General features: G+C 51.4%; 44 protein-coding genes and 2 pseudogenes (1 of these 46 running past the window's edge). 34 read left to right on the top strand and 12 right to left on the bottom strand.

All coding sequences use genetic code 11. From position 1 onward, the window contains the following. Positions 1 to 589, top strand: partial view of a CHAT domain-containing tetratricopeptide repeat protein gene (locus IE105_RS02465; RefSeq protein ID WP_189495085.1) — the 3' end only. Its footprint begins 2,372 nt before the window's first position; only the last 589 of its 2,961 coding nucleotides appear in the window; its start codon lies off the left edge, out of view; its stop codon occupies positions 587 to 589. Positions 590 to 626: 37 nt separating this feature from the next. Here the strand turns inward: IE105_RS02465 and IE105_RS02460 are convergent, their stop codons facing one another. After that, on the bottom strand, positions 627 to 1,232 hold the full coding sequence (locus tag IE105_RS02460; RefSeq protein WP_189495083.1) for a helix-turn-helix transcriptional regulator: 606 nt from the start codon (positions 1,230 to 1,232) through the stop codon (positions 627 to 629). A gap of 171 nt (positions 1,233 to 1,403) precedes the next feature. Beyond that, positions 1,404 to 2,063 carry a hypothetical protein gene (locus IE105_RS02455; RefSeq protein WP_189495081.1) on the bottom strand — a complete coding sequence of 220 codons (660 nt, stop codon included), beginning with the start codon at positions 2,061 to 2,063 and terminating at the stop codon, positions 1,404 to 1,406. Positions 2,064 to 2,154: 91 nt separating this feature from the next. On the opposite strand from IE105_RS02455, the gene IE105_RS02450 reads away from it, so the two are divergent. From IE105_RS02450 to IE105_RS02400, 11 genes are all read left to right on the top strand, one after another. Further along, a complete protein-coding gene (locus IE105_RS02450; RefSeq protein ID WP_189495079.1) occupies positions 2,155 to 2,847 on the top strand; it encodes a response regulator transcription factor in 693 nt (230 codons plus the stop codon). A 12-nt stretch (positions 2,848 to 2,859) separates the two neighbouring features. Further along, positions 2,860 to 4,212, top strand: a complete 1,353-nt coding sequence (locus IE105_RS02445; protein ID WP_189495077.1) for a sensor histidine kinase — start codon at positions 2,860 to 2,862, stop codon at positions 4,210 to 4,212. A 153-nt stretch (positions 4,213 to 4,365) separates the two neighbouring features. Further along, on the top strand, positions 4,366 to 4,908 hold the full coding sequence (locus IE105_RS02440; protein ID WP_189495075.1) for a hypothetical protein: 543 nt from the start codon (positions 4,366 to 4,368) through the stop codon (positions 4,906 to 4,908). A 217-nt stretch (positions 4,909 to 5,125) separates the two neighbouring features. Next, entirely contained in the window at positions 5,126 to 8,518 is a 3,393-nt protein-coding gene (locus IE105_RS02435) for an autotransporter domain-containing protein (RefSeq protein WP_189495073.1), read from the top strand. A 94-nt stretch (positions 8,519 to 8,612) separates the two neighbouring features. Further along, positions 8,613 to 9,089, top strand: coding sequence for a hypothetical protein (locus tag IE105_RS02430; protein ID WP_189495071.1), 477 nt, complete (start codon positions 8,613 to 8,615; stop codon positions 9,087 to 9,089). Between the two features lie 30 nt (positions 9,090 to 9,119). Continuing rightward, on the top strand, positions 9,120 to 9,734 hold the full coding sequence (locus IE105_RS02425) for a DUF6445 family protein (protein ID WP_189495070.1): 615 nt from the start codon (positions 9,120 to 9,122) through the stop codon (positions 9,732 to 9,734). A gap of 57 nt (positions 9,735 to 9,791) precedes the next feature. Beyond that, positions 9,792 to 11,486, top strand: a complete 1,695-nt coding sequence (locus IE105_RS02420; protein WP_189495068.1) for a M20/M25/M40 family metallo-hydrolase — start codon at positions 9,792 to 9,794, stop codon at positions 11,484 to 11,486. A 302-nt stretch (positions 11,487 to 11,788) separates the two neighbouring features. After that, positions 11,789 to 14,551, top strand: a complete 2,763-nt coding sequence (locus IE105_RS02415) for a TonB-dependent receptor (RefSeq protein WP_189495066.1) — start codon at positions 11,789 to 11,791, stop codon at positions 14,549 to 14,551. 8 nt (positions 14,552 to 14,559) lie between these two features. After that, positions 14,560 to 15,603 carry a phytase gene (locus IE105_RS02410; protein WP_189495064.1) on the top strand — a complete coding sequence of 348 codons (1,044 nt, stop codon included), beginning with the start codon at positions 14,560 to 14,562 and terminating at the stop codon, positions 15,601 to 15,603. 195 nt (positions 15,604 to 15,798) lie between these two features. Then, the gene (locus IE105_RS02405; protein ID WP_189495062.1) at positions 15,799 to 17,922 is read left to right on the top strand and encodes a hypothetical protein; all 2,124 of its coding nucleotides are present in this window, start codon (positions 15,799 to 15,801) and stop codon (positions 17,920 to 17,922) included. A 465-nt stretch (positions 17,923 to 18,387) separates the two neighbouring features. Next, entirely contained in the window at positions 18,388 to 20,649 is a 2,262-nt protein-coding gene (locus tag IE105_RS02400) for a TonB-dependent receptor (protein ID WP_189495060.1), read from the top strand. Here the strand turns inward: IE105_RS02400 and IE105_RS02395 are convergent. Beyond that, positions 20,646 to 21,311 (bottom strand): TetR/AcrR family transcriptional regulator, encoded by a 666-nt coding sequence (locus IE105_RS02395; protein ID WP_189495058.1) that lies wholly within the window; start codon positions 21,309 to 21,311, stop codon positions 20,646 to 20,648. The two genes, IE105_RS02400 and IE105_RS02395, sit on opposite strands and share 4 nt — an antisense overlap. Before the next feature lie 74 nt (positions 21,312 to 21,385). Between IE105_RS02395 and IE105_RS02390 the strand changes: the two genes are divergently transcribed. The 5 genes from IE105_RS02390 to IE105_RS02370 all read left to right on the top strand — a co-directional run bounded on the left by IE105_RS02390 (position 21,386) and on the right by IE105_RS02370 (position 27,226). After that, positions 21,386 to 22,960, top strand: coding sequence for a class I adenylate-forming enzyme family protein (locus IE105_RS02390; RefSeq protein WP_189495057.1), 1,575 nt, complete (start codon positions 21,386 to 21,388; stop codon positions 22,958 to 22,960). After that, positions 22,953 to 23,813: an alpha/beta fold hydrolase gene (locus tag IE105_RS02385; protein ID WP_189495055.1), complete on the top strand. Its 861-nt coding sequence runs from the start codon at positions 22,953 to 22,955 to the stop codon at positions 23,811 to 23,813. Before IE105_RS02390 ends, IE105_RS02385 begins: the two co-directional genes overlap by 8 nt. Then, positions 23,810 to 24,742: an alpha/beta fold hydrolase gene (locus IE105_RS02380; RefSeq protein ID WP_189495053.1), complete on the top strand. Its 933-nt coding sequence runs from the start codon at positions 23,810 to 23,812 to the stop codon at positions 24,740 to 24,742. The genes IE105_RS02385 and IE105_RS02380 overlap by 4 nt, the downstream gene beginning before the upstream one ends. Further along, positions 24,739 to 26,010 (top strand): spinster family MFS transporter, encoded by a 1,272-nt coding sequence (locus IE105_RS02375; protein WP_189495051.1) that lies wholly within the window; start codon positions 24,739 to 24,741, stop codon positions 26,008 to 26,010. Before IE105_RS02380 ends, IE105_RS02375 begins: the two co-directional genes overlap by 4 nt. Positions 26,011 to 26,224: 214 nt before the next feature. After that, the gene (locus IE105_RS02370; RefSeq protein ID WP_189495049.1) at positions 26,225 to 27,226 is read left to right on the top strand and encodes a fatty acid desaturase; all 1,002 of its coding nucleotides are present in this window, start codon (positions 26,225 to 26,227) and stop codon (positions 27,224 to 27,226) included. A 68-nt stretch (positions 27,227 to 27,294) separates the two neighbouring features. Here IE105_RS02370 and IE105_RS02365 read toward each other — a convergent pair whose 3' ends face one another. Genes IE105_RS02365 through IE105_RS02355 form a run of 3 tightly spaced genes read right to left on the bottom strand, consistent with a single transcriptional unit; the run spans position 27,295 to position 29,110 of the window. Then, the gene (locus tag IE105_RS02365; RefSeq protein WP_189495047.1) at positions 27,295 to 28,227 is read right to left on the bottom strand and encodes a sensor histidine kinase; all 933 of its coding nucleotides are present in this window, start codon (positions 28,225 to 28,227) and stop codon (positions 27,295 to 27,297) included. A gap of 44 nt (positions 28,228 to 28,271) precedes the next feature. Continuing rightward, positions 28,272 to 28,898, bottom strand: coding sequence for a sigma-70 family RNA polymerase sigma factor (locus IE105_RS02360; protein WP_189495045.1), 627 nt, complete (start codon positions 28,896 to 28,898; stop codon positions 28,272 to 28,274). A gap of 38 nt (positions 28,899 to 28,936) precedes the next feature. Continuing rightward, positions 28,937 to 29,110: a NepR family anti-sigma factor gene (locus IE105_RS02355; protein ID WP_189495042.1), complete on the bottom strand. Its 174-nt coding sequence runs from the start codon at positions 29,108 to 29,110 to the stop codon at positions 28,937 to 28,939. A gap of 152 nt (positions 29,111 to 29,262) precedes the next feature. On the opposite strand from IE105_RS02355, the gene IE105_RS02350 reads away from it, so the two are divergent. Beyond that, a complete protein-coding gene (locus IE105_RS02350; RefSeq protein ID WP_189495039.1) occupies positions 29,263 to 30,036 on the top strand; it encodes a response regulator in 774 nt (257 codons plus the stop codon). Here the strand turns inward: IE105_RS02350 and IE105_RS02345 are convergent. Both IE105_RS02345 and IE105_RS02340 read right to left on the bottom strand, forming a co-directional pair. Continuing rightward, positions 30,033 to 30,749: a Crp/Fnr family transcriptional regulator gene (locus IE105_RS02345; protein ID WP_189495037.1), complete on the bottom strand. Its 717-nt coding sequence runs from the start codon at positions 30,747 to 30,749 to the stop codon at positions 30,033 to 30,035. The genes IE105_RS02350 and IE105_RS02345 overlap by 4 nt on opposite strands. Next, positions 30,706 to 31,230: a hypothetical protein gene (locus IE105_RS02340; protein WP_189495036.1), complete on the bottom strand. Its 525-nt coding sequence runs from the start codon at positions 31,228 to 31,230 to the stop codon at positions 30,706 to 30,708. Before IE105_RS02340 ends, IE105_RS02345 begins: the two co-directional genes overlap by 44 nt. A gap of 264 nt (positions 31,231 to 31,494) precedes the next feature. Between IE105_RS02340 and IE105_RS02335 the strand changes: the two genes are divergently transcribed. Next, on the top strand, positions 31,495 to 32,583 hold the full coding sequence (locus IE105_RS02335; protein ID WP_189495035.1) for a sensor histidine kinase: 1,089 nt from the start codon (positions 31,495 to 31,497) through the stop codon (positions 32,581 to 32,583). Between the two features lie 174 nt (positions 32,584 to 32,757). Here the strand turns inward: IE105_RS02335 and IE105_RS02330 are convergent, their stop codons facing one another. Then, positions 32,758 to 33,123: a response regulator gene (locus tag IE105_RS02330; RefSeq protein ID WP_189495033.1), complete on the bottom strand. Its 366-nt coding sequence runs from the start codon at positions 33,121 to 33,123 to the stop codon at positions 32,758 to 32,760. A gap of 354 nt (positions 33,124 to 33,477) precedes the next feature. Between IE105_RS02330 and IE105_RS02325 the strand changes: the two genes are divergently transcribed. The 6 genes from IE105_RS02325 (at position 33,478) to IE105_RS02300 (ending at position 39,704) form a co-directional block, all read left to right on the top strand. Then, the gene (locus IE105_RS02325; RefSeq protein WP_189495032.1) at positions 33,478 to 33,873 is read left to right on the top strand and encodes a hypothetical protein; all 396 of its coding nucleotides are present in this window, start codon (positions 33,478 to 33,480) and stop codon (positions 33,871 to 33,873) included. Between the two features lie 219 nt (positions 33,874 to 34,092). Continuing rightward, entirely contained in the window at positions 34,093 to 34,524 is a 432-nt protein-coding gene (locus IE105_RS02320; RefSeq protein WP_189495029.1) for a CBS domain-containing protein, read from the top strand. Between the two features lie 473 nt (positions 34,525 to 34,997). Next, entirely contained in the window at positions 34,998 to 36,212 is a 1,215-nt protein-coding gene (locus tag IE105_RS02315) for a type III PLP-dependent enzyme (protein ID WP_233353945.1), read from the top strand. Positions 36,213 to 36,214: 2 nt separating this feature from the next. Beyond that, complete coding sequence (locus tag IE105_RS02310) at positions 36,215 to 37,246, top strand: 1,9-bis(guanidino)-5-aza-nonane synthase (protein ID WP_189495028.1); 1,032 nt, start codon at positions 36,215 to 36,217, stop codon at positions 37,244 to 37,246. A 5-nt stretch (positions 37,247 to 37,251) separates the two neighbouring features. Beyond that, entirely contained in the window at positions 37,252 to 38,154 is a 903-nt protein-coding gene (gene speB, locus IE105_RS02305) for an agmatinase (protein WP_189495026.1), read from the top strand. Between the two features lie 2 nt (positions 38,155 to 38,156). Further along, positions 38,157 to 39,704, top strand: coding sequence for a carbon-nitrogen hydrolase family protein (locus tag IE105_RS02300; protein ID WP_189495024.1), 1,548 nt, complete (start codon positions 38,157 to 38,159; stop codon positions 39,702 to 39,704). Between the two features lie 249 nt (positions 39,705 to 39,953). Here IE105_RS02300 and IE105_RS02295 read toward each other — a convergent pair whose 3' ends face one another. Beyond that, positions 39,954 to 41,366 (bottom strand): M20/M25/M40 family metallo-hydrolase, encoded by a 1,413-nt coding sequence (locus IE105_RS02295; protein ID WP_189495022.1) that lies wholly within the window; start codon positions 41,364 to 41,366, stop codon positions 39,954 to 39,956. Positions 41,367 to 41,737: 371 nt separating this feature from the next. Between IE105_RS02295 and IE105_RS02290 the strand changes: the two are divergent. The 8 genes and pseudogenes from IE105_RS02290 (at position 41,738) to IE105_RS02255 (ending at position 53,794) form a co-directional block, all read left to right on the top strand. Beyond that, positions 41,738 to 44,699 (top strand): annotated as a pseudogene (locus IE105_RS02290) (TonB-dependent receptor). A 271-nt stretch (positions 44,700 to 44,970) separates the two neighbouring features. After that, the gene (locus IE105_RS02285; protein WP_189495020.1) at positions 44,971 to 45,717 is read left to right on the top strand and encodes a FadR/GntR family transcriptional regulator; all 747 of its coding nucleotides are present in this window, start codon (positions 44,971 to 44,973) and stop codon (positions 45,715 to 45,717) included. 125 nt (positions 45,718 to 45,842) lie between these two features. After that, positions 45,843 to 48,113: a polysaccharide lyase 6 family protein gene (locus tag IE105_RS02280; protein ID WP_189495018.1), complete on the top strand. Its 2,271-nt coding sequence runs from the start codon at positions 45,843 to 45,845 to the stop codon at positions 48,111 to 48,113. Further along, positions 48,113 to 50,287 carry a heparinase II/III domain-containing protein gene (locus tag IE105_RS02275; protein ID WP_233353980.1) on the top strand — a complete coding sequence of 725 codons (2,175 nt, stop codon included), beginning with the start codon at positions 48,113 to 48,115 and terminating at the stop codon, positions 50,285 to 50,287. The genes IE105_RS02280 and IE105_RS02275 overlap by 1 nt, the downstream gene beginning before the upstream one ends. A 2-nt stretch (positions 50,288 to 50,289) precedes the next feature. Further along, entirely contained in the window at positions 50,290 to 50,649 is a 360-nt protein-coding gene (locus IE105_RS02270) for a cupin domain-containing protein (RefSeq protein ID WP_189495015.1), read from the top strand. Then, positions 50,646 to 51,959, top strand: a complete 1,314-nt coding sequence (locus IE105_RS02265) for an MFS transporter (protein WP_189495012.1) — start codon at positions 50,646 to 50,648, stop codon at positions 51,957 to 51,959. The genes IE105_RS02270 and IE105_RS02265 overlap by 4 nt, the downstream gene beginning before the upstream one ends. A 134-nt stretch (positions 51,960 to 52,093) precedes the next feature. Further along, entirely contained in the window at positions 52,094 to 52,729 is a 636-nt protein-coding gene (locus IE105_RS02260) for a bifunctional 4-hydroxy-2-oxoglutarate aldolase/2-dehydro-3-deoxy-phosphogluconate aldolase (protein ID WP_189495010.1), read from the top strand. A 27-nt stretch (positions 52,730 to 52,756) separates the two neighbouring features. After that, a complete protein-coding gene (locus tag IE105_RS02255; protein WP_189495008.1) occupies positions 52,757 to 53,794 on the top strand; it encodes a sugar kinase in 1,038 nt (345 codons plus the stop codon). 171 nt (positions 53,795 to 53,965) lie between these two features. On the opposite strand, the gene IE105_RS02250 is transcribed toward IE105_RS02255, so the two are convergent. After that, the gene (locus IE105_RS02250; RefSeq protein ID WP_189495006.1) at positions 53,966 to 54,847 is read right to left on the bottom strand and encodes an NAD(P)-dependent oxidoreductase; all 882 of its coding nucleotides are present in this window, start codon (positions 54,845 to 54,847) and stop codon (positions 53,966 to 53,968) included. A 755-nt stretch (positions 54,848 to 55,602) separates the two neighbouring features. Between IE105_RS02250 and IE105_RS02245 the strand changes: the two genes are divergently transcribed. Next, positions 55,603 to 56,220, top strand: coding sequence for a LuxR C-terminal-related transcriptional regulator (locus IE105_RS02245; RefSeq protein WP_233353942.1), 618 nt, complete (start codon positions 55,603 to 55,605; stop codon positions 56,218 to 56,220). Positions 56,221 to 56,713: 493 nt separating this feature from the next. Here IE105_RS02245 and IE105_RS02240 read toward each other — a convergent pair. After that, positions 56,714 to 57,565 (bottom strand): annotated as a pseudogene (locus IE105_RS02240) (transposase); the annotation flags it as partial. Between the last annotated feature and the right edge of the window lie 106 nt (positions 57,566 to 57,671).

Genomic DNA, 57,671 nt, shown 5'->3' with positions numbered 1-57,671 from the left:
GTTACCCGCCTTACCCGGCGCAAAAAACGAAATTTATAAAATTGCCGAGGCCTTGAATGCCAAAAAGGCTATTCTTTTGAGCGGAGTCGACTCGACAGAAACGAAGTTCAAACGGCTCGATCTGGACACTGTCGATATTTTTGCGTTCGCGACCCACGGGGTTATGACGGATGAAATTGAAGGCCTTGATGAGCCCGCCCTTGTTTTCAATCGTTCCAATATCGGGCTCGAAGCAAAGGATGATGGATTTCTGACATCCTCAGAAATCACGAAACTGAATCTGAATGCGGATTGGGTTATTTTGTCCGCTTGCAACACAGCCGCGCCGAATGAAACAGGCGCTGCGAGTTATGAGGGTTTGACCCGTGCATTTCTCTATGCCGGCGCAGACTCGCTTTTAGTCTCACATTGGCCTGTTCGGGATGATGCTGCGGCTTTCCTTACCGTTAATACGGTCCAGAATGCTCAGACGGGAATGAGCAAAGCGGAAGCGTTACAAAAGGCAATATTGGACCTACGCCGTAACAAAGACATTCCAGACGCCAATCATCCTGCAATTTGGGCGCCGTTCGTTCTCATCGGAAATTGACGACGAGGCATGGACTAGCGTGGCCAAGCCGCTAAAATTATGGTGATAACGCTGCGCTACCAAAAGGCATGGCCAATTTTGATATTTGCGTGGCAACCGCCAGAGACGAGGTGACGCACATCTTGGCTCTAATCGCCCGAAGTTGTGTGCGAATTGTCGAGAGTGAGACACCGCGCTGTTTGGCGATGGCACTGGCAGAGAGTCCGCGCACCAACAGTAACGCACATTGGGTTTCCATACCGGTGAGACCAAATTGCGTTCGCAGGCGTAACGCTAACGGTTCTTGTCCCGCGTCGATCAATTCGGGCGATATTATGGTCAAGATAACGGTGTTGCGTGTATCGCCCTGTGTCAGTGTAACCCACACAGCCGTGGCCGCCTGTGTCGCGCCGACGAGGAGGGTCTGTGATGATGCGTGCCCGCGTACGATGGCGTCAATTGCGTCGGTATAAGCGCGTTGTGCCTGTTTATCGACCAAAGTCAGGCTGGCCCCGGACAAGAATAGCGCGTTGTTTTGGCGTAAAGACTGAAACGCGGGATTAGAAAATAACACTGTTTTATTATCCCTCATCACGCAAACAGGTGTTGGTATATTCGTGATGAGGGCTTCGAAAAAGTGATCTGATTTAAGGGGTTTTCCCAAGGGTCGGCATCGTGATTTTTCTAATAATTCAACCATGGTTCCCTCGTGTTTCTTAAAGAAAGACTAGGAACAATAGCTATGCCGTTCAAATGACAAACCGCGTTAGATTAACTTGAGAGCCAACTTAACGGGGTTTGTCATGCTGCCGGACAGCATAGATCATATAGAGATCTAATTTGTAATGAAGAGGTAGGAAGCCGCTTGACTGGAGTCATTGAGAATACGAATTTTGTATTTCGCGGTCCAGAGTGGCGTGAAACGGCAAGATTGCGTGTTAGTTTCTTCGACAGAGTGGCATATTTTATCCTGTTCACTGCCAGCCTCGTAGACCGACCAAGACAAGGGCGTTCCACTGAGCGTCTCCAGCGTCAACTCAGCCAGCTCAGCGGCGTAATAAATATCCTCAATCGTATCAGACCCTGCAGGAATAAGGTTTTGCTTGCGATAAGCCGGACCGTTTATGCGTCCTCGGAATGGAATAGGCGCGGTGTCATCTGTCTGCATGGTCTCCGCCATAACCGTCCAGTTTTTGGCCAAATCCTCTGTTCCGGCGATGGGGTGGGCGCCCATATCGCGCAAGGTCTGCGCTGTTTGAAGAAGCGTTTTGACATCATTCGTGGCGCGCGCATTTTCGCCAGCAACGACCAAGTCTATTACGCGTTTGTGGGTCTCGGGAACGCTCGGGTTGGTAACCGGAAGTGTCTCGACAATCGCCGCATTTTCTGCGGACGTCGTCTTGCCATCAATTTCTTCAGCCGACGCTTGGCACCCCATGAGAGCGCACAATGCAATCGGGACGATACTCAAACCAACGGGTTTTTTTACGGCCATTTTCTCGCCTCCAACGAAATAAATTTGATGCAGAATCAAAGTTTTGTAAAGAAGAAAGTTACGGTCAACGGACGATCTAAGGAGGCCCGCCATGCGATCTAAGACTGTTCTCGTTGTTGAAGACACACCGGATATTGCCGCGCACATAGTCGCGATTCTAGACGCCGCCAACTGGCAGGTCGTTTTGGAGACCTGCGGCGCGACAGGGTTGGCGCGGGCCAAAGCTCAATATTTTGATATCCTTATTTTTGATCGAATGTTGCCGGATGCGGAAGGGTTAGATCTTGTCGAAACGCTTCGAAATGCGGGCATTGAAACACCTGTGCTAATGCTCACCGCACTTGGGAATTCTGAAAATAAGATTGAAGGGTATGAACGCGGAGCCGATGATTATCTCGCCAAGCCTTTCGAACCCGCTGAACTTGTTGCGCGGACTGAAGCGCTGTTAAGGCGGGCCACCGGAACAGTGCGCCGTGACTTGCAAGTTTTTTCTGATCTTGAAGTCCATAGAAAAGCGCGCACGGCCCATCGCAGTGGCAAGCATCTTAAGCTGAGCCCAAAAGAGTTTGATCTGCTTTTGTATTTTATAGATAATGAAGGGGCTTTGATTACTCGCGACATGCTCTTGCGTGATGTTTGGAACCTTAGCTTTGATCCGGGCACGAATGTCGTTGATGTCAATATTGGTCGTATGCGCAGAAAATTGGATGAGAACAGCGATGCGCCACTGCTGGAAACGGTAAGAGGTTTGGGCTATCGGTTTGGCGTTTTGTCAGACGGGTAATATCGCAATCTCATGTTCGGCGGACCCTCATATCGACAGTCGCTTTTTACAAAGCTGACACTCGGGCTCACCCTCGTGCCTATCGTCGTGTTTTCAGTGATTATGTTTTGGGCGGGATTGCGGACTCAAAACACGCTTCACCAAGAGCTCGTTTATCAAATTAATGATGAGATGGCAGCCTTAGCTGAGATTTACGTCGGATCGGGCGTTAAAGCTGTGTCTGCAGGAATTGATCAACGGCTTACCCTGACCCCTTTGACCCGTGCTGGCGCGCATTACAGTTTCATCGCCAGAGGCGGAGAGACACTGGCCGGCGACTTGGGCCCGCTTCCAGACGGGGCCTCCGATATCACGAAAACTGTCACGCTTGCGGATGAGCGTTTTGGTCCTTTGCTGATGAGATCGACGATCTTCAGTGGAGGTGAGGTTTTAAACGTCGCGCGTGAGACGGCCGCGCAACGCCGCGCACTATCAGGGAGTCTTCGAGATTACTTTATAGGGGTAGCGGCTATTCTCGGGCTATCGCTAATCTTGATTGTTATAACGGTCAGGCGGCTCAGAAGACGTCTATCCACGATGAATAGTATATTCGCGCGGGTCGGCGACGGTGATATCGACGCGCGATTGTCCACGCTTGGTCAAGCGGATGAGTTGAGTGTTTTGGCTGAGCATATCAATGCGATGATTGCCCGAACCGGACGGCTTTTGACTCTTCGAAAGCGGGTCACGGATCAGGTTGCCCATGAAATGCGATCCCCTCTCACCCGGTTGGATGCGAGCCTTTTTAGGATTGAAAACAACGCCGGACCCAATGAAGAGATCGATCAAGCGCGAGACGAGCTTAAACACTGTATCAATCTTTTAGACGGGCTTTTGGATATCTCTTCTCTTGATGCCCAACAGGGTGACAAACGGGGTTTTGAAACAATTGATTTCAGCCAACTGGTTGAGGCTATTGCTGATCTTTTCGACCCTGTGGCTGAAGATGAGAATAAACCTTTGCAGCTCAGCATTGATCGCGATGTGCACGTCTTTGGATCCAGTTCGCAACTTGGCCGTCTGCTCTCCAACCTGTTCGATAATGCCCTGAAATATGCCTTTGATGAGACCGCGATAAGCATCAGTTTAAAACGGGAAGGCGAATTTGCTGTTCTTCGTGTGTCCAATAGGGGAGCGCCGATCAGCGCGGAGGCAGCCCGCGATATTTTCACGCCTTTTTTCCGGAACCCTGACATGTCGGCGAAGAAGGGATATGGCCTCGGCCTCGCGTTAAGTCGGTCAATTGCAAACCGTCATGATGGCTTTCTCGAATTAGAGCCGACACCCCAGCGGATTCTTTTCAAACTCACCCTGCCGATTGTGTAACAGCGTCAAAATTTTCAATGAGTTCGGGGGCGTTGAATCCCGACAATCTAACGGCCCTTGTCATTCAATTTAATCACTTCTGACGATGTGGTGTCGCGATAACAGTCTTAGCCTGTGAGACATCAGATAGCGTGTCACATCAGGAGAGATCACATGGTCAGTACTTCAATTAAAATTCTATTCTTAACGACGGCAACTTTGTCGCTAGCCGCTTGCGGCGCAACCACGAATGGCCTGGGTAAGGCCATGGCCCAGAAGGCTGCATCACAAGCGATCACCGCACAAATGGCAAGCGATCAGCCGATGGTCACGGAAACAACGACAACCAGTACAACGATTGAGATGCCGGCAGCGACCACAAATATTGCCAGCCTTAATATGGCGCCGGAATGTCAGGCGATTGCGACAAAAGTCGCCGCTGTTGACGCTCGTATTCTCGCCGCGAATGAAATCCTCAATGGGGGTGACAATGTTGCGGGGCAGGCTGTGGCGTCAGTCGCGACCCAAGCCGCCATGCATAACGGCGCAGCTCAAGTCATCGGGAAAGTGCCTTTCGGCGGCTTGTTTGCGAAAGCGGCCATGGACGGCGTATCGAACTCAGGGAAAAAGAAAGCGAAAAGGGCTGCAAAAGAATTGAACAAAGCAACGCTGGAGCGCGCCAAACTGGAAGGCATGTATGCCGGCAAAGGATGCTAAGACCTTTAAAACACGGGGCGTATGAAGGTGGGCTTTGGCCCACCTTTTTTATATGGAGCGTCGGTCGTCTTGCGTATGGGGTGGCCTGAGCAGGGCCGGTCTGCCGCGTGGTTCAGCTCAGCACTCATGCCGACGAAACCAAACATTTTTGTGAAAGTTGCATGTTCGCCCTTAACATTGCAAAGTGGAAACCTATTCACTGATTAAAGAGCGACAGATGACATTCTCCGACCATACCCCTCGCAAACGCCTCCTAACGAGCGCCGCTCTTTTCGTGATCGCAAGCTTATCCTATGCGCCTCTTTCAAATGCTGTGGTGCCGAATGATAACAGCTCGCCGGAAGATGTTGTTGACACAGATGGCGGCGTGAATGGCGTTGGGATGTTCTTCCGAAATGATGGGTTTGTCTGCACCGGCACACTGATCAACCCGCGAACAGTTTTGTTCGCCGCGCACTGCGTCAATGATAGGCCTGAAGAGGATTTCGGCCCGACAATCCCATCGGCGTTCTCATTTGGTGTTGACGCATTACCCGGCTTCCAAAATTGGATTGCAAACGGCTTTGCTTCTAACCCTGATTTGTTTGTGTTTAATATTAATCAGATATTTTGGAATCCCGAATCGACGGCCCGCCCTGATAGCTTTGGTTTCCTTGAAGGGGATATTGCGCTCGCTTCGCTCGATACGCCCGCGGCGAATATCCCAACCTGGGCGCTACTCTTCTCTCGCTTACCGGACCCTTTGGCCCCTGGTGATGACGGATATGACCCGGCCAATGGGACAGGGTACCATGTCGATATAACGGGATATGGGCGTTCAGGGTCGGGATCGACGGGCGCTTCCTTTGGTATCGATTGGCGCCGTCGGGCCGCCGAAAATATGTTGGGGTCATTATCCTCATTCGATGATCGAAATAATTTCCTGTTTGGGGCTGCTTTCGGCGACTTGCCGCAAAATTTGTACCGCCTCGACTTTGATGATCCTAACAAAGAAAACGCCTTTGACTTCGACCTTTACCAAGATGAACCGCTTGAGAATGAAGGCACGACGGCCGGGGGGGATTCAGGGGGTCCGCTCATTCTGGATGCAGAAAACAATAATCTGAGCGATGAAAACCTCGTGATTGGGGTGCTCTCTGGCGGCTCACGCTTCTTTGGCCCGCAAGTTTTTAGTTCTTATGGGACGGAAAGCTTCTTCCAGCCGCTATTCCTTTATGCGGATTATATCGCGGCGAATAATCCGTATCGCTATGTCAGCGCGATTGAAGGCGACGGCGCGTGGGAAGATGCCTCGCATTGGCAATCAGATCTTGATCCGAATTACCGGATCATTGACGCCAGCGGCAATGTTGTGAATGGTTTTCCTGACACGCAACCCGCGGGTCGCCTAGAAACCGATGATCCGGGCTTCGGCACTGTCTGTTTTGATCCAGAAGGCGATAATCCGGGTGACGGCTGCCTTAACTTTGCGTCCGGCGAAGACACGCCGCCGTCTCGTCCGGCCCCAGAGACCAACAACAATAATATGGGTCAACTGAGTGCGGACGAATTCAATCGCTTAGGGATTGAGACAAACGCTGCTGTGGAAGCGGTTGATGATACAGGCGGGGCTTTGTCAAACGCGGGCGGTGTGTTGGTTGGCGGAGAAAGCCAGTCTCATCGCAGTGGTGGCGTTGAGCTTGTTGAAAACGAGTCCCACGCACCAGGCGACCCGTTGCCCGCCCCAACCATCGAGAATGGTTTGGCCGGCGCGACAGATTTTGTCCCTGACAATATTGATCCGCCATCCGGCAATAACGGCGCGCGCCGTTACTTTGAAGTGACCTTAAGCAATTCGGGCACAACAACGCTGAGCAGCACGCGCACAATTGACCGCTTGAATATCGGCGGGGCCGCAGGCCTCATCATTGATGCCAATGGCGATCTGACGACCCTGATCGATGTCAATCAAACGGGCGGACGTGTCGTCATTGATGGCGTCTTGAACAGTGCGAGCGATTATACCCTCTTTTCTGGTATGCTCTCAGGAACCGGGACTGTGACAGCGCCGTTCCTGACAAATATTGCAGGGATGATTGCGCCAGGCGCATTGGGGACCATCGGGACGCTCACGATTGATGGCAGTGCCGTGCTCTCGTCCGGGTCGAGTTTGCTCATCGATATTGGGGCCAATGGTATCAATGACCGCCTGGCGATCACAGGCGATTCAAGTTTGGGTGGTCAGGTCTTCTTTAATCCTACGGCCGACGTCCGCGCCGGAAACGTTTATACGTTCCTGACGACCGCGGGCACACAATCCGGCGAGCTCTCAGCCGCCAATATCAGCACAATCCTGCGTCCTGTACTGACCCATACGGACAACGCAGTTTTTGCGACAATTGAGGCTGGCACTTACAATGACGCGATTGCGTCGGGAAATAACGTACAAAGCGCCTATGCGAAATTATTGGATGGGAGTCGCGGCGTTGACAGTCTGTCTTCCATCTATGCGTCGCTTGATTTGACCTCGGATGATCAAATCCAAGCTGTCTTAGATAGCTGGGCGCCTGTCACAGAAACAACCACGCGGAGCCTCGCGAAATCTTCGATTGATACGATGGCGCACTTCCACAGAAACCGGATGAGCCAAATGGGGTCAAAAAGTTGGGGTGGCGGCAGCGTAACGGTCATGGGCAATCCCGTGCAGATGGCGTCTAATGCAGACTATATGTCGACCATGTCGGATACGGGCCAATTACAGGCGGCTATCGGGGCGGGTGTAAAGACAACGCACACGATTCCGGATGATTACGCGATCTACCTGTCCGGTTCTTTTATCGACGGTAGTGGGAGCGCAATGCCAACAGCGCAAAACTATTCGGACGAAGATTTTGATGGCTGGTCCATTGTTGCGGGTATCGAGCATGCGGTGTCTGAGAAAATTACGGTCGGGGCGTCTCTCAGCTATACTGAGCTGGAAGCAGAGGCCGCGCTTAATCAATTGGCTGAAACGGACCATCTTTCGGGCTCGCTTTATGGCCAATTGCGTTCGTCGCAAAACCTTGTGCTCGACGGGCTACTCAGTGTCGGAACCTTCGGGACGAAGAACACTCGAACAGTGGCTTTCCCGTCCAATGCGACACTGACATCTGACGATGATAGTTTGGCCTTTACGGCTGACATCCAAGTCTCCAGACCCATGCAAGCCGGGTCGATTATGGTCGTGCCCAAAGCGGGTCTTCGCAGTAGCGTGATCAATTTTGACGACATCGAAGAAACGGGGGGGCTTCCCGGCCTCGACATTGATCGTGATGTCTATCAAAGCACACAAGGTCGGCTCGGGCTGGACCTTATCACGACAGCATCGTCCAGAGCGCAATTCCGTCTAACCGGGGACATTGTGCGGGAATTTAACGGTGGCGCGGACTCCTTTAACGCGGGCTTTGTCGGCGGTGGGGGTGTTAATGCGCCGTTCCTCTTATTCGGGACGGATAAGACTTGGGGCGAAATTGGGGCTGGCCTGAATTTTGGTGCTGGAAAGACGACAATCAATCTATCCGCTGACACAACAGTTGGACGCCGCGATATCGAAGCGCGCACATATCGGGCAGGCATCAGCGTAAAGTTCTAGCCGAAAGCCATCCTCAGATGTGGAGCCATCCGCCGCACGGTGGGTGGCTTTTTTGTCTCTCAACTGATAATCATTAGGTCATCAGGAGAGCCTCTTGCAAAAATTCATCATCCCGCTGGCCTTAATGTCTGGCCTCTTCATGTCCGGTTGTGTCCACCCGACTGAAGACACACTTGTGGTGTCAAACTCGGATCGTGACGCGGTAAAGAACCCGAAAAACAGCGCCTCACAGACGCAGAATTCGTCAATCCTCTCAGAACCAAAAACAACCCCGTCTCAGACTATGACCCAAAATATGATCCCGCCATCGCAAGAGTATTGGGTCATAAGACCGGGCACGGTGGTGTATAATGCCGCGCGGGAGCCGGTGAGGTCTCTCCGCCTTCAGCCAAAAGTCTATCTTCATGACGTCGTTGATGGGTGGGGCTTGATTGATGCGGCTAAAGGCGAGTGGGTGAAAATGTCTGATGTCTCTCCCGATCAACCCGCTGACACTTTGGCGGCGCCAGAAAATTCGACAGAATTACCGCGTGTGACAGTCGAAGACATGATGAAACCCCAACTTAAATAAGTCGTTCAAACAGGTTGATGACAGCGCCCCATGCTCCCTAGTTTTTTGATTATAGACGATTTTTTGACGAACCCTCACGATGTGAGACGCCAAGCCTTGGGACTGGATTATGATCCAAAATTCAAACAAGGAAACTACCCCGGTCTGATCTCAACCCAGCCCTTGCCAACGGCCGCGATCGATAAAACCGTATCCAATATATTGGGTCGGACAGTTCGCCCCGCTATCAATACATCACACGGTCACTGCCGTTTGACATTGGCCGGGGATAAAGGCCGTAGCGGAGTCCATATCGACCCATGCTTCTATTCGGGGATCCTCTATCTGAGCCAGCCGGAACATTGCAAAGGGGGGACGGATTTCTTTCGTCATCGCCGCACGGGCTTAGAATCGGTCCCGTCGAATGAAATGCGTCTGATTGAAAGCGGATATACTAATCCGAATACACTCATCGAAGAAGTTGTGAACAAAGACACGAACAGCGCAAGTAAATGGGAACGGACGATGCGGGCGCCTATGCGGTTTAACCGCCTCATTTTGTTTAATCCTTGGCTGTTTCACAATGCCGGACAGGCTTTTGGGAACACCCCAGAAGCAGGTCGACTTGTCTGCCTATTATTCTTTGCGTCGGGGAAAATATCCTGACAGGACAGACGTCTCGTTAAGCCGTAAAATTAAGCTTCGTAGAAATTGGACTTTGCAATGATCAAACCTCTCTTGATGTCGGTAAGCGCAACGCTTTTGCTGGCGGCCTGTTCGCCAACGACGCCCGGTGAGGATAACCCGTCCCCCAGCGAAACGACTTCCGTCATTAATACGGAGACTATGTCTAACATTGTCAAAGTGCTTGCGTCAGATGAATTTGAGGGTCGCGCGCCCGGAACTGCGGGTGAAACCAAAACCGTGAATTACTTGATCGAGCGTTTCACCGATCTTGGCTTAGAGCCGGGCGGACGCAACGGCGGGTGGACATATCCTGTCACGCTCAATCGGTCGGCTGTAACGGACGTGCGCAGTTTGAATGTGAGCCAGGGGGAGACGCGCATCACGCTTGAGCAGGGCAAAGACATTGAAATTAGTTCAGCCAATCCCCGCGCCGTCATTGATGTAAAAGATGCTCCGGTTGTCTTCGTCGGCTTTGGCGCGAGCGCACCGGAACGAGATTGGGATGACTACGGGGATATTGATCTGACGGGTAAGGTTGCGCTTTTTTTGGTCAATGACCCTGATTTTGGGGTAACAGAAGATCATCCGACCCATGGCGTGTTCGGCGGACGCCGGATGACCTATTATGGTCGGTGGATGTATAAGTATGAAGAAGCGGCTCGTCGCGGAGCCGTAGCCGCCCTCGTCATCCACGAAACAAAAGCCGCCGGTTATGGCTGGAATGTTGCGGCCTCATCGCCGGGTGAAAACTATGCTGTCGCAACCACCGGGCCCGGAAAACCCTCGGTCGATTTGCAAGGGTGGCTGCATCAAGACATGGCGCAACAATGGCTCCAGCAAGCCGGTTATGACTTAGGCGAACTTCGGACCGCCGCGCAAAAACGGGATTTCACCGCGCTCACCTTAGGGGACATTCGGTTTAACGCAGAGCTCGCGCTGTCAGTTGAAACGGTTGAAAGTCAAAACGTGCTCGGCAAGATCACAGGGACAACCCGTCCTGATGAAACGATCATGCTATCGGGCCATTGGGACGCCTATGGACTCGGCGAACCGAACGAGGCGGGAAAAACCGTCATGCCGGGGGCAAATGATGATGCATTGGGCTTGGCCGGACTGATGGAAATCGCTCGAAATTTAAAGGCCGAACCGGCCTTAGACCGGTCCATTGTCTTTGCGGCTTGGACGGCAGAGGAGAGCGGCTTGTTGGGGTCTGAGGCCTATGCTCAAAACCCAATTTATCCGATGGCAACAACGGTCGCCAATTTGACCTTGGACATTCTCCAAACAGCCGGGCTGGCCCATGACGTCATTCAAGTCGGGGAGGGCCAAAGCGACTTAGAAGAGATGATGGCCAAGACGGCCGCGATGCAAGGTCGCGTGGTGTCGCCGGAAGGTCTGCCCGAAAATGGCCTGTTTTTCCGCGCCGATCATTTCTCTCTCGCGCGACGTGGCGTTCCGGTGCTGCTGATCATGGGGATCGCAGGCGGATCGGATCTTAAAGACGGTGGACGCGCCGCGGGAGACGCGTGGGTGAAGGGCTATATCGACAACCGGTATCATAATCAGAATGATGCATGGGACAGCAATTGGGACCTCCGAGGTGCGGCGCAAGATGTCGAATTGTTTTTGGATATGACTCGGGAATTAGGTAATTCCGAGGCGTGGCCCGCGTTAAAAGCAACGTCTGAGTTTAAACGAATCCGAGAGGCGAGCGCCTCTGTACGAGAGTAAGGGTTTGCGACGGGGTCACATAACGCGGTGTGGGCGAGATACTTGTTACTGCGGGACGTCCATCGGTTTGATGAGGATTAGGACGGTCTGTCTGTGCTGACGAGCCCTCCAAATTTATGACAAAACAAATACTGTCGCGTCACAGAATGAGTATTAATCGTTCACGACAGTGATAAAAACTAATTGCATGGCGCCCTAAATTATTAGGGATTCTATCCATGTGTTTATGGACTATTGAGGGTGTGACTTTGCCTGCGAAAGCAAAGGGGCAGTCACGAGCAAAAGGGCCGCGGGGCCGTGCCATGGCGTCGGCTTTGGCGCTCTGTCTGGCGTTGCCACAACTGGCGTCAGCGAGCTCCCTGAGCGGGCAAGTTACAGATGTAACCGGACAAGCTCCGTTCGCGGGCGCGGTTGTGCGTGTTGAAGAAATAGACAGATCTGTTGTGACGGATCGGTTTGGTCGGTACCGCCTCAATGGCTTAGAGTCCGGCGCATATACGATTTCGATTAAGTATTTAGGGACACCGACTGTGACGCAGACGGTCTCAATTCCTGAGGCTGACGCCATCATTGATTTTACTATTGGCGATGATGTCGCTTATGAAGACAATATCATCGTTGTCGGGACCAAGGCCGCGCAAGCGAGTGCGCTTAATCAGCAACGGGCCGCGACGTCTATCAAGACAATTATCGATTCTGACGGGCTCGGGAATTTCCCCGACACGACCGTCGCGGACTCGCTCTCGCGGGCCGTTGGAATCTCTGTTGAGACGGACCAAGGCGAAGGGCGCTATGTGTCAATTCGCGGCATCAATACGGACCTGATTTCCTCATCCATCAATGGCGTACGGACCCCGTCCCCAGAGGACCGCCGCGGCGTTCTTCTCGATGGTGTTCCGTCAGATCTTCTGGATGGAATTGAAGTCCAAAAATCACTCACGCCAGATGTCGATGCTGATAGTTTGGGCGGCGTTATCAATCTTAAAACTGTGTCTGCCTTTGACCGGAAAGATGACTTCTTTCGGGTCAAAGTGGAAGGCGCCTACAATGAGATCACAGAGGAAGTTTCACCGAAAGCCTCGATGACCTATTCCAATACCTGGGACGATCGGTTCGGGGCAGCGGTTTCTTTGAGCTATCAAAACCTCGCCATTGAAGCGCATAATAATGAAATTGGCGAATGGGATCAGGACGATGACGGCAACTTCTTTGTCGCAGATGATTACGAACAGCGTTGGTATGACTTAACCCGTGAACGGATTGGCTTGGTCGCGAACTTTGATTGGAACGTCAATGATGGGACCAAACTCTACCTACGCACGCTCTATAATCGCTACACGGATAATGAGGTTCGGAATAAATTTGAGCTTCGAGAATTTGATGAAGAGATCATTGATGTCACGCCAACGAGCACGACAATCCGTCGCGGTGAGGTCGATGCCGAAGTTCGGTTGCGCGAGGAAGTTCGCAATATTCAAACATATTCTCTCGGCGGGGAAACCGTCGAAGGCCCGTGGACTGTCGATTATCAGGCGTCGTTTGCTTATGCAGAAGAAGACGACACGAATAACCACGACGTCACGTTCCGTTCGACCCCTGAACAGCGCGATAGCACGGTCGGGGCGATCACCTTGTCCTATGATGATCCACAGCAGCCAGTTATTTCAGGGTCTGCGCTGCCGTTTCTGCTGGATCCTACAAACTACGAACTCGACGCCTATGAGCAAGAGTTCACGATCAATGAAGACACGGAATATGCGGCTCAGATTAACGTGTCGCGCGATAGCATGATCGGACAAACCCCTGTGGTCTGGAAGGCGGGCGCCAAATATCGTGACCGACAGAAGACACGGGATCAAAACCTCACCTTTCATGAACGAGACGATGTGGTTTTGGATCAATTTATTCGGTCCGATGCAGATATATCAAATTGGCGCTTGGCAAACCGTATGTTCGAGTGGCCCGACGCGAATTTGACAGCCTCATTGCGAGATACATTTCAGCCCGCAGAACTCGTGGTCGAAGATACGCTGTTGGAATCCTCTGTCGGGGACTTCCAAGTGGATGAGCGCATCTTGGCAGCTTACGGGATGGGGACGTTTGAAATCGGGGGTGCGACGTTTGTTGCCGGCGTTCGATTAGAGCAAACAGATGTTGATCTGTTGGGTAACTTTTTTGAAGAAGACAGCCTGACTGCAACCCCTCGCGAAATATCGCAAAATTATACGGATATTCTTCCGTCCATAAACCTTCGGTATGATTTCACGGATCGAATCACGGGTCGCGCAGCTTATTATGCAGCCGTCGTTCGTCCGGCCTTTGGCGACATGGCCCCGACGGCCCTGTTGAATGATGACCGCGACGAAATTGAATTGGGGAACCCTGATCTCGAAGCTTATGGCGCAGATAATTTTGATGTCGGGATCGAATTTTATCCCACGAACCTCTCTGTCATCTCTATCGGCGCATTCTACAAGGCGATTGATAACGCTATTTTTCCGGCTGAATTCGACATCGCCGACGTCCCCGCCACTATCGATCTCTCCTTTCTTCCTGCAGCGACATTAGCGACAATTGAAGACGTGAACACGTTCATCAATGTCGGCTCGAGTGAAATTTTCGGTGTTGAGGTCAATTACGTTCAGAATATGGGCGACCTATCCGAGTCCTTGGATGGCTTTTTGTTCTCAACTAACCTGACGTTGACAGACAGTGAAGCGACACTGCCTGATGGCCGCAAGGTACCGTTCTTGAAACAATCCAACACGGTCTGGAATATCGCACTGGCTTACGAAAAAGGTCCAATAGACCTGCGCGTGTCCGGGAATTATCGCGGCGATTTCTTAGATGAGCTGCAAGGTCCTGAATTGGATCGTTACGCCGATGATCGTTTCCGGATTGAAGCATCCGCCAAATACCGCGTGACGCCGCAATTGCAGGTCTATCTCGAAGGCAAAAACCTGACGGACGCGCCGGAGTATTTTTACTTCGGGGATGAAAGCCGTCTGTCACAATATGATGAATTCGGCCGCACGATCGTCTTCGGCGCACGCTTCACTTACTAGGAAATACAATGTCACGTACGATTGCAACAGCCGCTCTTTCGCTGTCACTTTTGACGGCGTGTGCCGTGATGGACCCTGCCTACGTGGCTGTGCCGATCACGGCGGACTTTGAGACGCCGATCATGGCGAGCGTCGGCGATAGCGCTGACGACCCTGCCATCTTTATCAATCCTGACGGGGGCGGGTTTATTGCTGCCACTGACAAACAAGCGGGTCTCTACATTTACACACTCGAAGGAGAGCAGCGCGAGTTCATGCCGATCGGGACGATTAACAATGTCGACCTTCGGTCCGGTGTTGCGTGGCAGGGAACAGACTCTGTTCTCTTGGTCGCGAGCAATGATGAAACCAATGAGATTATGTTGGTCTTGTATGATCCAAAGACGGACATGTTTTCTCGTCCAGAGCCCGCCGCCATTTCGGTCGGTGATTTCTCACCCTATGGGATTTGCATGGGTCGATCCGCGAATGACGGCCTTTATATCGGCTTGACCAGTAAGGCGGGCCTCTATCAGCAATATCTTATGAGCCTGTCCGCCCCGACGATTACAGCACGTAAGGTCCGTGAATTCACAACGGGAACAAAGACGGAAGGCTGTGTCTTCGATGATCGCACACGACAGCTCTATATCGCTGAAGAGACGGGGTCGCTTTACCAATATCCGGCCGCACCATCCGGAAAAGATGAGCCGATTATATTGATGCAGGCCGGAGATTACGGGTCGAAGGCCGATCTGGAAGGTGTCACGCTCTATCCAGTGGGAGACGACGGCGGGTACCTGATCGTTTCATCGCAGGGCAACAATAGCTATGTTACGTTCAGTCTGCCTGACCACAGGTTTGTGGGTCGGTTCACCATTGTTGATGGCGCGGTTGACGGGGTCACAACAACTGACGGGATTGATGTCACAGCGCAGGCGACCCAGCAGTTCCCCGTTGGATTCCTGGTGGTGCAGGACGATGAAGACGACAGCTCACCGTCTCAGCGTGGCAAGCGCCAGAATCTGAAAGTCATCGACTGGAGAACAATTCAGGCTGCTTTAACGGAATAAATCCAAATTCGAGAAGCCTTCGTGTCGTGGCTCTCCAACACTTCGAGAAGCTTTAAGGACTGAATAGCTGCTCAAAAATATGTTGGCTTTGGTCAATTATATTTTGTTGCACTTAAAGTCCGACCCTTCACGTACTCCGCAATAAAGTTGACAAATCTCTAATATAGGTTTTTGTAATCTGACGGGGGTAAGGCAATGAAAATTCGCAACTTTAGGGCTAAGAGTTATGCTGTTGGTCTGGCCACGACGACAGCCTTGGTCATGGTCGGGTGCGCAACCGGACCTTATGTGTCTGCGGAAATCCCAAGGCCGGGATTGTCGACACATGATGTAAAATCTATTTTAACGGGAGAGAGCAATGCCTTTGAACCCGGGACATCCAACCTCAAAACTACGTCCATTAGTTTTGGCGCGGCCGCGCAATATGGCCGGTTTTTACAAGATGCATATAATAAAGCCTTAGAGGATCGGTCGAAACTCAGGCAGACGTCAAATCTGTCGACGATTTGGCTCGGCATCTCTGCGCTGGGTATGGAGGCGACGGATAATGGGGGCGACACAGCGTTGATTTCCGGGCTCGTCGCGTCAGCCCTCGGCATTAGTAGCCGGTCTCTCTTAACGCGCAATCACGAAGCCGCCTATAGTCTCGGCGCCCGCCAGATCGCATGCGTCTTGACCTCGGCAACAAATAAACGCCCCGCGACTTATAATGATATATTGGTGCATACGGAACTCATGTCTTTAAGAGCTGATGTTGAAGCATACAAAGCATTGAGCAGAAAAATTATTGATTCCAGCAAGTCAAATATCGGTAATTTGTCCAATAGTCTGTTAAATCAGAATATCGCATCAATTAGTTCAGCTGAAATAGAGTTGGGGGTTATCAAACCTCGTATAGCTACGGGCACTTCTGAGGTTTCTCAGGTGGTGAACGGTGTTACGACGACTAGAACGATTCTCACCGCGGAAGCTCAAAAAGCTCAAGTTGATTTAGATGAAAAAAATAGAGATATAGAAAAACTAAAAATGGAGTTGATGAGAATTCAATTCTCAGCGTCTGCGCTAGAAAATCAACACCAAGATCATAAGGATAGGTCTGCAGATATAATTATTAAGGCAGAGCGCATGATAGCAATCGGCGAAGCGTTTCATACAGACTACAACCGTCTTGGCGAGCAACTTCTTAATAAGATCGAAGAAATTAGGTGGGAAGTTAACGATGCTGTTCGTCGGAGTGAACCCGATTTGATCCAACTGAATTCCAATCTCCGGTCTGTTGTCAGTAATCAGCTTGGGTTTTCAAATATGAGTCTAACGGCACCGCCTGAGCAAAATTTTGCAGAAGATACTCAGATTGAAAAAAGTGGCGACAATGACTTTGGTCCTTTAAATGTGCCGGATGAAATCGCTGATGAATGGGAGATTCTGACGGAAGAGGGCGATAAAATCAAAGCCCGGGTCGTCGCCTTAAATAAAACTATACAAGAACTTAGTCAGAAACCTGTTCTGACATTTCCTGATGATACATTTGCAGCGTGCTCAAACGGGGGGCTGCAAGCGCTTTTCGCCCCAGCGCCAGTCAGTCTAAACCCAGCGAACATAACCTTGCCGAAAGACTATACGGGAGGCGCCGTTCTTACGGCGATTACGGGTGGAACTTTGCCTTACGGGTCACCCAATAAACCAAATGTTGAGGTGACATTCACAAACAATATTGCCAGCATTACAGTCAAGAATGACGCGGGCGCGCCAGGTAAGGACCCTCTTCAAATTGTCATTTCGGATATGTTTGGAAAATCCGCGATATTGACGATTACTCCGTCAGAGAAACCTCCCGAAACGATAGTCGCCCCAGAGGTCGAGGCGCTTGGGAATACTAGTGCGATTGTTGTAGTTAGTGAGAGCGTTGCGGCGAAAAAGGCAGCCGTAACAGACATTCAGAAAAAAATTGTGGGTTTGAAGCTCGGAGACAGCGAGTCTTGGCTAGAGGATTTGATTACTAAATCGACGATCCCAGACCTCAGCGCTCAGGCAAGCGCGGGAAAAGGTTTCGTTGATGGTGATTTTGGCAAGGTAACCCGGCAAGTTGTGCAGCATTATATCAAGGAAAACTGGGATGGTAACATTGAGGATGTACTAGCGAGTAAGGCTCCCAATCCTCCGACATCGTGTAGTAAGTCGACTGATGCTTTGAATTCAAAGATTGTCCTTACGCTTGATGGAACACTCTATCCTCCTGAACAGCTTGCGGCGACTTCAGAAATGACGATTGATCCCGCTTTAATCGACTTTCTCTTGAAATGCGACATCATCAAATGAAAGCTATTCTTAGGGCCGTGCCATAAGTGGATTACGCGTCGTCAAACGAACGCTTTCACCTCCCAAGGTCGCTGAAATTACCTACTTTGATGTTAGACGAGCCTGTCACCGTTGTCATAGCTGATTGCGATCTTTGGGGTCGTCATAAAAGCAATTCACGTTGAGCCTATTTAAGGTCCATCGTCGGCGAGATTCTTTCTGGCGAGAGTTCGCCGTCTCATATGCTTGCCGACCTATCCTTCCCTCAACGACATCGTATTTTTCATGAATTCCATTGTCGTGTTATTGGTAAGCGGAGTCAATTTAGGCTGGCCGTGGCTCACTATATAAACTTCCCATCTATCTTTGCGCATAACTACGTCTACCAAAACTCTTGACAATCCAGAATCATTCCTCAACAGGTGTTGAAACTCAACAAGCGTTGAATAATCCGGAAAATCCGGACACGACCTAGGGGATACGGATATGAAACAGTCCATGCTGAGAACAGGTGCGGCCGCTGCTGTACTAACACTTTTACCAGCCTTCGCTGCGCAGGCGCAGATTATGCCGGGCGATGAAATCATTGTGACGGCACAACGTCGGGCGCAAAACATTCAAGATGTTCCAATTTCGGTGACCGCCATTTCGGGTGATATGCTGCAGCAAACCGGCGCCATCGATATTACGGACATTCAAAAGTTTACACCAAATGCGACTGTTGAAGTGGCCCGCGGCTCTAACTCAACCTTGGTCGCCTTTATCCGCGGCGTGGGGCAACAGGATCCGCTTTGGGGCTTTGAGCCCGGCGTCGGCATTTATGTCGATGATATTTTTGTCGCGCGTCCACAAGGCTCTGTTCTGGATATTTTTGATGTCGAGCGGATCGAAGTTCTACGCGGCCCGCAGGGGACGCTTTATGGTCGCAACACTATTGGCGGCGCGATCAAATATGTCACGAAGGGTCTGGATCTCGAAAACCCGACACTCAACGCCCGCATCAACGTCGGGTCTTACGGTCAGTTTGATCAGACTGTGTCAGGCTCTATGCCGCTCGGTGACACATTTGCGGTCGGGGCAGCCATCGCGAATTATCAGCGCAGCGGTTATGGTGAAAACCTGAATACGGGTGCGGATCACTACGACAAGGATGTCTTGTCTGGCCGTGTCAGCGCGCGCTGGATGCCAACGGACTCACTCGACTTCCGTCTCACGGCCGACATGACGCAGGACGACAGTAATGCGAAACATGGCCATCGCTTGCTTCCAAGTGCAAATGGACAATTCGCGGTGACAGAGAACGAATATGATACGCGCGCTGGTGTTGGAGACGCAAATTCGGTCGAAACCAAAGGCGTTTCCTTCACTGCGTCGTGGGATGTGAATGACGCGTTGACCCTGAAATCCATCACGGCTTACCGGGAAGGCGACACAGTCACACCGATTGATTTTGATGCCTTGCCGCAAGCTGATTTCGATGTTCCGGCCTTTTATAACGATAGCCAATTCAGCCAAGAGCTTCAGATCTTATATAACTCTGACCGTCTATCAGGCATCGCGGGTCTTTATTACCTAGATGGCGAAGCCGCGGGCGCTTTTGATGTCGTGCTTGCAGGCTTGGGTGTGTCGATCTTCCAATCTGGCGATCAATCGAAAGAGAATATTTCGGCTTATGCTGACTTCACTTATGCCGTAACGGATCGTTTCGATGTGTCCCTCGGGGCACGTTATACAAGCGATAAAACGGTTGCAGATGTGACGCGCGAGCTGTGGCTCGGAGCGGGTACAGGTTCATTCGATCCAACCAACACCACCTCAATCTTCCTCGCCACACAAACGGGTTATACGGGTCTCGAACGCAAGGATAACGAGTTCACACCGCGTGTGGCCCTATCCTACAAGTTGACTCCAGAAACGAATGTGTATGCGTCATTCTCACAAGGCTTCAAGGCGGGTGGGTTTGACCCCCGCGCTCGGGCCGATCTCGATCCGACAGGCGTGTCGCGTGAAGGTTTCGCACCAGAAACAGTCGATAGTTATGAGATTGGGTTTAAAGGCAGCTTACTCGACAACCGCCTGACATATAGCCTCGCGGGTTTCATGGCCGACTACACGGATCAGCAAATCACGGTTCAGGAAGGCGTTGATTCAGATAATGACGGAACAAATGACACGTTCGTGTCGTCCGTCTTCAATGCAGGTGATTCCAAATATAAAGGGATCGAATTTGAAGGCGCGCTTCGTTTGTCCGATAGCTTTACTCTCAGCTCAATGGTCGGTTATATTGATGCTGAAATCGAGGAAATTATTTCCGGCGGGGTCAATATTGCGAGCAGTTTCGTTACGCAAAACACCCCCGAATTCACAAGCCGATTTGGTTTTGCTTGGACGAACGGGATCGGTAATTCGGGTGATCTGACTCTGACGGGTTCTGCCAATTACCGCAGCGAGTATTATTTGTTCAACGTTGCCAACCCGGGGTTTGCTGCGGGAACAAGTGCTGTCTTCCCACAAGGCGGGCCTGCGCTCGACCCAGAGGGCTATACTACATTCGATTTGGGCGCGAATTTCGTGTCCGAGAGCGGACGGTGGGAGTTTGGTCTATTCGGTCGCAACCTAACGGACGAACGGGCCCGCGTCGCCGCCTACAACTTCGTGACACCATCGCAGCTCGGCGTGGATGGGGCCTACTCGACCTTTTATCGGGCGCCTGCGACTGTCACCGCGACCTTAGGCTTCCACTACTAAGCGCGGGGGCCGAGGCGGCTCTCATGCTCTTCGCAGATACGGCGAAAGCCTGCGGAGACGAAGGGCACCATCAACTCATAACCCGTCGCCGCATCCGACGAGGATGCGGCGCCGTCCGACAGCTGGTCGAGCCGGTGCGTATCGGCAAAGGTCAGCGTCAGCGAGCCGGACATAAATTGGTATCCCCAATAGATGGCCTGCGGATCGGCGTCCGGGAGCGCCAAGCGCAGGGCCGCGATAAAGCTACGGACGAAGGGGTTGAAATATTCCGTCATCAGTTCGCCGCCCCATTCGGTGGAGCTGTTCACCCAAGCAACAAGCGAGAGATAATGGCGCCACCCTTCATCGGCCGACCCCTGAATTTCCCCCAGCGGGCGCAAATAGGCGTCGATCACAGCGTCAAGCTGGGGCGCGTCAGGGGCTGCGGCCGCCAGACAGGCGTCGAGCGCATCATTACGGATCCTGTTGAGCACTTCAGCGCGCCGCGCAAAGACAGCTCGAAAAAGCCCGTCTTTGCTTCCGAAATGATAGCTTGTCAGCGCCACATCCACGTCGGCCAATTTGGCAATTCGCCGCAAGGTCACGCCGTCATAGCTATGCTCGGCGAACAGACTTTCGGCTGCGTCCAGAATACGGGTTTTACGGTTGGTCTGGTCGCTCATGCTGCGGCTTATGAGCATCAGAGCGCGACCCGTCAAACGCGCGCAACGGCTGTTCGTTTCAAAAGAGTTGAAAGATGAAAATCCAAGCGACCCGACCGTTGCTGGGCGAGTATTTCCGCCTGCATGCCAAGTGGCGCAGTGCAAAGCCAGCGCTTATCGCGGACGGAAAAACGCTCACCTGGTGTCAGTTTAATAGCCGTCTCAACCGTGTCGCGAATATGGTCCATGCCGCCGGGTTGTCTCGGGATGATCGGGCTATTGTCTTTATGGATAATGGGGCAGATATGACGGAGGTCTTGTTTGGGCTCGTCAAAGCGGGTGTCGCCTCTGCGCCCCTAAATTTATCTGTCTCTGACGCCGCCATTACCGTGATGATCCAAGACAGTGGCGCGCGGGCGGTGTTTGCGAGCCGGACACATGTTGCACGGCTAGGCAAAATTATCGCGTATATGGGTGACGATGCGCCAGACATTCTCATTGCTGCAGGGCCCGATGACGGCGCTGCGTCGGGGTCTCTTTTATGGTCAGATTTCACAGCGCTAAGAGACGCTCAATCTGATTGCGAACCCGCCGCGCTCGTACAGCCCGACGATATCCTAAACATAATCTATTCGTCGGGCACGACGGGCCAACCCAAGGGCATTGTTCATACCCAGCAAAGTCGATTGGACTGGGCTTATGACTTAGCTACCGCCCTGCGATATGATGGGCAATCGCGTATGCTGGCGACAATTGGTCTTTATTCCAACATTACGTGGGTTGGAATGTTGTCCGTTTTATTAAGGGGCGGGTGCCTCGTTATTGCGCCGCGTTTTGATGCGAAGGCTTGCTGGCAGGCGATCGAGACGCATCGCATTACACATATCGCTATGGTGCCGATTTTATATCAACGCTTGGTCGATCATGCGGCGGCGCAAAAGGTTGATACGTCTCATGTCCGTAATTTGGTGAGCGCGGGTTCACCCTTACGATCAGAATTGCGTGAGGCGCTCTTCGATATTTTCCCGTGCGGTATCACCGAATTATATGGCTTGACCGAAGGCGTGATCACAACGCTTGACCCCGAAGATGCGCAGGGTCGGATGGCCTCTGCGGGGCTGCCTCTGCCGGGGTCTGACTTACTGATTTTGGATGATCAGGATCAACCATGCGCGCCTGGCCGCTCGGGCGAGATTGTCATGGCGAGCCGTTTTGTCATGCCGGGTTATCTGAATCGTCCGAATGAAACAAAAGCTGCGCGCTATATTGACGCGAACGGTCAACACTGGCTTCGCACAGGCGATATCGGGCAGCTCGATGCGGACGGATATCTCTATGTTGTGGACCGCAAGAAAGACATGATCCTATCGGGCGGGCAAAATATTTATCCGCAAGATATTGAAGCGGTGCTCGCGCGTCATGCTGACGTCTCTGACGTGGCCGTGATCGGTGTGCCAAGCCGCAAGTGGGGCGAAACGCCGTTGGCCTTGGTGACGGCGCGCAACGGTGTGCTCGACCCCAATACGCTAAAGGATTGGACTAATGCTCAATTGGGTCGTCAGCAGCGAATAGCGGATATTAAGGTCGTTGCAGAGATCCCGCGCAATCCAAACGGAAAGGTCCTAAAGCGGCAATTGCGTGAGGACTTTAAAGGGCTTGTTTATGACTAGGACGTTTGCAGACCACAGCTACAGGGTCCCTGACGGATTACGTTTGCGGGCCCGCATATATGAGGGCGCGTCCGACCGTTTGCCATTATTGTGCATGCATGGACTCACGCGAAATAGTGCCGACTTTGAGCCCCTGCTTGACCACCTCACAGAATGGCCTGCGATTAGCGTGGATCAACGCGGGCGCGGCCGCTCGGCCCATGACCCTGACCCGGAACGATATCGCCCCGATGTTTATTGCGCCGATATGTTGGCGATGCTGGATGGCCTCGGACTGGAGCAGGTGATCGCGGTCGGCACATCAATGGGCGGTTTAATGAGCTTGATGTTGGCGGCCATGCGGCCTCGTCTGTTCGCGGGGATCATTATCAATGATATTGGACCTGCCGTTGATCCGGCGGGTCTCGCGCGGTTGGCGGGCTATGTTGGCCAAGACATGGAATTTGACGATTGGGCTTCAGCGGAGGCCTCTATCAAGGCGCAAGGCGCGCAGATATTTACGGACTTCGGGGCGCAAGATTGGGCCGATTTCGCGCGGCGCGTCTGCGAACAGGGGACAGACGGACGCGTGCGATTCGCTTATGATCCTGCCATTGCAGACGGCTTACGCGGCGGGGATGCGTCTGCGGTGCCGCCTGACCTATGGTCGCTCTGGGATGGGATGGGGACGGTGCCGACGCTCGTTTTGCGCGGACAAACGTCGGATATCCTGTCTGCTGAAACGGCCGAGCGTATGGTCGCTACTCATCCGCTCGCAACGCTTGTGACGATACCGGGTCGGGGTCATGCACCAATTTTGGATGAACCGGCTGCGGTAGATGCCATCCGGTCTTTCCTGCGTGAATTGTCATGAAGCCTATTCGTTTCATCGGCCTCTGCGCGGGCCTGTTTTTGGCGGCCTGTTCCCCTGAAATAGAGCCAGCGACGATAATTGAGGATAATCCTTATTTGTCGGCGGCCGATAAGGTTGTGACACTTGACGGTGATCGGGTCCGCTACCGGGTGGACGGTCCTGCAGACGCGCCAACGCTAATTATGTTGCATGGCTTTACGGACTCTCTGAACGGATGGGACCGACTGGCGAGCGCGCTCGACGATGAGTATCGGATCATTCGACCGGATCTGCCGGGCCACGGATTAAGCGGTATGAACGGGTCTGGCGATTACAGTAATGAGGCGCTGGCCAAATTTGTTGGGGCATTCATTAAAGAGACGACCGATAGCCCGCCTATTTTAATCGGGAACTCGCTCGGCGGATTAGCCGCGTGGCATGTAGCCGCCGACGATCCTGACGCAATTGCGGCGCTGGTTCTGATTGCTCCGGGTGGTGTGCCGCATAATGGCATTGGCGAAACCCCGGTTGAAGTGCCCGCAATGTTACGGTTTTACTTAAGCAAAGCGCCCGAAGCAGGTGTGCGCGCGGCCCTCCGCGCAATGTATGGTGATCCTGATCTGTTGGACGAGGCGGACATTGCGCGCTTCGTGGCGTTGATGCGCCAGCCCGGTAATGGTGAGGCGTTCACGGCCCGCGCGGCGCAGTTTACGCTTCCTGATCCAATGTCGGATCTGGCCCAGATTACGGCGCCGACACTGATTATTTGGGGTGAGGCGGACGGTGTTTTGCCGCCAGCCTATTCCGAGATATTTGACACCGCCATCGCTGACAGTCGCGTTCTGCGCCTGCCGGGGGTCGGCCACCTGCCACAGGCCGAAGCCGCGGACGAGGTGGCAGCCGCCATTCGTGCGTTTTCTGCCACACTACGCGCCCCGGAGACGCCATGACTCGCAGCACAAACCGCTGGTATATGCTGGCTATCCTGACTCTGGTTTATGCCTTCAACCATGTCGATCGACAGATCATGGTGATTTTGCAGGAACCGATTAAGCAGGAATTCGGCTTGTCCGATACCCAGCTCGGGATGCTAACAGGGTTCTTATTTGCGTCATTTTACGCGACGCTCGGTATTCCTTTTGCGGCATGGGCAGACCGTGGAAACCGTCGCAACATTATTGCCATTGCTGTCACGATCTGGTCGGGGATGACGGCCTTATCTGGATTGACGACTAATTTCTGGCAATTGGCGCTTGCGAGGATGGGCGTTGGTGTCGGCGAAGCAGGCGGCACACCGCCGGCAACCGCCATGATATCGGATCGGTTTCCCGCGCGTGAACGGGCCTTCGCTTTAGGAATTTACACCACAGGGATCAGTCTGGGTATTTTGGTTGGTTTCATGTTGGGCGGGCTGATCGCGGAACATTTCGGCTGGCGCGTAGGGTTTTTCGTCGCGGGTGTCCCCGGCTTGCTTCTCGCGCTCTTGCTGATGTTCACCGTCGCAGAACCGACACGCGGGGCTGCGGATGCGATTGTTGATGACGGTACAGCGCCGTCCTTGCTCGAAACCTTACGGTTCTTCGCATCGCAAAAGGCGATGGTGTTTCTGCTCTTGGGGGGCGTATTTGTCTGCATTTCGGCCAATGCATTTCTCTCTGGCGTGCCGCTCTACTTTATCCGTGTCCACGGTGTGGCTCTCGGTGAATTAGGCATAGCGCTGGGCCTGTTGGTCGGCGGAATCGGGGGAGTCGGTGCGATTGTGGTCGGACGGCTTTGCGATCGTCTGTCAGAGCGTGACTTGCGCTGGCGGCCTTGGATTATTGCTGTGACGACCCTCTTGGCTTTACCGTTTGCCTATATTGCGCTCGGGGCGACATCCAAGACAGCCGCCTATGCTATCTACGCCGTGCCCTGTTTCTTTGGCCTGATCTACGCGTCGATTTCTTACGCCGCGATGCAGGAACTTGCGCCGCCGCGGATGCGGGCCATGGCGTCTGCCGTGATGTTGCTCTGCTTAACGCTCATCGGAATCGGGTTGGGACCAATTCTCGTCGGGATTTTGTCGGACTTTTACGCGCCAACGCTTGGGGCGGGATCTATCGCCCAAGCTTTAAAGTGGTTGCTTATTCTTAATGGCGCCAGTGTTGCGTTCTATTTGGTCTCTGCCCGCTACTACCGCGCCGATATCGTCCGAGCGAAAGCCTACGCGCAAGCTTGAGAGGGGGTAGGCCCCTATGCGGGCCAATAATTTCGTCATGTCACGAGCCCGCGGTAGCGGTTAAATTCATGCATATGCCCTCTTGCAAAGTGTGAGTTTGGGCACTTTAAGCATAATATTGCCGTCTCTAACCATATCGTAAATTTTATCTCTGTATTCACACGCTAACAGCGTGCGAATACACGTGTGACACCATCCCAATGATAGGGCCAGAATGCCATTAACCTCCCGAACCTGGTTCCAGCGCCTTGCCCCCTACCGGACGGCAGAAGATGGCCGCGCCGTTTTTGAACTGTTGGTCACCTTAGTTCCGTTCTTTGCCCTATGGGCTGGCATATGGGGTTTCGTGCAGGCGGGCCACTATTGGGCGATCGTCGGGTTTTTACCCGCAGGCGCGTTGATTGTACGACTTTTCATTATCCAACATGATTGCGGGCATCAGTCGATGTTTAGTCATCGGCGGGCGAATGACTGGGTCGGCCGTTTCATCGGCATCCTTACGCTGACGCCCTATGATCATTGGAAACGCGGCCATGCCCTGCATCATGCCTGTTCAGGCAATCTCGACCGTCGGGGCATTGGGGATGACATCATTACGATGACAGTCGATGAATATATGGCGGCCTCAAAATGGACGCGGCTGAAATATAGACTGTACCGGCATCCGATTGTCATGTTTGGCATTGGTCCAGCCTATGTCTTCTTTTTGTATAATCGTCTGCCGATTGGGGCGATGAACCAAGGCGTTAAACCTTGGGCGAGCGCGCTACTGACGAACGTGGGTATTGCTCTCGTCTATGGCGCGATGATCTGGGCTGTGGGGTGGAAAGTCTTCCTCCTCATCCAAATTCCGACTGTGCTGGTCGGAGCCTCCATTGGGGTTTGGATGTTTTACGTTCAGCATCAATTTGACGAGACACATTGGTCCCGAACGGGAGAGTGGAATCGTGAACATGCGGCTCTGCGCGGCAGCTCTTATTATGCCTTACCGGGATGGGCAATGTGGGTCACGGGCCATATCGGTGTGCACCACGTGCATCACCTGTCGGCTCGTATCCCGTTTTACCAGCTTCCCCGTATCCTCAAGGCGCATCCTGAACTTAAATCCATAGGGCACCTGACTCTCTGGCAGAGTTTTAAATGTGTTCGCTTGGCGCTGTGGTGTGAGAACACGAAACGGATGGTCAGCTTTCGTCTGGCAAAAGCCCCAGTTTAAGACCCCGTGTTAAAAGGCCCAGTCGCGGAAACGCGACGGGTCAGGCCGGATGGATCAGACCGCCTGTATTAAAATTTTATTGTGGTGCAATGACCGAGATCTGTATCGTGGCGCTCTAAGGTGCCAGAGAGTTGACGCGCGAAGCCTCGCATGAGCTTTGTGCCGGTTCCCTCGACGGCCCCTTTGTCAAAGCCCCCGCCGTCGTCGGACACGGAAACATAAGACCGTGCGTCAGAAGACTTACCCATTTTAATGTTAATTGTGCCGCCGGGTTTGACGCCATGTCGAATAGCGTTCGTCAGTGCCTCCATAATAAATAAAGCCACAGGAACAGCCGTATCGGATTCGAGTTGGAGCGGTTCAACGTTAAGCGCAATTGTGATGTTATCGTCCCCTGTCTCGGGACCTTTTTTCAACTCGTCGACTAATCTTTTTAGAAAGACGGGCATGTCAACAACGCGGAGATCATCCCCTTCATACAGGCCGCGATGAACCAAAGCGATGGCGTTGATACGCCCCCTTATTTCATGGATCGACTCAAGGCTAACCGGGTCGCTCAGCTTACGTTCTTGCATGTTGAGCAAAGAAATGATGATTTGAAGATTGTTTTTAACGCGGTGGTGAATTTCGCGGAGCAGTCCCTCTTTTTCGTGTAGGTTGTCGATGAGACGCGCTTCTCGCTCGCTAATGTTTTCTGCCATGATATCAAATGCGGCGCCAAGATCGGCAACGCGGCGCGGAGCATTTCTCATCTCGCCCACGCGCGCATCAAGATTCCCATGCGAGAATTTGTCTGAGGCGATTTTAATGCGTCGCAGATGAGAAAAGACAAGCTTATCTGTGGCCAACAATAAAGCGATATAGCCAAACACCCACGCCAAAACCGACACTAAAATTATCGCAAGATTATCTTGGCTAAACGCCATATAAACAGACGACAGTAAGAGCGGGAATAAGGCGAGTGCCAATATAACACTAAAGCGGGCGCGCAGATCAGACATTCGGAATCCTCGAACCTATCCTTATAAATGCGATGGAGGGAATATCATCTTTTGGCGAGAAAATCGGCTTCACCCAAAATTTCAGACATAGCGTCAAGCGCGCTGACTTTATCCGCCTTCGTATCAAACGAGGCATTGTCCATAATTGTTTCAAGGGCTTTACGCGCGCGACTCACGCGGCTTTTTATCGTACCGACAGCGCAATCGCAAATTTCTGCCGCTTCTTCGTAAGATAAGCCCGACGCGCCAACCAAGATGAGCGCTTCGCGCTGGTCATCCTTTAGGCTGTCCAGCCCTCGGCGAAGCTCGTTGAGCTCGACGGATTTTTCTTGATCGGATTGGGCCACAATAGTTTGCTCTGCGACCTCTTGATCAAGCGACGTCGCCCGCCAGGACCGCCGTTTGATTGAGTAAAACTGATTGCGCAGAATGGTGAATGTCCACGCTTTCATGTTTGAGCCCGGTTTGAATTTGCTGCGGGCCTTCCAAGCCTTGAGCATCGCATCTTGCGCCACATCATCGGCCAAGGTCGCATCGCCACAGAGCGAGCGCGAGAAGGCCCTTAAATGCGGAATGAGTGCCGTAAGCTCTTGGCGAAAAAGATCTTCATCCAAGGGCGCCCAAGGAGTCGTATCATCAGGGTCATAGGGAGTTGAACCGGAATCGGTCATTTTGGGGCTTTCTTGAAGCTTGGTGAGCTTCATGTGTCTTACTTATCAGCTTTTGCGAGCAGGCTCAGAAAGTCATCGGGAATCTCTTCATTGACAACATCATCGTAAAGTTGCTTGAGATTGTTCCCGATCTTTTCGGTCAAAGGCTTGTCCGAAAAGTGATCGGGTGATGCTTCAACGCGATCTTCCGAAGGCTTTGGTTTTTTTGTCATAATCGTGACCTACAAATTTCCCCTGATTTCATTCATACGTTATGGAACTAAAATGGTTCCCAGATCGTTTGGGTTATGGACATAAAAATGTCAGAGACTGATAACGGACTGAAAAATGTATAAAGTCTCTGAAAGCCCTAAAAGGAATCAAGATGAGCCTCGTTGAAAAGTTTGCGCCGCACCTTCCCTATTTACGGCGCTTTTCGCGCGCCCTGACGGGGAGCCAGACTGCGGGCGACACATATGTGCGTAACGCGCTCGAAGCGCTTGTGGCTGGGGATACGGTCTTGTCCGAGGACATGACGCCCAAACTCGCCTTATTCCAAATGTTTTTAGGTATCTGGAATTCGACGGGCGCCCAGCTTGAGAATACGCCGAGCGATGAAGGCGCGACAGCGTCGGCACGGGTGCGGCGTCTCGCCCCGAGGTCGCGCCAAGCGTTCTTGCTGAGCTCTCTTGAAGGTCTGTCAAATGATGACATTGCAAAAGTGATGAATGTTGATCTTGATGCGGCAACAGCGCTTCTGGCGGACGCAGAGAGTGAAATTGAAAAAGAGCTGCGGACCAATGTCCTGATTATTGAAGATGAATCGATCATTGCCGCAGATATTGAAGGGCTCGTGCAGGACCTAGGACACACAGTCGACACTGTTGTCGCGACACGAACAGAAGCTGTGAAAGCGGCCAAGATTAAAAAACCGGGGATCGTTTTGGCCGATGTTCAGTTGGCGGACGGGAGTTCAGGGATTGATGCTGTCGCCGATATTTTGGCTGATTACGATGTGCCAGTCATCTTTATCACGGCATTCCCAGAGCGCTTGTTGACCGGTGATAAGCCGGAACCAGCCTATCTCATTAGTAAGCCATTCCGGCCTGAGAATGTGAAAGCCGCCATTAGTCAGGCGCTATTTTTTCACAGCGCCTAGAGTTTGAGCTTATCAAGGTGGAGATACCGACCATCAAAGTCGCACATCTCTGCCAAAGCCTCTCGGTCCAAAATTTTTAACCCGCTTTTCGTGACTTGAATCAGGCCTTCTGATTTAAGTCGCGTTAGCGACCGTGATATGTGAACAACAGATAGGCCAAGGGCATCCGCTAATATAGATTGTGGAACAGGCAGGATGAGATGATCGTCCAGCTGTCCCGTTACAGCCGAAACGCGACGGTTTAACTCCAAGATCAGATGTCCGAGCCGCTCTTTCGCAGAGCGCCGACCAACCCGAATGATTTGTTCTCTTAAAATCGCTTCTTCTTGTATGGCAGCCCACCAAAATGACGTTGCCAAACTGGGGTTTTGCGAGACAGTCTTTAAGAAAAGGTCTGATTGAATGCGGCGCAAACTGACAGATGTTGCCGCGTGAACGCTGTGGTCTGACCGCGCTTTATTAAGGGACATGAGATCGAAACAGTCACCGGGAAGCATAAAATTTAGGATCTGACGTCGTCCATCTTCTAGCATCCGGCAGCGGATGGCCCAGCCGCGTTCGATCACAAAAACGAAATCAATACTTTCCCCTTCTTTGACAATTTCTTGCCCGGCGTCGCGCATTTCAATGCGGTGGGGGAGGCGGCCTAAGTCGTCAAAACACTGATGATCAATTTCTACGTATTGAGTGATCCGTCGGAGAAAATTGTCCATACAAAATGGAGTCGTTGATTTGGCGGTCTGTGTCCACAACGAACTGGATTGTTGCGCTTAACCCGTTCAATGTTTCTGTCGTTGGGTCCACTTCGGCCACGTCGTAACGAACAAAATTAGTCAGACCATGGGCATGTCCAAAGGCCTCTAATTCTGCGCGAACAATGGGGGTTGAGCGCTTGGCTGACGGCGTGTCCAAGAGGGTGACTTTGACTTCATTAAGGTCACAGCGCTGCACAAGCCGCATCGCATCATTGATAACCTCTGCAGAGTGGTAAGTGATATATGTGTCATGAAAGTAGACAGAAATCTCGCTGCTCCGACAGGCTTCAAGATCATGAAATTTATCCTCAAACGATTCAGTGAAGCTTGGGGTTAAAGCCTCGAACGTGTTTGGAAGCGCGCTTCGCGCCGTGATTGACGTTGCCGAGCCAATGATGACAACGCTGCATATTGCAGCAGGTAATAGCAACTTCATCATGACATTGGCCTCTCAAATTAAACTTACTTATAATACATCTGACAGGTCATAAGGTTCCATGGTGGGGTCTAAATGTGAGCGTGGAGCCGCACGCATTTTGGTTGATTTGAGATGGGCGCGGAAGAATGCCCGTGTGCATTTTAGTCGAAAATGACGCTCTATGTGCGAGAGCGTCAAGGTAAGGGCCATGTATTGTGCCCCGTTCGTTATGCGTCTATCAAGACGCGGGAAGGCCTTATCGGTTCAGCCGATTAAGGACTAAAAATGTTAGAAACTGATCGCTTGAACGCCCTTTGGGCGACAAAGCTACTGGATAGTCAACCGGAGGAACGCTTTGATCGCTTGACGCGCTTAGCGGCCAGCGCGCTTGACGCAGATGTGGCTCTGATTTCGCTTATTGATGAGCATCGCCAGTGGTTCAAATCAAAGCAGGGCACGGATGTCTGCGAAACAGATCGCGACATTGCCTTCTGTGACCATACAATTCTGCAAGCCGATGTGATGGTCGTACTGGATATGACGCATGACGCGCGTTTCTTCGAAAACCCACTTGTAACGGGTGAGCCGAAGGTCCGTTTTTACGCGGGGGCTCAGTTAGTTACAAAAGAGGGGCATGCCATCGGCACATTATGCATCCTCGATCATCAGCCTCGGCTTGATTTCTCTGCCCGCGATCAGCAAATGCTGAAAGACCTCGCCGCCAGCGTAATGACCGAAGTCGAAATACTGCAGCAATCGCAACTGGTTGAAGATCTCTCTGTGATCAATGAGGAATTACGCCACCGTATGGGCAACATGTATGCGCATGTGTCGGCCTTAGTTTCGATGCTTGGGCGTAATGAAGAGGATAAAGACACGTTGGTGCGCCGATTGCGCGAGAAGATAGCGGCGCTCGGGCAAACGCAGTCACTTTTAGCGGCCAATAAATGGGCAAGTGTGCCTATGAGTTATTTGGTCAAGACAACATTGGAGCCCTTTATAAATCCCGCCAATATGGGCCGCGTCACGATTCAACAAAGTGATGATTTTGACGTCTCACCGCGTGGGGCGTTTATCTTAACGCTAATGTTAAGCGAACTGGCCACGAATGCGGTGAAACAAGGTGCGCTCGGCCCGCGTGAAGGAACGATGAGGGTCGCATGGCAAACGGGCGATCACATCACGCTAAATTGGGACGAAACGCTTGAAGACGGGGTGTCAGGAAAGTTGGGGAAGGGCTTCGGAAGTCAGATGTTAACGCGGATTGTGCCGATGGACCTTCAGGGCGAGGCTCATTATAATCTCGATAACGAGGGTTTATCGTACCGCGTAACGGCCAAACCTAATCGGCTGTGTTCTGAGCTCAAGGCTTAACCAATGTTAATGCCCAGAACCGGGCTTAGCGGTAATTGTATTGTCCATCAGTTCTGATGGCCTTGGCGCTTAGCAGGGCTCCGGCCTTCCCCGCTGCCTGCTAGCGTCAAGGGAAACTCACTCTAATTTGATCCGAATAAGCCTGATCGCGCGGCAGATCCAAGATCCGCTTTGCTAGGCGATCATGCTTCTAACAACAGCGATGAGTTGCTCTGGAACATAGGGTTTCGCCATTACAGGCCGAGGCGGAAGGTCGTTATCTTTAACAACATCCTCAATTTGCCCTGATAGGAAGAGATAAGGAATATTGCTTCTAGATAGGGCCCGCGCGATTTCTACACTCGTTTCATTGCCGAGATTGTAATCTAACATAGCGATGTCAGGCGAGGTTTCACTTAAGACCTTCAGGCCCGTAATTACATCTGCAACAGGTCCAAGAACCTTGAACCCTCTTGCATCAAACGCATCTTCAAGATCCATTGCAATGTACGGATCGTCTTCTACGATAAGAATTGTATTTTTGTTGGTCGTGTCCTGCATAGCCCTAGAGATACGGTATGGATTATGAATCGTTCCATAAAATGGATGTATGCTTGTCAGTAAGTGCCCAACAAAAGCCCATACGATAGGGGTGCGTCAGATATGGGCTTGTTAATGACCGGAAGTCAGGTCCGTTTTATTGCCGATACTGTGCCAGTGTATAGCGATGGGTGAATAGGGCTATCAATCCCAGTGGCAAGGGGGCGTTTTGATATACGTCAAGGGCTGTAAATACCTCCCGGCCACCAGCAAGGTCATTTTTTTTAGACTGTTTGGGAACAAAAAGCGCAGGGTTTTGTTTATTAGGCAGAACACAGACGCACCTGTCAAAAAATTAACATGGAGATTAAAACAATGACAAATTATGATAAAAACGACACGGATGGAAAAAGCGGCCTTAAGGCTACAACCATCATCATTGGCGCCGTCGCTATCGCCGGGGTTCTGGTCGCAGGCCTCTATCTCGTCGATCTGGACCAAACACAAGAAGCCCGTCTTCCTGATGTAGACGTCCAAGTTTCTGAGGGCCAAATGCCAAAATTTGATGTTGACGTTGCGGATGTCAGCGTGGGTTCAAGAGAAGTCGACGTTGAAGTGCCGACCGTCGGTGTAGAGACAAAGACAAAGACAATCGAAATCGAAGTTCCCGTTGACGTTGACGCTGGCACCTCCACTGAAACCGTCAAAGTGCCAACAATTGATATCGACAGACCTGCAGAAGATAATCCCGCCGATGAGCCGAACAAGTAATCGGGATACGCTGCAAGCATAAGATATGAAAAAGCCGCCTCTCGTGGGCGGCTTTTTTATGGAAATGATGAAAGTCCGCGCGTCACGATATTGAACAAGGTGGCGGTCTCCCAGAGGCGTATCGGACCCTAAGGATCACGCCGAGGCCATTCACGGTGAACGGCCCTTCCTAGATACATTCCAGATGTTATGGTAAGGAGATCAAAATGGGAGAACATTATGAGCGTGAAGGCAATCTTGGACGCAAAAGGGCAACAGATTTATACGGTCCCAGAGACCGCAAAACTTCGCGAGGCGATCGCCCTCCTCAATGATAAGAATATCGGCGTCGTTCTCATCACGAATAGTGCGGGCAAACTCGCGGGAATTTTATCTGAGCGCGACATTGTCCGTCGGTCCCTCTTGCAGGAAACCGGTTTTCGCGATGAACTTGTGACAAAATCCATGACCAAAAACGTGTTGAGTGTCTCGCCTATAGCCAGCATCGATGATGTCATGGAAATTATGACCAATTCCCATATCCGCCATGTTCCCGTTTTGGACGGCGATGAAATCAAAGGATTGATCTCGATTGGAGATGTCGTCAAACGTAAAATCGCACAGGCCGAGAACGAAGCCGCCGCGATGCGAGATTATATCGCTGCGGGGTAGGCCGGAGCTGTCATTAAGAATGCTGTTCCTTGAATTCTAAGGCTTGAACGGCGAGAATTTATGCACTAAGTATATCTCGCACGCGAGCTACAGCGAGCCCATAGCGGATTGGTTACAAGCCAACGGACTGGGAAATCTGTCAGCCAGGGAGCTTTGTTCCCGAATAGCCGCCGTGACTTTTTTTGATCAACTCGAAATCTATGTTTCGGGTTACATCTGTTGAGTTCGCGGGAAAAATGAATCAGCCTGACACATATTATATGATGAGTGACGGCCTCTCCTTAAGCGCTCAGCTTGGAGATACATTTTTGTCGTGTGATCTTCTCGATTACCTCGCTGCGATCGCAGAATTTATCAGTGGGATGCGGGCATAGGCTGCATGCCTTTGCTCGCGAAAAAAATGACGACGGACCGCGCGTAAACCGAGCGGTTGATCCTTTTTTCTCCCGTGCCGACCGAATAACGGCACTGATTTGAGTATCCTCATAATGACACCCTTTGCTCTTGCTGCGTCCCCGCGGCCCCCAATTGCGTTGCAGCCTTATGGTTTGCCAACGTACCGCTCTGCCCACGACGCCGTGATGGATTTAGCTGCGGACGATGCGATCTTCGCGCTTTATCCTCGCCGTATTGCGCGTGCGGCACAGACATTTTTGACCGGATTCCCCGGGAAAGTGCTCTACGCGGTTAAAGCGAACCCGCATCCCGCCCTCATGCGGGTGCTATATGATGAAGGCGTGCGTCATTTCGATGTGGCCTCAATACGTGAAATAGATCTGGTAGCCGCTCTGTGCCCAGACGCCCGAATGTTTCTGATGCATCCGATTAAGTCTCGCGCAACGATCCAACAAGCCTATGCGAGGGGCGTTCGCGATTTCTCATTTGATCATGCGGACGAGCTCCAAAAAATATGGGATTGCACGCAGGGGGCAACTGACCTGAACCTCTATCTCCGTCTCGCACTCCCGCAGGATAATAAAACCGGGAGTGGTGCCGTCATGCCTTTGTCAGGCAAATTCGGTGCGTCTGCGCAGGAAGCGATTGAGCTTTTGCGCGCGGCGCGGCCTCACGCTCAACGCCTCGGTCTTTGTTTTCATGTCGGATCGCAATGTATCGATCTGTCGAGCTATGATTGCGCCATTTCTTATGCGCGTACGATTGTCGATGCGGCTGGCGTTGAAATTGACATGCTGGATGTCGGGGGCGGGTTTCCAGTCGCCTACCCCGGCATGCCGACCCCACCGATGATAGAATATTTTGCAGCAATCCGCGACAGCGTCAGCGCTCATGGGTTTGATGATATTGAATTATTGGGCGAGCCGGGTCGCGCGCTCTGTGCAGAAGGGGGCTCGACCCTCGTTCGCGTGGAGCTGCGGAAAGGGACCGACCTATACATTAATGACGGCACTTACGGGTCTTTATTCGATGCCGGGCAATTCGCTTGGAAGTTTCCGGTCTGCTTGTTGCGGAATGGCCCACCCGAACCCGCATCCAATACGGTGGGTTTTCGATTTTTCGGTCCCACTTGCGATAGTTCCGACACCATGATTGGGCCCTTCCACCTGCCTGCGGATACGGGTGAGGGGGACTGGATCGAGGTGCAGCATCTCGGCGCTTACGGCCAAGCTTTGACTACGCGTTTTAACGGATTTTATTCCGACCACACTGTCGCCATTCTGGAAGACTAATCATGACTATCAAGACAAAAGCTGAATTACTCTCGAACCCGATTGAGCATATCGATATTTCGAAAATCGATGCGCGCCCCATCATCGCAGCGATGAGTAAAATGTCCTTCTCGTCGCGTGATCTCGCGCGGGCGTCAGACATTTTTAAACAAGCCGTTTCAGACCCGGATTGCTCCGTTATCCTCACGCTCGCGGGCTCGACCTCTGCCGGCGGTTGTATGCATGTTTATCGTGATCTCGTGCGTTACGGCATGGTCGATGCGATTGTCTCGACTGGTGCGTCCATCGTTGACATGGATTTTTTCGAGGCGCTCGGGTTTAAACATTATCAAGCCTCGTCAGAGGTGGACGATAATATTCTGCGCGGCCTCTATATCGACCGTATCTACGACACCTATATTGATGAAGAAGAGTTACAGACCTGTGACCACGTCATCAAAGATATCGCCGATAGTTTGGAGCGTCGTCCCTATTCCTCGCGTGAATTTATCTGGGAAATGGGCAAGTGGCTTAAAACTCACGCCGTGAAGAAAGATAGCCTGATCGAAACTTGTTTTGATCATAACGTGCCGATTTTTGTTCCCGCTTTCTCTGATTGCTCAGCTGGGTTTGGCTTGGTGAAACACCAAGTCGAAAACCCGGGGAACTATATGTGTATCGATAGTGTTGCTGATTTTCGGGAATTGACAGACGTCAAAATCAAAGCCGGCTCAACCGGCTTGCTGATGATTGGCGGTGGCGTGCCAAAGAACTTTGTTCAAGATACAGTCGTCTGTGCTGAAATTCTCGGTGTTGAAGCCGAAATGCACAAATACGCCGTGCAGATCACAGTCGCCGATGTGCGCGATGGCGCCTGTTCTTCCTCAACGCTCAAGGAAGCGGCGAGTTGGGGCAAGGTTCAGACGACATTGGAGCAAATGGTCTTTGCCGAAGCGGGCTCTGTCATTCCTTTGCTGGCGTCTGATGCGTACCATAGCGTCGATTGGAAAACTCGTCCGCGCCGTAATTTCGCAAACTTGTTCAACAAGGCCTAAGCGACATGTCCGCACCGTTCCCGCTATTAAAACCCTCCCAAGGGTTTCTGGGTCTCGAAGGGGACCTTGTGAAATCCTATGAGGAGGCGGGAGCCGTCGTTATCCCGTTCGGGTTAGAAGCATCAGTGTCCTATGGCGGCGGAACCCACGCGGGGCCCGCCGCTATGATCGCGGCAAGCCATGAAGTGGAATTGTTTGACGAGTCCTTCTGGTGCGAACCTGTCGAACGATATGGTGTTGTGACGGCGCGTGAGCCCGTGATCAATAACACGAATATTCCGGCCGCTTTGGATGTGCTTGAGTCGATGACCCGTGCGGTTTTGGATGATGGAAAATTTCCGATTGTGTTCGGCGGTGAGCATTCCATTACACCGGGGGCAATTCGACCGTTCTTGGAACGGTTTGATGACCTCATTATTTTGCATTTCGACGCGCATGCGGACCTGCGTGACGGATATGAGGGCGAACATTTCTCTCATGCGGCGGCGATCCGGCGGGTGTTGGATCATCCGACTGTGTCCATTGTATCCTGTGGTATTCGGAATATCTCCAAGGGAGAAATCCCATTTTACGAAGCTAACAAACACCGCATCACGATCCATTGGGGCAAAGACCGCGCCAACTGGAATGTGGCCGATATTGTCCGGCCCCTGAAGGGACGGCCTATCTATCTGACTTTTGATTTGGACGGCTTTGATAGTTCCGTCATGCCATCAACAGGGACACCAGAGCCGGGCGGATTGTATTGGGAGGACGCGATGGCCATCATTGAGGCCGCCTCAAATATCGGTACAATCGTCGGCGCCGATATCAATGAGTTGGCCCCGATTGAGAATTTTCATGGTCCTGACTTTCTCGCCTCGAAACTGGCCTATAAAATCCTCAACTATTCACTAGGCAAAAGCTAGACATGGCAAAAGCACGCGAGGGCGCACAGCTCACAATCCGCACAGCCGTTTTACAAGATGTTGAAGGGATCGCCGCACTGGTCGACCGGGCGTATCCCAACATGTCGACCTATCCTGTCAGTATTTTGAAAGGTCAGATTTCGAACTTTGCCGAGGGACAGTTTGTCGTCGAATATGAAGGGCAAATTGTCGGCTATGCGGCCAGCATCATTCTGCGCGAGGAGCTTGTTCTCTCACCCCATAATTGGGCGAGCATTACGGGCGGCGGGTATGGCTCGTCTCACAACCCAAACGGCGATTGGTTATATGGGATGGAAGTGTGCGTCGATCCGGATCGACGTCGCTTACGCATTGGCGAACGGCTCTATGATGCCCGCAAAGCGCTCGTCGAAAATTTAGACTTAAAGGGCATCGCTTTTGGCGGTCGTATACCGGGCTGGAAGAAACGCAAAAAAACCTTCCCGGATCCAATGGATTATATGGACGCCGTCAAGGCCAAGAAAATTATCGACCCTGTGGTCAATTTTCAATTCCGACAGGGCTTTGAGGTTTTCGGAATCTTGGACAAATATCTGCCGACGGATAAGGCGTCAGGCGGTTATGCGGCGCATATGATTTGGCGCAATCCTTATGCCGTTGAAGTGCGCGAAAGCGTTCATTCCGAGGCGGCGCAGAAAGATTTGATCCGCGTCGCCACCGTGCAGCTGCAAATGCGCAAAGTGACGAGCTTTGAAGACTTCATGAGCAGTATCGAATATTTCGTGGACAGCGTCTCGGCTTACAAATCTGATTTCGTTGTCTTCCCTGAACTGTTCACCCTTCCGCTTCTAGCTTTAGATGACCGTCGTTTAGCGCCATCAGAAGCGATTGAAAAACTCACAGAATATACGCCGGTCTTTATTGAGGCGATGCGGAAACTGGCGGTCAGTTATAATATCAATATCATCGGCGGGTCCCACCCGACCTTGGCCGAGGATGGAGATGTCCAGAACATTGCCTATGTCTTTTTGCGCGATGGCTCCGTGCATGCCCAAGAAAAAATCCACCCGACTCCCAACGAACGTCACTATTGGAATATTAAGGGCGGTGATGAGGTCAGTACGATTGACACGGATTGCGGTCCGATCGGGATTCTGATTTGCTATGATAGCGAGTTTCCTGAGCTCGCCCGGCGGATGGCTGACGAAGGGGCGCGGATTTTATTCGTGCCATTTTGTACGGACAACCGCCAAGGCTATCTCCGCGTGCGATATTGTTCGCAAGCGCGTGCGATTGAAAACCAATGCTACGTGGTTCTGTCGGGCAATGTCGGGAATTTACCCGGGGTCGAAAATATGGACGTCAATTATGCGGAGAGTTGCATTTTAACGCCCTGCGATTTCCCATTTGCACGCGATGGTATTGCGGCGGAATGTTCTGAGAACGTAGAAACCGTTGCAATCGCTGACCTTGATCTGACAGACTTGTCGTGGGCGCGCGCGAAAGGGACAGTCAGGAACCTAAGGGATCGTCGTTTCGACCTGTATCATACGCAGTGGGCCGATCAGTAGGCGCATAAGCTCGCCCAAGGCTGACCTGTTCAAATTACACAGCAAATTTTGTCGACCGCATTCCACATTCGTGACGCGTAAAACATGGAGTTACTGAGATCATGACTGGCAGACGGTCTGTTAAAAAGACGGTAAATCGATCTAGAGATCGGTCAATTAAGATGCTCTACGGCTACGTTTTTTTGGTCGCCATAGTCATTTTACTCTCAGGTTTTATTGATTAACAAATTGGCTGGGCAGCCCAAGTGACTATTCGGGACCGGCGAGCTCTTTCATGATGATCATCCAGTGATCGAGGCCACCATAGAATGAGCTGACGGGCATACGTTCATTCAGACCGTGAGCGTACATGTCAGACTCGTTCATGAAGTTCGCGGATATCGCGAGTGTCGGAATACCCGCGCTCCGAAAATGCATGCCGTCAGTCCCGCCTGATTCCATATAGGCCCCAAGAGGCAGGCCAGGATAGCGGGCGTGAACCGCTTTGGACAAGGCGCGCGTCACATCATCCCGAAGTTCGCTAATAGGGCTTTCAACGGGATCGCCGAGCGTCACGAATTCAAGCGCGTCATTGTTGACGGTGGTTTTCAATACGTCCCTCACCGAATCGACCGTTGTCCCGGGAAAGATCCGGCAATTCACTGTCGCGGTCGCGCTTTGGGGCAGGGCATTTTCCGCGTGGCCGGCAGACAGCATTGTTGCAACACAGGTTGTTCGGGTTGAGCCGACATAAGATGGCTCTTGGGCAATCCGCGCTGCCGCATCGGTGTCGTCGGGAGTCTCGGCAAATGTCACCATGGCCTCGCCAAGGTCGCCGCCAATCACCTGTCCAAGCCCGGCAAAAGTTGCCAGAGTGATATCATTATACTGAACCGGGAATTGATAGGCCTGAATGGCTTTTAAAGCATCCGCTAAGTCATAGATCGCATTATCATTCCGCTTCGGACGGGATGAATGGCCACCTTCATTGCGGGCCGTGATTTCAAATGTCGCGTAGGTTTTCTCCGCCGCTTGGATGCCGTAAGTCATGGCCGTTCCGTCTGCGGCAAGACTTCCTCCGCCCGCATCAGAATTAAGCGCATATTCGGCGTTGGCTAATTCGGGACGATTATAAGCGAGCATTTTTGTTGTGCTCATCCCCGTTTCTTCGTCCCCCGAAAAAGCCAAGATTAGATCACGGGTTGGGATAAACCCTTCTTGTTTGAGACGCATAAAAGTTTGCGTCAAATTCATGATACCGTACTTATTATCAATCGTACCGCGTCCAAAGAAATAGCCATCTTTTTCAGTCAAAGTGAATGGGTCAAGTTCCCAGTCTTCGGGATTGGCATCGACGACATCCATATGGCCGATGAAAAGTATCGGATGGTCGCTGGAAGACCCATCGCCTTTATATTGGACGATAAGGCTCGCGGTGTCTCCGCTTGGGAGGATCTGAATATCATCATCCGTGAATCCCGCCGCCTTTAACTCACTTGCAAGATAGGCCGCCATTTTCGGGACATTGCCATGTCCGGCTGCCGTGCGCATTTCAATGATTGTGCGGTATATCTCCAGTGCCTTGATATCTTCCGCCGATGTCTCAGCGCCCTGCGCGAGTCTAGAAGAAAAGGTGCAGGCCGAAAGAACAGCAAGCGATGTGAACAATTTTAGGGGCGTCATAATTACTACCTCACCTTTAGTTGCGAAATGATAGCTCTCGTAGAGGGGGGTGGCAATTCAAATCCGGCGTCAGGGCTATAGAGTTCCTTCCAAAATTATCTGACAGGGGACGGTGAATCGAGCCAAATGAACCTGGATTGATCGCTCCCCCATCAAGCCGAGTGAGCCTGAAGGTGTTGCTCGAAAGGCACAGTTCAGAAAATAACCAATTGGTCCTACCAATTATTAGTTATTGGTAACATAAAAGTGTTGAAATTGGCATCATGATTGGTTCTTTTAAGGAAAGCCCGACTTACGAGGCTAAATAAAATAATAACTGACGTGTTTGTGAGGGCTCTCTCAAAAAAATACGTCGACATGGGGAATTTAAAATGACGTACACACGTGGACTCACATCTTTGATGTTGACCAGTTCGTTGGTTGCATTTGCATCAACGGCTCTTGCTCAAGACGCAGAGCCGGCCGATGAAATTATTTCAACAGGGATCCGTCAGTCGCTCCAAAATGCGCTTGTCGCCAAACGCAATGCGAGCAGTCTCGTTGAGGTCATTCAGGCCGAAGATATCGGTAAATTGCCCGATCAAAACCTTGCAGAAGTTTTGGAAAACATCACGGGTGTTCAAATTACGCGGACAGCGGGTGTTGGTACCGGCGTGCAAATCCGGGGATCAAATTCAAACCGTGTTGAAATTAATGGCGTCTCTAGCGTCGGGTCTGGCGCGGGGCGTAGTGGCATCGGGTTTGAAGATATCAACCCGGCCATCATTGCGTCTGTTGAGGTGACAAAAGCGCCGACAGCAAAGACGATTGAGGGGTCTGTGGGCGGCACAGTTAATCTGAAAACCATCCAGCCGCTCGATCTAAAAGGGACGTTGCTTAATGTTCGCGTACAAGGCGAGGATAGCAATCTCAGTACGGGCGGTATTAAGCCAAGAGTTTCGGGCGCGTTTGGTAAAAAATGGGATACGGGTGGCGGTGAAATCGGTGTTGTTATCACAGGCAGCTATACAGAACAGGAAGCTGTGTCTTTCCGCCCGCGTGCCGACCGCGATAATCTCTCTACAGCGCCGGGATCTACAGCGCCATATCAAGGCATTCAGTTCCTTGTGCATGTTGGAGCAGGAGAATGATGATTATGAGACGATCAATTTTGCATCAACGGTAGAGTGGGCGCCAAACGCCGATTTGCGACTGACGGCCCGTGCCATTATTAATGACCAAGAGCGGAGCCGAGACCAATATAGGCTCCAGGCGTCTGGTATTTCCGGCTTGAGAAATAGAGCTGAAAATTTACCGTCTGCATTCGAAACGCTCGATTACAGTGCAGTTGGAGGCCCTATTCTACAGGGGGCACTTATCGGCACGGTTGAGCCGAACGATACCGACCACGATGGTAATTTGCGCTTTTCAAGCGAAACAAACTCTCGTGTCACGGACAGCAAAATCTTTTCGTTTGGTGGGGAATGGACCCGTGACAATTGGACAGTCGCAGCTGAGTTAGCGACGTCAAAATCTGATACGACGACGCCATCATTGAATACGACAGTGAACTTCATGAATCCGAACTGTCCAAATGTTGACAGCCGCAACGATAATTGTACCCCGTTTATCTATGATTTGAGCAATGACGCATTGGCCTTTGGCGTAAACTTTGCCTCACCAAGAGCGCCATCAGTGGCGGACCTGACGAACCCGAATAATGTTGTATTGGATCAGGTCGATCAAGGACGCAACGCGACAGAAAATCAGGATAACGCCGCGAGACTTGATGTGTCGTATGATTTTTCTGACAGTAAGTTTGGTGACTATCTCACGTCGGTTGATGCGGGTATCCGTTTCAATGACTCATCCCATACATTTAACGATGTCAGCGGTCGCATCGGTGGTTTCAGTCAGTTAGAAGATGCGCCTAACGGCTCACTGTTCTCAGACATCCTTGTGACGGGACCATCCAATTTCGGTGACGCTGATGGCAGAAGCTTGTTCATCAGTGACTTCCTTCTCGTCGACCCAAATCTCTCTTTCTCAAATCCGGAGGCCGTTATTGCTTCGCTGGAATCGGCTCTCGCGGCACACCGCGTTCTCAACCCTACGGCTGATGGGGACCTTACAATGGTCTTGTCAGATGATCAGAATGCGTTCCGGGATTTGAGTGAGCAAACAATCGCGCTCTACACGCAAGCGAATTTCGCGAGTGGAATTTTCCGGGGCAACATCGGTTTGCGGTATATATCGACTGACGTCGATTCTACGGGCTACGCGCCCTCAGTTGGCGGCGCCGCAAGGCAGCTAGAGACAACAAGCGGGAGTTATGATTTCTTCCTACCACGTTTCAATCTGACCGCGGAGCCGACGGATGAAATCGTTCTGCGCCTTGGTTATGGCAAAGATATTCGGCGCCCTGATTTTAGCTCTCTGGCAACCGGTTTCACTTTTGATAATCAGGAAAACAGTGTCGTTCGTCTGGGTAATCCTGGTCTGGAACCTGAGGAAGTGACGTCATTTGATGTGTCGGCTGACTGGTATTTTGCGCCAGCAGCCGTCGTCAGTGTGGGCTTCTTCACCAAAGATCGCACGAATATCTTTGGTCAGAATTTCGAAGGGGCTTTGCTCGTTCCTGATGTGCTGGATGCTAACGGTTTAAACGGTACGACTGATTTGGTTCGGGAAACGGACCCGAACTGTCCAGGTGGGGGGATCTTCAACCCGGAAATTCAGCCAAATGTTCTGGGTAATCCGGCGATCAATGGTTTGTGTGCCGACTTCACACAGCCTGGCAATGACCCGTCAACAACAACGCAAACAGGGTTTGAATTTGCCGTCCAGTACGACCTTTCAAGCTTTGAGGATAAGCTCGGCTTTGCCTCTGGTTTTGGTGTTCAAGCGAACTATACCCATCAGAAATTCTCTGGCGGTTCCGTGGTTGATACGACATCAGGCCGGGGTTTAACGGTCCTCGGTGATCTCAGCATTCCGCGCGGTCTGTTGGACTTCTCTGAAAATGCTTACAACGTCACGGGCTATTACGAGAAATATGGTTTGTCCGCTCGCATGCGCTACACGTGGCGCGAAGGCTTCAGGACGAATGACTTCGGTGGTGGGGCTAACACATCCGGTAGTTCTACATTGAGCTTCCCTGTCCATACACTGGATAGAGGCCAGCTAAATGCCAGCATCAATTATGATGTGACGGATAATTTCAACGTCGGTGTTGAGGCGGTAAACCTGACTAAATCACGGATTATCCAAAAATGTGTCACCGAAGCAGGTCCAACCTGTTTCGTGGGGTATCCTGATCGTCGCATCGTGTTTGGTGGTAGCTACACATTCTAAAGCACGGGTCGCGCGATGATTGCGTCTAAGTAAAAAAGCGCCTCACATTTGTGGGGCGCTTTTTTTTTGCGAATGTTGATGGGTATGAGAGTTCCAAGTGAGGGGGCATTTCAATGTTAGAGGCAAGCCGGCCTGAGTTTCGAGGTGATTTGGACTGAACGACCCGGACGCATTTGATGAGGTCACTAAAACGCAGTGTAGTAAAGGATTGGTATAGACAAATGCTGCCTTCATGCTGCATTGGTATAGGAAGTTTAATTCGGGGGTTTATATGGCTGAGCAACGCTTATATCACACGGTTGCGAACAAGATTTTAGAGTTGATCGATGCTGGCGCGTTTCCGCCAGGAAGCCGCCTGCCGGGCGAACGCGATCTGGCTGAAAAATTTGGTGTCAGCCGCGTAGCTGTCCGCGAAGCCGAGATTTCTTTACAGGCGCAAGGGCGTTTGGAAATCAAGGTTGGGTCTGGTGCTTATGTGCTGGATGGAAGTGAATATCTTTCCCATAATCTCCCAAAAGTCGGGCCATTTGAACTCACTGAGGCGAGAGCCCTTTTTGAAGCGGAATCGGCGGCTTTGGCTGCGCCCATCATCAAAGATGAAGCGATCGCGGAATTGGAGCGATTGATTAAAGTCATGACCGGCGAAGAGCCTTCAGACATGACGGCCGAAGAGGCCGATGAGGCCTTCCACCTGACAATTGCCGAGGCGACAAATAATGCCGCCATCATTTTTGTGATCGGAAGCATGTGGAAAATGCGCAAGGAGGCCGTTCAACTCCAGACGGTTTACCGCTCTGTTTGCAGTAAAGATTCAAGTCATAGATCCGACGAGCATAACGATATTCTCGTGGCGCTTAAAAATCGGGATTCTTCAGCGGCGCGTAGCGCCATGAGGTCGCATTTCACGCGGATGATTGAGGCGCTCTTGATCGCATCAGAAGAAGAGGCCTATCAGGAAGTCAAAAAAAGAACGTCTGAAAGCCGATCTCGATTTCTCCTGACGACGCAACTTGATTAACTTATAGACCGCTCTTCGAGTCTATACCAATTCTACTAAATTGTCTTAATCTATTGGTTGACAATTTCCTCTAGGATTGACAATGTTCACTCAATAAACGCCAAACAGGCGTAAGGGGAATGATCATGAGAGGTCTCTCGCGCCAATTTTGCACGGGCACATCGGCGGCAGCGATTTTAATGCTGTCAGCCTGTGGAGCGACAGACCTTGAGTCTGAAAACACAAACGTGCTTGTCAAAACCCAAGCGCAATATGTTGAGGCGCTCAACGCAGCGGTGCCTGGCGATATCATCACACTTGCCAATGGCACGTGGGATGATTTCGAAATTGTCTTCTCGGGTCAGGGTGAGAAAGACAGGCCCATCACATTGACGGCTGAGACGCCGGGGCAGGTCATCCTCTCCGGACAGTCCAATTTAAGGGTCGCGGGTGAGTATCTCGAAGTCTCGGGTCTGGTCTTCAAGAATGGCTATACGCCGACAAGCGAAGTCATTTCTTTCCGCCTGAATTCTAACACTCTCGCCAATCATTCTCGGATCACTAATGTTGTGATCGATAATTATAATCAGCCTGAACGCCAAGAAGTTGATTTCTGGATCATGATGTATGGAAAGAACAACCGTTTCGACCACAATCATATTGTTGGCAAAAGCAATAAGGGCGTGACGATGGCCGTGCGTCTGGATTCAGAAGCCAGCCAGCAAAACCATCATCGTATTGATCATAACTATTTCGGCCCGCGCCAAATTTTGGGTTCGAATGGCGGGGAGAGCTTGCGTATCGGCACGTCGCATCACTCCCGGACAGATTCATTTACGACAGTAGAAAATAATTACTTCGACAGAACAGATGGTGAGTTGGAGATAATCTCCAACAAGTCAGGTAAGAACGAATTTTTGAACAATACGTTCTATGAATCGCGGGGCACGTTGACCATGCGACACGGCAATAATAACCTTGTCGAGGGCAATGTCTTCTTTGGGAATGGAGCGGACCACACAGGGGGCATCCGCGTTATCAATGCAGGGCAGACCGTCCGTAATAATTATATGGAGGGTCTGAAAGGCACGCGTTTTGGCGGTGCACTGGTCATTATGAACGGTGTTCCAAACGGGCCAATCAATCGCTACGATCCCGTTATTAATGCACTAATCGAGAATAATACGCTGGTTGATAGCGATAATATTCAGCTTGGAGCGGGCAGCGATGAAGAGCGCAGTGGCGCGCCGTCCGACAGTCTCTTCGAACGTAATCTGATCGTCAATACAGACGGACTCGATGTATTTACGGTCTATGACGACATGTCAGGCATCGATTTTAATAACAATGTTCTGGCGGATACAAATTCGCCCGCCTTTACCACGGGCTTTGACCGTGAGGCTGTCGTGCTGTCGCGTGCCGACAACGGATTGATGTATCCGCAAGCAGAAATCGAGGCGGGTATCTCGCGCGATTTACAGGTCACGACCAAAAGTATGACGGGTGTGTCGTGGTATCCAAAGACTGAGCCGCGTGTTGCGTTTCAATCAGGCGATAAAGTCATGATTGCGCCCGGCGAAGGCGCGTTGCTGACCGCGATCGATCAGGCGGGCGCGGGAGATACAATCGTGCTCTCGCCTGGACGTTACAGAGTTGGCAAGTTTCTGAATATTAGCAAGCCTTTGACATTTCAAGGCGAGGGCGATGTCGATGTGTCCTTTGAGCGATCGGCATTATTTCAGATTGAAAGCGGCGGTAGCCTTCAATTGATCGGGCTTAACATTTCCGGTGAGGCCAGCCCCGATAACGCGGGTAACTCTGTCATCCGAACGAGCCTCTATTCTATGCTCGAAAATTATCGACTGGATATTATTGATACAAATTTCCTCGATATGGACGTCAATCACTCATTCAATATTGTCTCCGCCGCGAAAGGGACGTTCGCGGATGATATTTCCATTACGGGGTCCAGCTTTTCCGATGTGACGGGCGCTGTGTTGAAGTTAAATCGGGAAGACGATGATTATGGAATTTACAATGCAGAATATCTGACGATTGCCGATTCCACATTCACAAATATTGGTGGTGCGCTTGTTGATTATTACCGGGGCGGCACGGATGAGAGCACCTTCGGCCCGCATTTCAGCCTGACAAACTCAACACTGTCTAATGTTGGCGGTGACAAGTGGAATAAGACGAAAGCGTCGATCCGTCTCCACGGTGTGCAAGTTACAGATATTTCAAACAATCGTTTCGAGGGCAATAAACCTTTCTTGATCGAACATACGGTCGGCGAACCCAAAACCATTATCGCGAATAATGTATTTATGCAGACGCCCGCTCCGATCATCGTTGAGCTCAATAGCGGCCTCGCAGCCACAGCCAGACTTACAAACAATGTGGGGATCAATCCGTGATGAAATGCTCAGGATTTGTACTGGCAACCTGTTTTCTGGGGGCAATAGTGCCGGGGTGCGCTGCTGCTGAACGTCCGATAGCTGCGGTTGAGACGCCGTATTCTCAAGGATTTGATGCGACTTTAGCGTCAGCCAAACATCAACTTGCGACGGCAATGCGCGCGCCGATCGCCGTGCCAACGCCCAAGGATCCAGGCGGAGGCTACACGCATGAGCAGCACAAACGAAATGCCAGTTTGATTTATGATGCCGGGCAAATGTACCGCCTGACAGGCGACGCAGATTATGCCGATTATGCAGGCAAATTGATGCTCGCCTATGCGGATGTATACCCGAGTTGGGGCCTCCATCCGGCAAAAAAAGAACAATCGCCGGGACGGATGTTTTGGCAAAACCTGAACGAGAGCATGTGGCTCCTGAATGTCTCGCAAAGCTATGCCGCGATCAAGGACACGCTGACGCCTGATCAGCGCGCCAAGATCGAAGCGGATGTTCTACGCAATATGGCCGATTTTCTGTCCGATGGGTCTCCCGAGACATTCAACAAAGTGCATAATCACGGGACATGGGCGACAGCGGCGGTTGGTCTGACAGGGTATGCGATTGGCGACGAAAATTATGTCGAGCAAGCTTTGTTGGGATTGGATAAGTCCGGCGAGGCGGGTTTTCTCAAACAGATGGACAAACTGTTTTCCCCCGATGGATATTACAATGAGGGACCGTATTACCAGCGGTTTGCGCTTATGCCGTTCGTGGTGTTCGCGCAGGCCGTGCAGCAAAATGAGCCTGAGCGTGAGATTTTTGAGAAGCGTGACGGCATTCTCAAGAAAGCGATTTATGCCACCATACAACAGAATTATGGTGGGCTATTTTTTCCGATAAATGACGCCATCAAAGACAAGGGCATTGCCACGCGTGAGCTTCTCCATGGTGTGGCGATCGCTTATGATTTGACTGGCGATACGGGCTTGCTGTCAGTTGCAGAGGCACAAGGAAAATATGTCCTGACGCCCGAGAGCCGGGCTTTGTCCGAAGACATCGCGGCTGGAAAGATGACGGACTTCGATTACCGGACGATGCGACTGGGTGACGGCGAAACCGGGACTGAAGGCGCGCTTGATATCATTCGCGCGTCCACAGACCCGGACGACCTTGTGCTCGTAGTGAAGAACACGTCTCAGGGTTTGGGTCACGGGCATTTCGACAAGCTCGGCTTTATGGTGTTCGATGCGGGCCGTGAAATTTTGCGGGATTACGGCGCGGCCCGCTTTCTGAATATTGAATCCAAATATGGCGGTCACTATCTGGTCGAGAATAATGCATTCGCCAAACAGACCATCGCGCATAATGCGCTGGTCGTTGATGAGACCAGCCATTTCGGTGGTGATGTCGAATTAGGTAATCAAAACGCGCCTGTCCTCGGCACGTTTACTGATACAGGCGATCTGAAAATTACCTCGGCGGAAATCGATACAGCTTATCCGGATGTCCTTATGGACCGGACGATGGCAATGATCACGGATGCCGCCTTCCCGCGTGCGATTGTAGTTGATCTTATTGAAGCGCATTCTGACAACCCGCATCAATATGACTTGCCGTTTTATTATAATGGCCAACTCACAGAAACGAACTTCAAAATTACGGCGGACACAACGGTGCGGCAGCCATTGGGTCAAGACAATGGCTATCAATATCTATGGCGCGTCGGCACAGCCTCCGCCATCGAGGGTCTGTCTCAGATTACGTGGTTATTGGACCGCACATTCTATTCTGTAACGTCATCTGTCCCGCAGAATTCGAACGTCATTTTTGCAGAAATCGGGGCGAACGATCCTGATTTTAATCTGCGGCGGGAACCTGCCTTCATCCTTCGGACGAATAGTCTGAACGGTGTGTCCATCGCGTCGGTAATCGAACCGCATGGCGAGTATAATCCAACTGTCGAATATACACTCAACAGTCATTCGAACGTTAAATCCGTGCAACATTTCGAAACGGGGGGCGATGACTATATCCTGATCGAAACCAAAGATGGTCAACGCGTTGGTCTGGGTGTTTCGGGTGATATGACCGAAAACGCCGCCCATTCAGTGAGCGTCGATGGGGCCGTCATGCGTTGGACGGGACCCTATAAATTGTTCCATTCAGATCGACACCAATCCGAGGGAAATTAGTCATGCAGAGTTCCGCTTTCCTATTCGGAGATAAGGTCCCGGTCGAAGATGTCGATCCGGGAATCAAACGTCAAATACTCGGCCATAATGACGATATTATGCTCGTCCGTGCCTCCTTTGAAAAAGGGGCAGAAGGCTATCAGCATAAGCATTTTCATTCTCAAGTCGCTTATGTCGAAAGCGGCGTTTTCGATGTGACGATCAATGGCGTCACGAAACGGCAAAAAGCCGGGGATTGTTTCTTCGTTGAACCGCACGCCATGCACGGCGCGATTTGTATCGAAGCCGGCGTCCTGCTCGACATGTTTTCCCCCATTCGCGAAGACTTTTTTGAAAATTATAAAAAGGGGAATGTCTCGTGAAGGGTAAGTTACGCTGGGCCGTTGTCGGTCTCGTCGCGCTCGCGACAATCATCAACTATATCGATCGCCAAACACTCAGTGTGTTGTGGCCCACAGAAATCGCGCCAGAGATTTTCCCGGATATGGATGCCAATGGGCATAAGGAAATCTACGCGACAATCTCCATAATTTTCGTCTTCTCTTACGCCTTTGGCCAAGCGATTTTTGGCAGAATATTTGACTGGATCGGAACACGGCTGGGCTTTGTTCTGTCAATTGGTGTTTGGTCACTCGCAACGATCGCGCATGCTTTCGCGAATGGTATCGTATCCTTCAGCATTTTTCGCTCAATTTTAGGTATGTCCGAGGCGGGTAACTGGCCGGGCGCGGCGAAAGCCAATGCAGAATGGTTCCCCGTGAATGAGCGGGCTCTTGCGCAAGGTATTTTTAATTCCGGCGCGGCGATTGGGGGAATTATTTCCATACCGCTGATCGGTTATCTCGCCTTATTTATGAGCTGGCAGCTGATATTTGTCTCAGTGGGTGTTTTAGGTCTCCTGTGGTTGGTGCCTTGGTTGGTCATTGTGAAGGCGCCGCCTAAATATCATTCTTGGATCACGGATGAAGAGCGCGACTATATTCTCAGCGGTCAGATCAATGAAGATCTCAACGCCGACGGCAATCTGGATGGGGGCTACAATCCTCCGATGGCCGAGCTACTATCGCGCAAGCAAAGCTGGGGTGTAATTGTTGCGTCGGCAGCGATTGATCCAATCTGGTGGTTGTTCATTGTCTGGATCCCGACATATCTGTTTGAAGTGCATGGCTTTGATATGAAGGCCTTGGTCGCCTCAGGCTGGGTTCCGTATGTCGGGGCGATGGTCGGGGCATGGTTTGGGGGGCTCTTGGCTCAGAACCGTATTGACGCAGGCTGGACGGTCGACAAGACTCGCAAGCTCACCATCACTCTCGGCTGCTTGATCATGCTGCCGGCTCTACTCGCTCTCGCCGTAGCCTCAACACCGGGCTTGGCTCTCGCATTGATGTTCATCATCCTGTTTGGTTTCCAGACAGCGATTGGCAACGTGCAGACACTGCCAAGTGATTTTTATGGCGGCAAGACTGTCGGCACGCTGGCAGGTTTGGCGGGTATGGCGGCGAAACTTGCGGGGGCTGGAATTATCGCTCTCGTTCCGATCATGACGGTGGGGGGGAATTATTTTTCAATCTTCGTCCTCGGCGCGGCGATGGCGCTGACCGCAATTGCTGCGGTCTGGTTCTTGTGCGGCCACATCGCCCCCCTGAAACCAAGAGGATATGTTGCAAAATAATAAGGTCGGTTTGAGAGCATAGTCTTTGCGTGCTCTCAAGTTTGGGAAACTCTTAGCCGTCCAACACGAACGCTTTTTGAAGCCATCCTGAAAGGACGGTCTTCATGGATATGACTTTGTCTCTGGGAATGAATATGACTAATACGCTAATCCAATCTCTTGAAGCCAAACGGGTTGTTCCGCTTGTGCAATCGGATGACCCCAAAACGGCCTTGAAAATCGCAGAGGCTTTACTGGCAGGCGGGCTTAATGTCCTCGAAGTCGTGCTCCGGACTGACGCCGCGCTGGATTGTCTAGAAGCGATTGCCAAGGAATTCCCCAAGGCACATGTAGGGGCAGGAACCGTCCTGTCGGCCGACCAATCAATAGAAGTGATCCGGCGAGGCGCGAGTTTCATCGTATCGCCCGGCCTTGATCCCGCGTCTGTTCAGGTTGCGAATGATGCGGGCGTGCCAATCCTGCCAGGAATTTCGACAGCAACCGAACTGCAACAGGCTTGGAATTTAGGGCTTCGGACGGTAAAATTATTTCCGGCCTCATTAGTGGGCGGGCCTAAAATGCTGAAGGCCCTCTCGTCCGTGTTTCGCGATGTGCGCTTTATGCCAACGGGGGGCGTAAGCCCGACAAATCTGCCCGAATATTTGGCTGTTCCCGCAGTGCTCGCCTGCGGCGGATCTTGGCTAACGCCTGCGGACGCCATTGCCAGCGGCGATTTTGCAGCAATCACAAAGCTGGCGAAAGACGCGATCGCCATCGCGAACCCAAAATAGACTTGAAAACAAAACTAGAGATTTATCATGACTGACTTTCTGTCCTTCGGCGAAATTATGCTTCGCTTGCGCACACCCGGCTACGAACGGTTTTTCCAAAGTCCTCAATTCGAAGCCACGTTTGGCGGCGGCGAAGCCAATGTCGCCGTGTCCTTGTCAAACTATGGGTTGGATGCGGGCTTCATTTCCGCACTGCCAGATAATGATATCGGCCAATATGCAATTAACTCACTACGTGCGCTGGGTGTCGATACATCTCATGTCAAACGTTCCGGTGAACGGGTCGGGATTTATTACCTCGAAACAGGCGCCAACCAACGCGCGTCGAAAGTCATTTATGACCGAGCTCACTCCTCGATCAGCCAGTGTAAACCGGGTGATTTCGATTGGGCAGAAATTTTTAAAGGCGCGAAATGGCTACACATAACGGGGATTACGCCAGCCCTGTCACAAGACTCGGCTGATCTGTCGATGGAGTGTGTCAAAGCCGCGCAAAAAGCCGGTGTGACGACATCCTGTGACTTTAACTTTCGCGGAAAGCTTTGGAATTATGGGAAAACCGCCCCTGACGTCATGCGGGATTTGGTCAAATATATTGATGTTGGCATTGCCAATGAAGAAGACTGTCAGAAATCTCTCGGTATTTCGGTCGATGTCGATGTTGAAAGCGGAAGCGGCCATCTGGACACGAGTAAATATGAAGAGCTCTCTCAGAAGGTATTGGACATTTATCCTGGCATGTCGACAATTGCGATTACGCTACGCGCGGCGGTTAATGCCAATATCAACGGGTGGTCGGCCTGTATGCGCGACCGTGAGAATGGTTTCCTTGTGTCCAAGAAATATGAATTGACGGATATTGTTGACCGTGTCGGTGGTGGAGACAGTTTTGCATCCGCCTTTATCGCGGGTTTCAACCTCTATGAAGACCGCCAACAAAGCCTTGAGTTTGCGGTCGCCGGATCAGCGCTGAAACATTCTATTTTGGGCGACTTTAACCGTGTGAACCGGAAAGAGGTAGAAGCCCTGATGGGTGGCGATGGGTCTGGCCGCGTGCAGCGTTAAACCTCGCTCGATCTCGACTTTACTATCAGCGGCAGGGCACACCTGCCGTCCAGTCGAAATAAGAAAACAAATAAGACCCGCCAGAAATGGCGGGTCTTTTCGTTTAAGATATGATTATTCTATCTCAGTTTGGGGGAGACCAAAACTGAGACAGAATAAAAGGGTGGTCCGTTACTTTTTCAATTTGACGAAATAGTCGAATATTTCAGGGACATTACCGTTACCCATTCCGGCATCGACGGCTGCTTGGAGGCTTGTTGATGTGCTTTCGGCGACCAATGACCGCGATCCCAAATCGGACATCATTTGAACGAAATAGCCGAGATCCTTGTTGGCATTATTAATGGAGAATCCGAGATCGCTAACGCCGTCCACAGCGTAGTTCTTACAGAACTTCATAAAGGGTGAGTTCGACGGTCCGGATGACATGATGTCGAAGAGTTGCTGGCGGTCTACGCCGGCGAGTTCCGCGGCGGCAAAAGCCTGCGACATGGCTGTCACTGTGGTCATGCCCATAAAGTTATTGATGAGTTTGGTTGTGTGCCCCGCGCCGAGTGCGCCGAGGTAAAAGACGTTTTCGCCCTGCTGTTTGAGGATCGGCTCATATTTATCGAAGGTCGCTTTATCGCCAGCCGCCATAATATTGAGAAGTCCGTCTTTGGCATGTGCGGGTGTCCGGCCAAGCGGGGCATCAATCATACCGGCCCCCTTCTTAGCGAGGTCTGCGCCAATTTTCTTGGTCGAGGCCGGGATAGACGTCCCAAAGTCAATCAGGACAGAGCCATCTTTGATCCCGGCTAAAATGCCGTTATCGCCATAGACGATTTTCTCAACCACGGCGGATGTGGTCAGGCAGAGTTGCACAATATCGCATTTTTCGGCGAGGTCTTTAGGCGAACTTGCTTCGGACGCATTCCCGCGGGCGAGAACTTTTGCAACAGCGTCCTTATTTAAGTCCATGACAACAACTTCGAAGCCTCGCTTTTGCAAGTTTTCGACCATGTTGCCGCCCATAAGTCCTAAACCAATAAAGCCAATCACGGGTTTTGACATCTTCTATTCCTCAACAAGTGGGTTTTCTCGCCAGCGGTTGACGACTTAGATTGTATTGAGGTTTACTATACCAATTTTACGGAGAGTTAAAGACAAAATCCAAATAATTTATACTACAGATGCCAAATCTAACTCATTGAATGCCATATAGGGTCATACTGTGTGGGGTAGATGCCCATATCTATTGGTATATGCAATTGGACTAGCTATTTACGTGGGCGACGACCTAATTCGGCGCGCTTAAAGCGAATGAGTTCAAGTTTTCATTAGACCGCAGGTCCGGAGTCACGATCAAATCCCGCTAGTCTACTAATGAGACGGACGAACGCTTTTAAAGCAAGTTGAATTTTCAAAATGTGTTTGCCGAGCGATAGGCGGTTTATCGGACCTGGCGCACTCAAACGCAGAGAGTTCCCGAAGGCGTCCGGCGAGGTGTCGGAGAGCCAGTTCACTGCTTTCCTGAGCTGCGCCTCCGAGAGGATTCAACACTACGGAATCTATCCCGCAGCGACATTCGACCCTGTATATTGACGGTCCAACCCGATTTCTTATGACAATACCGCTCCCTCTTTAACGCCAATCAAGTTGTATTTTTGTCATTGGCATGCATTCTATACTCGAAACATCCCTTCATAGATTGTGAGATAAAATGGCGGTCAGGCAGGGGAAGAGCGCTTTGCCAAACGACCCTTAGAGGAACCCTGCCGCTGTGGAACCTTATGTTCATTTCGCCTCTAATATGGTGTAATAATACAATGGGACAAATAGACGACAGTATTGAAGAAAACCTGACTGCAATGGTCGCTAAAACGTCAGTTCCATTTATAATTACAAATCCCCGCTTACACGATAATCCAATTGTCATGTGCAACGCGGAATTTTCAGAACTTACCGGGTATAGCGAAAACAGTATTCTGGGAAAAAATTGCAGGTTCCTAACGGGTAAAGATACAGAGCCCGAGCAAACAGAACTCATTGTAAACGCCATACAAAATGCGCGGCCTACATTAGTCCAAATATTAAATTACAAACAGGACGGGTCACCCTTTCAAAACGCCTTAATGATTGCGCCTTGGTTTGATGAAAATGGGGCGCTGGCATATTTCCTTGGTTCTCAAATGGAGATGGCAGGGACAAATAATATTACATCTTCAAGGACGTTAGCTGTGGCTGAAGACCGGGTTAAACGTCTCACTCCACAACAGACACGCGTGCTCAGTCATGTGGCAAAAGGTTATCGGAACAAACAAATCGCTCATTTACTAGAAATCAGTGAGAGCACAGTCAAACTGCATCGTGCATCAGCACTCACGAAGTTGCATGTTTCCACGACAGCTGAAGCCATTAGATTGGCTGTTGAAGCGGGCATTTAGGCGCAAAATCCTTAGAACTTCCTGCCCGGTGTTCATTGTTGGAATAAACGGCGAGCTCTACGCACCTAACCTTTTGGCTAGCTTGTTAAAAAAAGTGAGCCAATTATCGAGGCCGACCTTTCTCGCTAATCGCGTATGAGAGGGCATAGGAAGTCTGCACAACACTCATTTGACGTTTGTCAGTGGCCTCATTGCGTTTCACTCCACACGGGACGTGATGAGGCACTATGTCGTTGGGTCTACGAGGGTATTAACGCCTTACGTAAAAAACTCTCTTTGTTATCAGATAGTTAAATGGCATATATTGCCCCTCGGACATGAGCAAAGCTAACCGCGACACCTTTTTCCGCTTTCATCTTGGTAAAGGTTTCTAGAAATTCTTAGTTCGGTCAGTGTCCGTCGTCATATAAAACGGCACAGATTTTGGCCTGGGCCAAGAGAGACTTTGCTCACCTTGTTGGTTGATATTAGGCGACGGCTCTGCGGTATTGCACCGTCGCTGTTCAATAGTTTTCTGTTTTATCCTTTCTCTTCTTTTTAAGATTGCTTGGGCCCGCCCGAAGTAGACGTCGGCTGGCGTGACGTTGCTGAGGCTCTCGTGATAACGTTCGTAGTTATAGTGCTTCACGAAGTCTTCGATCTGTAACTTCAAGTCGCCCGGTAGGAAGTAATTCTCCAACAGGATTCTGTTTTTCAGCGTCTGATGCCAACGCTCGATCTTTCCTTGGGTCTGAGGGTGATAGGGCGCGCCGCGAACATGGCTCATGGCGTTGTCTTTGATGTATTTGGCCAATTCACCAGAGATATAGCTGGCGCCATTATCCGACAAGAGCCTTGGTTTATGGACCACTTTGGCCTGATCACAGCCTGAGGCTTCGAGCGCCATGTTGAGCGTCTCCGTGACGTCAGATGTCTTCATCGTCGTGCAGAGTTTCCAGCTGATGATATAGCGCGAGAAGTCATCAAGGATGGTCGACAGATAGACTCAGCCCCAGCCGATGATCTTGAAGTAGGTAAAATCGGTTTGCCACATCTTGTTGATGGCCGTCGTCTTGTCACGGAACTCACTGGCCGCTTTCATGACGATGAAGGCCGGACTGGATATCAGGTCATGCGCCTTTAGAAGCCGATACACAGAGCTTTCCGATACAAAGCAGCCCTTGGTATCAGTAAACCTGACTGCGAACTCACGGGGCGAGAGCTCCGGGATGTCGAGAGCCATACCGATAAGGTCTTTTCTGATTGTGTCGGGTATCCTGTTCCAGACCCGAGCCGGATGTGGCGCGCGGTCGGTGAGCCCGTCCTCCCCATAACAAAGATAATGATCGTACCAACGATAGAAGGTTTATAAGCGCAAAGTTGAAAGGCGACACTTGCGCAAAGTTCAAAGTTGACACTCCTCTAGCCAATTGGTTCCATAAACTCGCATTGCGTGAACTCATTTAGATCTT

This window comes from Algimonas arctica (assembly GCF_014652695.1).
GTDB lineage: Bacteria > Pseudomonadota > Alphaproteobacteria > Caulobacterales > Maricaulaceae > Litorimonas > Litorimonas arctica.
The sequence above is the reverse complement of the archived record's forward strand: the minus strand, read 5'-3'. Positions and strand labels throughout refer to the sequence as shown.

Excerpts from the sequence above, each read along its gene's own strand:
- IE105_RS02455 (WP_189495081.1), bottom strand. The coding sequence starts at position 2,063 with ATGGCCGTAAAAAAACCCGTTGGTTTGAGTATCGTCCCGATTGCATTG.
- IE105_RS02450 (WP_189495079.1), top strand. The coding sequence starts at position 2,155 with ATGCGATCTAAGACTGTTCTCGTTGTTGAAGACACACCGGATATTGCC.
- IE105_RS02445 (WP_189495077.1), top strand. The coding sequence starts at position 2,860 with ATGTTCGGCGGACCCTCATATCGACAGTCGCTTTTTACAAAGCTGACA.
- IE105_RS02440 (WP_189495075.1), top strand. The coding sequence starts at position 4,366 with ATGGTCAGTACTTCAATTAAAATTCTATTCTTAACGACGGCAACTTTG.
- IE105_RS02435 (WP_189495073.1), top strand. The coding sequence starts at position 5,126 with ATGACATTCTCCGACCATACCCCTCGCAAACGCCTCCTAACGAGCGCC.
- IE105_RS02425 (WP_189495070.1), top strand. The coding sequence starts at position 9,120 with ATGCTCCCTAGTTTTTTGATTATAGACGATTTTTTGACGAACCCTCAC.
- IE105_RS02420 (WP_189495068.1), top strand. The coding sequence starts at position 9,792 with ATGATCAAACCTCTCTTGATGTCGGTAAGCGCAACGCTTTTGCTGGCG.
- IE105_RS02415 (WP_189495066.1), top strand. The coding sequence starts at position 11,789 with ATGGCGTCGGCTTTGGCGCTCTGTCTGGCGTTGCCACAACTGGCGTCA.
- IE105_RS02410 (WP_189495064.1), top strand. The coding sequence starts at position 14,560 with ATGTCACGTACGATTGCAACAGCCGCTCTTTCGCTGTCACTTTTGACG.
- IE105_RS02405 (WP_189495062.1), top strand. The coding sequence starts at position 15,799 with ATGAAAATTCGCAACTTTAGGGCTAAGAGTTATGCTGTTGGTCTGGCC.
- IE105_RS02400 (WP_189495060.1), top strand. The coding sequence starts at position 18,388 with ATGAAACAGTCCATGCTGAGAACAGGTGCGGCCGCTGCTGTACTAACA.
- IE105_RS02395 (WP_189495058.1), bottom strand. The coding sequence starts at position 21,311 with ATGAGCGACCAGACCAACCGTAAAACCCGTATTCTGGACGCAGCCGAA.
- IE105_RS02390 (WP_189495057.1), top strand. The coding sequence starts at position 21,386 with ATGAAAATCCAAGCGACCCGACCGTTGCTGGGCGAGTATTTCCGCCTG.
- IE105_RS02385 (WP_189495055.1), top strand. The coding sequence starts at position 22,953 with ATGACTAGGACGTTTGCAGACCACAGCTACAGGGTCCCTGACGGATTA.
- IE105_RS02380 (WP_189495053.1), top strand. The coding sequence starts at position 23,810 with ATGAAGCCTATTCGTTTCATCGGCCTCTGCGCGGGCCTGTTTTTGGCG.
- IE105_RS02375 (WP_189495051.1), top strand. The coding sequence starts at position 24,739 with ATGACTCGCAGCACAAACCGCTGGTATATGCTGGCTATCCTGACTCTG.
- IE105_RS02370 (WP_189495049.1), top strand. The coding sequence starts at position 26,225 with ATGCCATTAACCTCCCGAACCTGGTTCCAGCGCCTTGCCCCCTACCGG.
- IE105_RS02365 (WP_189495047.1), bottom strand. The coding sequence starts at position 28,227 with ATGTCTGATCTGCGCGCCCGCTTTAGTGTTATATTGGCACTCGCCTTA.
- IE105_RS02360 (WP_189495045.1), bottom strand. The coding sequence starts at position 28,898 with ATGACCGATTCCGGTTCAACTCCCTATGACCCTGATGATACGACTCCT.
- IE105_RS02355 (WP_189495042.1), bottom strand. The coding sequence starts at position 29,110 with ATGACAAAAAAACCAAAGCCTTCGGAAGATCGCGTTGAAGCATCACCC.
- IE105_RS02350 (WP_189495039.1), top strand. The coding sequence starts at position 29,263 with ATGAGCCTCGTTGAAAAGTTTGCGCCGCACCTTCCCTATTTACGGCGC.
- IE105_RS02345 (WP_189495037.1), bottom strand. The coding sequence starts at position 30,749 with ATGGACAATTTTCTCCGACGGATCACTCAATACGTAGAAATTGATCAT.
- IE105_RS02340 (WP_189495036.1), bottom strand. The coding sequence starts at position 31,230 with ATGATGAAGTTGCTATTACCTGCTGCAATATGCAGCGTTGTCATCATT.
- IE105_RS02335 (WP_189495035.1), top strand. The coding sequence starts at position 31,495 with ATGTTAGAAACTGATCGCTTGAACGCCCTTTGGGCGACAAAGCTACTG.
- IE105_RS02330 (WP_189495033.1), bottom strand. The coding sequence starts at position 33,123 with ATGCAGGACACGACCAACAAAAATACAATTCTTATCGTAGAAGACGAT.
- IE105_RS02325 (WP_189495032.1), top strand. The coding sequence starts at position 33,478 with ATGACAAATTATGATAAAAACGACACGGATGGAAAAAGCGGCCTTAAG.
- IE105_RS02320 (WP_189495029.1), top strand. The coding sequence starts at position 34,093 with ATGAGCGTGAAGGCAATCTTGGACGCAAAAGGGCAACAGATTTATACG.
- IE105_RS02310 (WP_189495028.1), top strand. The coding sequence starts at position 36,215 with ATGACTATCAAGACAAAAGCTGAATTACTCTCGAACCCGATTGAGCAT.
- speB (WP_189495026.1), top strand. The coding sequence starts at position 37,252 with ATGTCCGCACCGTTCCCGCTATTAAAACCCTCCCAAGGGTTTCTGGGT.
- IE105_RS02300 (WP_189495024.1), top strand. The coding sequence starts at position 38,157 with ATGGCAAAAGCACGCGAGGGCGCACAGCTCACAATCCGCACAGCCGTT.
- IE105_RS02295 (WP_189495022.1), bottom strand. The coding sequence starts at position 41,366 with ATGACGCCCCTAAAATTGTTCACATCGCTTGCTGTTCTTTCGGCCTGC.
- IE105_RS02285 (WP_189495020.1), top strand. The coding sequence starts at position 44,971 with ATGGCTGAGCAACGCTTATATCACACGGTTGCGAACAAGATTTTAGAG.
- IE105_RS02280 (WP_189495018.1), top strand. The coding sequence starts at position 45,843 with ATGAGAGGTCTCTCGCGCCAATTTTGCACGGGCACATCGGCGGCAGCG.
- IE105_RS02275 (WP_233353980.1), top strand. The coding sequence starts at position 48,113 with ATGAAATGCTCAGGATTTGTACTGGCAACCTGTTTTCTGGGGGCAATA.
- IE105_RS02270 (WP_189495015.1), top strand. The coding sequence starts at position 50,290 with ATGCAGAGTTCCGCTTTCCTATTCGGAGATAAGGTCCCGGTCGAAGAT.
- IE105_RS02260 (WP_189495010.1), top strand. The coding sequence starts at position 52,094 with ATGACTAATACGCTAATCCAATCTCTTGAAGCCAAACGGGTTGTTCCG.
- IE105_RS02255 (WP_189495008.1), top strand. The coding sequence starts at position 52,757 with ATGACTGACTTTCTGTCCTTCGGCGAAATTATGCTTCGCTTGCGCACA.
- IE105_RS02250 (WP_189495006.1), bottom strand. The coding sequence starts at position 54,847 with ATGTCAAAACCCGTGATTGGCTTTATTGGTTTAGGACTTATGGGCGGC.
- IE105_RS02245 (WP_233353942.1), top strand. The coding sequence starts at position 55,603 with ATGGGACAAATAGACGACAGTATTGAAGAAAACCTGACTGCAATGGTC.